The 47,226-nt window shown below is 62.7% G+C and carries 48 protein-coding genes and 2 tRNA genes (1 of these 50 running past the window's edge); 16 read left to right on the plus strand and 34 right to left on the minus strand.

Annotation, left to right across the window (positions count from 1 at the left end; translation table 11 throughout):
• Positions 1 to 1,327 carry the 3' portion of an FMN-binding glutamate synthase family protein gene (locus EPN31_RS14245; protein WP_291774417.1) on the plus strand. Its footprint begins 341 nt before the window's first position, so 1,327 of the gene's 1,668 nt are visible here — the last part of the coding sequence; its start codon lies beyond the left edge, outside the window; the stop codon is at positions 1,325 to 1,327.
• Positions 1,328 to 1,550: 223 nt separating this feature from the next.
• Here the strand turns inward: EPN31_RS14245 and EPN31_RS14250 are convergent, their stop codons facing one another.
• A complete protein-coding gene (locus EPN31_RS14250) occupies positions 1,551 to 3,137 on the minus strand; it encodes a diguanylate cyclase (RefSeq protein WP_291774419.1) in 1,587 nt (528 codons plus the stop codon).
• Between the two features lie 175 nt (positions 3,138 to 3,312).
• Between EPN31_RS14250 and EPN31_RS14255 the strand changes: the two genes are divergently transcribed.
• From EPN31_RS14255 to EPN31_RS14265, 3 genes are all read left to right on the plus strand, one after another.
• Positions 3,313 to 3,389 (plus strand) — tRNA-Met (locus tag EPN31_RS14255).
• 190 nt (positions 3,390 to 3,579) lie between these two features.
• A complete protein-coding gene (locus tag EPN31_RS14260; RefSeq protein ID WP_291774422.1) occupies positions 3,580 to 4,782 on the plus strand; it encodes an MFS transporter in 1,203 nt (400 codons plus the stop codon).
• 181 nt (positions 4,783 to 4,963) lie between these two features.
• Positions 4,964 to 6,064 carry an ADP-ribosylglycohydrolase family protein gene (locus tag EPN31_RS14265; RefSeq protein ID WP_291774425.1) on the plus strand — a complete coding sequence of 367 codons (1,101 nt, stop codon included), beginning with the start codon at positions 4,964 to 4,966 and terminating at the stop codon, positions 6,062 to 6,064.
• A 21-nt stretch (positions 6,065 to 6,085) separates the two neighbouring features.
• On the opposite strand, the gene EPN31_RS14270 is transcribed toward EPN31_RS14265, so the two are convergent.
• The 4 genes from EPN31_RS14270 to EPN31_RS14285 form a co-directional block, all read right to left on the minus strand.
• Positions 6,086 to 7,018 carry a glyoxylate/hydroxypyruvate reductase A gene (locus EPN31_RS14270; RefSeq protein WP_291774430.1) on the minus strand — a complete coding sequence of 311 codons (933 nt, stop codon included), beginning with the start codon at positions 7,016 to 7,018 and terminating at the stop codon, positions 6,086 to 6,088.
• Between the two features lie 74 nt (positions 7,019 to 7,092).
• Entirely contained in the window at positions 7,093 to 7,776 is a 684-nt protein-coding gene (locus EPN31_RS14275; protein WP_291774432.1) for an isoprenylcysteine carboxylmethyltransferase family protein, read from the minus strand.
• Positions 7,777 to 7,846: 70 nt separating this feature from the next.
• Positions 7,847 to 9,016 (minus strand): HAMP domain-containing sensor histidine kinase, encoded by a 1,170-nt coding sequence (locus EPN31_RS14280; RefSeq protein WP_291774435.1) that lies wholly within the window; start codon positions 9,014 to 9,016, stop codon positions 7,847 to 7,849.
• Positions 9,013 to 9,741: a response regulator transcription factor gene (locus tag EPN31_RS14285; RefSeq protein WP_291774438.1), complete on the minus strand. Its 729-nt coding sequence runs from the start codon at positions 9,739 to 9,741 to the stop codon at positions 9,013 to 9,015. The genes EPN31_RS14280 and EPN31_RS14285 overlap by 4 nt, the downstream gene beginning before the upstream one ends.
• 213 nt (positions 9,742 to 9,954) lie before the next feature.
• On the opposite strand from EPN31_RS14285, the gene EPN31_RS14290 reads away from it, so the two are divergent.
• Positions 9,955 to 10,398, plus strand: coding sequence for a hypothetical protein (locus EPN31_RS14290; RefSeq protein ID WP_291774441.1), 444 nt, complete (start codon positions 9,955 to 9,957; stop codon positions 10,396 to 10,398).
• Positions 10,399 to 10,432: 34 nt separating this feature from the next.
• Here the strand turns inward: EPN31_RS14290 and EPN31_RS14295 are convergent, their stop codons facing one another.
• Positions 10,433 to 10,666, minus strand: a complete 234-nt coding sequence (locus tag EPN31_RS14295; RefSeq protein ID WP_291774444.1) for a hypothetical protein — start codon at positions 10,664 to 10,666, stop codon at positions 10,433 to 10,435.
• Positions 10,667 to 10,887: 221 nt separating this feature from the next.
• On the opposite strand from EPN31_RS14295, the gene EPN31_RS14300 reads away from it, so the two are divergent.
• On the plus strand, positions 10,888 to 11,598 hold the full coding sequence (locus EPN31_RS14300) for an FAD-dependent oxidoreductase (protein WP_291774447.1): 711 nt from the start codon (positions 10,888 to 10,890) through the stop codon (positions 11,596 to 11,598).
• A gap of 3 nt (positions 11,599 to 11,601) precedes the next feature.
• On the opposite strand, the gene wrbA is transcribed toward EPN31_RS14300, so the two are convergent.
• From wrbA to purB, 5 genes are all read right to left on the minus strand, one after another.
• Positions 11,602 to 12,225, minus strand: a complete 624-nt coding sequence (gene wrbA / locus EPN31_RS14305) for an NAD(P)H:quinone oxidoreductase (protein ID WP_291774450.1) — start codon at positions 12,223 to 12,225, stop codon at positions 11,602 to 11,604.
• Between the two features lie 87 nt (positions 12,226 to 12,312).
• On the minus strand, positions 12,313 to 12,813 hold the full coding sequence (locus tag EPN31_RS14310; RefSeq protein ID WP_291774453.1) for a DUF4262 domain-containing protein: 501 nt from the start codon (positions 12,811 to 12,813) through the stop codon (positions 12,313 to 12,315).
• Positions 12,810 to 13,025: a glycine zipper 2TM domain-containing protein gene (locus EPN31_RS14315; RefSeq protein ID WP_291774455.1), complete on the minus strand. Its 216-nt coding sequence runs from the start codon at positions 13,023 to 13,025 to the stop codon at positions 12,810 to 12,812. Before EPN31_RS14315 ends, EPN31_RS14310 begins: the two co-directional genes overlap by 4 nt.
• Before the next feature lie 513 nt (positions 13,026 to 13,538).
• Positions 13,539 to 13,614, minus strand: a tRNA-Lys gene (locus EPN31_RS14320).
• 102 nt (positions 13,615 to 13,716) lie between these two features.
• Positions 13,717 to 15,093: an adenylosuccinate lyase gene (purB, locus tag EPN31_RS14325; RefSeq protein ID WP_291774457.1), complete on the minus strand. Its 1,377-nt coding sequence runs from the start codon at positions 15,091 to 15,093 to the stop codon at positions 13,717 to 13,719.
• A gap of 135 nt (positions 15,094 to 15,228) precedes the next feature.
• Between purB and EPN31_RS14330 the strand changes: the two genes are divergently transcribed.
• Positions 15,229 to 15,843, plus strand: a complete 615-nt coding sequence (locus EPN31_RS14330; RefSeq protein WP_291774460.1) for a glutathione S-transferase N-terminal domain-containing protein — start codon at positions 15,229 to 15,231, stop codon at positions 15,841 to 15,843.
• 9 nt (positions 15,844 to 15,852) lie between these two features.
• On the opposite strand, the gene mnmA is transcribed toward EPN31_RS14330, so the two are convergent.
• Genes mnmA through aroG form a run of 5 tightly spaced genes read right to left on the minus strand, consistent with a single transcriptional unit; the run spans position 15,853 to position 21,940 of the window.
• Positions 15,853 to 16,971, minus strand: coding sequence for a tRNA 2-thiouridine(34) synthase MnmA (gene mnmA / locus EPN31_RS14335; RefSeq protein WP_291774463.1), 1,119 nt, complete (start codon positions 16,969 to 16,971; stop codon positions 15,853 to 15,855).
• Positions 16,964 to 18,193, minus strand: a complete 1,230-nt coding sequence (gene glcF / locus EPN31_RS14340) for a glycolate oxidase subunit GlcF (RefSeq protein WP_291774466.1) — start codon at positions 18,191 to 18,193, stop codon at positions 16,964 to 16,966. The genes mnmA and glcF overlap by 8 nt, the downstream gene beginning before the upstream one ends.
• Positions 18,194 to 18,214: 21 nt before the next feature.
• Positions 18,215 to 19,306: a glycolate oxidase subunit GlcE gene (gene glcE, locus EPN31_RS14345; protein ID WP_291774469.1), complete on the minus strand. Its 1,092-nt coding sequence runs from the start codon at positions 19,304 to 19,306 to the stop codon at positions 18,215 to 18,217.
• 9 nt (positions 19,307 to 19,315) lie between these two features.
• Positions 19,316 to 20,794 carry an FAD-linked oxidase C-terminal domain-containing protein gene (locus EPN31_RS14350; protein ID WP_291774546.1) on the minus strand — a complete coding sequence of 493 codons (1,479 nt, stop codon included), beginning with the start codon at positions 20,792 to 20,794 and terminating at the stop codon, positions 19,316 to 19,318.
• Between the two features lie 57 nt (positions 20,795 to 20,851).
• Complete coding sequence (gene aroG, locus EPN31_RS14355) at positions 20,852 to 21,940, minus strand: 3-deoxy-7-phosphoheptulonate synthase AroG (protein ID WP_291774472.1); 1,089 nt, start codon at positions 21,938 to 21,940, stop codon at positions 20,852 to 20,854.
• A gap of 314 nt (positions 21,941 to 22,254) precedes the next feature.
• Between aroG and ehuB the strand changes: the two genes are divergently transcribed.
• The 4 genes from ehuB (at position 22,255) to ehuA (ending at position 25,374) form a co-directional block, all read left to right on the plus strand.
• Positions 22,255 to 23,115 carry an ectoine/hydroxyectoine ABC transporter substrate-binding protein EhuB gene (gene ehuB, locus EPN31_RS14360; RefSeq protein WP_291774476.1) on the plus strand — a complete coding sequence of 287 codons (861 nt, stop codon included), beginning with the start codon at positions 22,255 to 22,257 and terminating at the stop codon, positions 23,113 to 23,115.
• 12 nt (positions 23,116 to 23,127) lie between these two features.
• The gene (gene ehuC / locus EPN31_RS14365) at positions 23,128 to 23,799 is read left to right on the plus strand and encodes an ectoine/hydroxyectoine ABC transporter permease subunit EhuC (RefSeq protein WP_291774479.1); all 672 of its coding nucleotides are present in this window, start codon (positions 23,128 to 23,130) and stop codon (positions 23,797 to 23,799) included.
• Positions 23,800 to 23,801: 2 nt separating this feature from the next.
• Positions 23,802 to 24,494 carry an ectoine/hydroxyectoine ABC transporter permease subunit EhuD gene (gene ehuD / locus EPN31_RS14370; RefSeq protein ID WP_291774482.1) on the plus strand — a complete coding sequence of 231 codons (693 nt, stop codon included), beginning with the start codon at positions 23,802 to 23,804 and terminating at the stop codon, positions 24,492 to 24,494.
• A 118-nt stretch (positions 24,495 to 24,612) separates the two neighbouring features.
• The gene (gene ehuA / locus EPN31_RS14375; RefSeq protein ID WP_291774549.1) at positions 24,613 to 25,374 is read left to right on the plus strand and encodes an ectoine/hydroxyectoine ABC transporter ATP-binding protein EhuA; all 762 of its coding nucleotides are present in this window, start codon (positions 24,613 to 24,615) and stop codon (positions 25,372 to 25,374) included.
• Positions 25,375 to 25,388: 14 nt separating this feature from the next.
• Here ehuA and thpD read toward each other — a convergent pair whose 3' ends face one another.
• The 5 genes from thpD to EPN31_RS14400 are packed head-to-tail and all read right to left on the minus strand — an operon-like array spanning position 25,389 to position 29,069.
• Complete coding sequence (thpD, locus tag EPN31_RS14380; RefSeq protein WP_291774484.1) at positions 25,389 to 26,291, minus strand: ectoine hydroxylase; 903 nt, start codon at positions 26,289 to 26,291, stop codon at positions 25,389 to 25,391.
• Positions 26,292 to 26,302: 11 nt separating this feature from the next.
• Positions 26,303 to 26,698, minus strand: a complete 396-nt coding sequence (locus EPN31_RS14385) for an ectoine synthase (protein WP_291774487.1) — start codon at positions 26,696 to 26,698, stop codon at positions 26,303 to 26,305.
• Positions 26,699 to 26,702: 4 nt separating this feature from the next.
• On the minus strand, positions 26,703 to 28,001 hold the full coding sequence (ectB, locus tag EPN31_RS14390) for a diaminobutyrate--2-oxoglutarate transaminase (protein WP_291774490.1): 1,299 nt from the start codon (positions 27,999 to 28,001) through the stop codon (positions 26,703 to 26,705).
• Positions 27,982 to 28,521, minus strand: coding sequence for a diaminobutyrate acetyltransferase (gene ectA, locus EPN31_RS14395; RefSeq protein WP_291774492.1), 540 nt, complete (start codon positions 28,519 to 28,521; stop codon positions 27,982 to 27,984). Before ectA ends, ectB begins: the two co-directional genes overlap by 20 nt.
• Entirely contained in the window at positions 28,518 to 29,069 is a 552-nt protein-coding gene (locus tag EPN31_RS14400; RefSeq protein ID WP_291774494.1) for a MarR family winged helix-turn-helix transcriptional regulator, read from the minus strand. The genes ectA and EPN31_RS14400 overlap by 4 nt, the downstream gene beginning before the upstream one ends.
• Before the next feature lie 256 nt (positions 29,070 to 29,325).
• Between EPN31_RS14400 and EPN31_RS14405 the strand changes: the two genes are divergently transcribed.
• Together EPN31_RS14405 and EPN31_RS14410 are read left to right on the plus strand one after the other, a co-directional pair.
• Entirely contained in the window at positions 29,326 to 30,906 is a 1,581-nt protein-coding gene (locus EPN31_RS14405) for a GGDEF domain-containing protein (protein WP_291774496.1), read from the plus strand.
• A 247-nt stretch (positions 30,907 to 31,153) separates the two neighbouring features.
• Entirely contained in the window at positions 31,154 to 31,831 is a 678-nt protein-coding gene (locus EPN31_RS14410) for a helix-turn-helix domain-containing protein (protein ID WP_291774552.1), read from the plus strand.
• Between the two features lie 78 nt (positions 31,832 to 31,909).
• On the opposite strand, the gene aceA is transcribed toward EPN31_RS14410, so the two are convergent.
• On the minus strand, positions 31,910 to 33,229 hold the full coding sequence (gene aceA, locus EPN31_RS14415; protein WP_291774498.1) for an isocitrate lyase: 1,320 nt from the start codon (positions 33,227 to 33,229) through the stop codon (positions 31,910 to 31,912).
• A gap of 350 nt (positions 33,230 to 33,579) precedes the next feature.
• Here aceA and queF point away from each other — a divergent pair, with 350 nt between their 5' ends.
• Positions 33,580 to 34,410, plus strand: coding sequence for an NADPH-dependent 7-cyano-7-deazaguanine reductase QueF (queF, locus tag EPN31_RS14420; protein ID WP_291774500.1), 831 nt, complete (start codon positions 33,580 to 33,582; stop codon positions 34,408 to 34,410).
• A 34-nt stretch (positions 34,411 to 34,444) separates the two neighbouring features.
• On the opposite strand, the gene pgsA is transcribed toward queF, so the two are convergent.
• The 5 genes from pgsA to orn all read right to left on the minus strand — a co-directional run bounded on the left by pgsA (position 34,445) and on the right by orn (position 38,982).
• Positions 34,445 to 35,014: a CDP-diacylglycerol--glycerol-3-phosphate 3-phosphatidyltransferase gene (pgsA, locus tag EPN31_RS14425; protein WP_291774502.1), complete on the minus strand. Its 570-nt coding sequence runs from the start codon at positions 35,012 to 35,014 to the stop codon at positions 34,445 to 34,447.
• A 73-nt stretch (positions 35,015 to 35,087) separates the two neighbouring features.
• Complete coding sequence (gene uvrC, locus EPN31_RS14430) at positions 35,088 to 36,911, minus strand: excinuclease ABC subunit UvrC (RefSeq protein WP_291774504.1); 1,824 nt, start codon at positions 36,909 to 36,911, stop codon at positions 35,088 to 35,090.
• Positions 36,874 to 37,920, minus strand: coding sequence for a beta-N-acetylhexosaminidase (gene nagZ / locus EPN31_RS14435; RefSeq protein WP_291774507.1), 1,047 nt, complete (start codon positions 37,918 to 37,920; stop codon positions 36,874 to 36,876). The genes uvrC and nagZ overlap by 38 nt, the downstream gene beginning before the upstream one ends.
• A 15-nt stretch (positions 37,921 to 37,935) precedes the next feature.
• Positions 37,936 to 38,349 carry a holo-ACP synthase gene (acpS, locus tag EPN31_RS14440; RefSeq protein WP_291774510.1) on the minus strand — a complete coding sequence of 138 codons (414 nt, stop codon included), beginning with the start codon at positions 38,347 to 38,349 and terminating at the stop codon, positions 37,936 to 37,938.
• A gap of 87 nt (positions 38,350 to 38,436) precedes the next feature.
• On the minus strand, positions 38,437 to 38,982 hold the full coding sequence (orn, locus tag EPN31_RS14445) for an oligoribonuclease (RefSeq protein WP_291774512.1): 546 nt from the start codon (positions 38,980 to 38,982) through the stop codon (positions 38,437 to 38,439).
• Between the two features lie 48 nt (positions 38,983 to 39,030).
• On the opposite strand from orn, the gene EPN31_RS14450 reads away from it, so the two are divergent.
• Entirely contained in the window at positions 39,031 to 40,281 is a 1,251-nt protein-coding gene (locus EPN31_RS14450; protein ID WP_291774515.1) for a M48 family metallopeptidase, read from the plus strand.
• Complete coding sequence (rsgA, locus tag EPN31_RS14455; RefSeq protein WP_291774517.1) at positions 40,271 to 41,170, plus strand: ribosome small subunit-dependent GTPase A; 900 nt, start codon at positions 40,271 to 40,273, stop codon at positions 41,168 to 41,170. Before EPN31_RS14450 ends, rsgA begins: the two co-directional genes overlap by 11 nt.
• Here the strand turns inward: rsgA and EPN31_RS14460 are convergent.
• From EPN31_RS14460 to EPN31_RS14490, 7 genes are all read right to left on the minus strand, one after another.
• The gene (locus EPN31_RS14460; protein ID WP_291774520.1) at positions 41,128 to 41,835 is read right to left on the minus strand and encodes a CoA pyrophosphatase; all 708 of its coding nucleotides are present in this window, start codon (positions 41,833 to 41,835) and stop codon (positions 41,128 to 41,130) included. The two genes, rsgA and EPN31_RS14460, sit on opposite strands and share 43 nt — an antisense overlap.
• A gap of 86 nt (positions 41,836 to 41,921) precedes the next feature.
• On the minus strand, positions 41,922 to 42,293 hold the full coding sequence (rplS, locus tag EPN31_RS14465) for a 50S ribosomal protein L19 (RefSeq protein WP_291774522.1): 372 nt from the start codon (positions 42,291 to 42,293) through the stop codon (positions 41,922 to 41,924).
• 92 nt (positions 42,294 to 42,385) lie between these two features.
• On the minus strand, positions 42,386 to 42,664 hold the full coding sequence (locus tag EPN31_RS14470; protein ID WP_291774524.1) for a hypothetical protein: 279 nt from the start codon (positions 42,662 to 42,664) through the stop codon (positions 42,386 to 42,388).
• Between the two features lie 168 nt (positions 42,665 to 42,832).
• Entirely contained in the window at positions 42,833 to 43,474 is a 642-nt protein-coding gene (locus tag EPN31_RS14475; RefSeq protein ID WP_291774527.1) for a peroxiredoxin, read from the minus strand.
• Between the two features lie 187 nt (positions 43,475 to 43,661).
• Positions 43,662 to 45,482 (minus strand): acyl-CoA dehydrogenase, encoded by a 1,821-nt coding sequence (locus tag EPN31_RS14480; protein WP_291774528.1) that lies wholly within the window; start codon positions 45,480 to 45,482, stop codon positions 43,662 to 43,664.
• A gap of 73 nt (positions 45,483 to 45,555) precedes the next feature.
• Positions 45,556 to 46,485, minus strand: a complete 930-nt coding sequence (locus tag EPN31_RS14485; protein ID WP_291774533.1) for an FAD-binding protein — start codon at positions 46,483 to 46,485, stop codon at positions 45,556 to 45,558.
• A partial coding sequence (locus EPN31_RS14490) for an electron transfer flavoprotein subunit beta/FixA family protein (RefSeq protein ID WP_291774535.1) occupies positions 46,486 to 47,226 on the minus strand: 741 nt, incomplete at its 5' end.

A 47,226-nucleotide genomic window follows, 5' to 3' on the forward strand; every position in this document is an offset into this window, starting at 1 on the left:
CACCCAGGGTGACGTCTACGGCAACGACTACGAGTGGATCAACCACGCCATGGCACCCGTACACATTCCGGACACGGATTTCCGGATCAAGGTGGGAGGCCCGGACTGTACACGGCCAGTGGATCTGTCCGTATTCAACATTTCTGCCATGAGCTTCGGCGCCCTGTCCGCCAACGCCGTGATGGCCCTGAACAAAGGCGCTGCCCTGGGGCGGTTCGCTCATGATACGGGCGAAGGCGGGGTCAGCGCCTATCACCTGAAGCATGGCGGCGACCTGATCTGGAACATAGGTTCGGGTTACTTCGGCTGCCGCAACGAAGACGGGAGTTTTTCAGAGGCCCGCTTTGCCGACATGGCCAGGCGGGACAGCATCCGCATGATTGAAATCAAGCTGTCCCAGGGCGCCAAACCAGGACACGGCGGCGTTCTCCCCGGCCCCAAGGTCACCGCCGAGATTGCGGCGGCGCGTGGGGTACCGGCCGGCCAGGACTGCATCTCGCCATCCAGCCACAGTGCGTTCCGTACGCCCATTGAACTCATGCACTTCATCGTGCGCCTGCGCGAGCTGTCAGGCGGCAAACCAGTCGGCTTCAAACTGTGCATCGGCCACCCATGGGAATGGTTCGCGATGGCGAAAGCCATGCTGGCCACCGACATCACGCCGGACTTCATCGTGGTCGATGGCGCCGAGGGCGGCACAGGCGCCGCACCCATCGAATTCGTGGATCATGTAGGCACACCGCTGCGTGAAGGCCTGCGCCTGGTTCACAACACGCTGGTGGGAACAGGCCTGCGGGAAAGGATCCGGCTGGGTGCCTCAGGCAAGGTCATCAGCGCATTCGACATGGCGCGCATCATGGCGCTGGGCGCCGACTGGTGCAACAGTGCCCGCGCCTACATGTTCGCCATCGGCTGCATCCAGGCGCAGGTCTGCCATACCGGACGATGCCCCACCGGCGTCACCACCCAGGACCCGAAACGCCAGAAGGCGCTGGTCGTGGCGGACAAATCTGTGCGGGTAGCCAACTACCACGCCAATACGCTGAAGGCGCTGGGCGAGTTGCTGGGTGCGGCCGGTTTGCACCATCCCTGCGAACTGCGACCGCACCACATCGCACGACGCATCCCCAGCGGAGAGGTCCGCGTTCTGTCGGCGCTGTTTCCGGATCTGGAAAGGGGCGAACTGCTCGAGGGCCATTTTCGCAATACCATTTTTCGCACTGCCTGGCCCATGGCGCAGGCCGAGTCTTTCGAGCCGCTGTACAGCCTGAGCGCCGCTCTGTCAGGGCACTCGGACAGGGGCATCCCACAGACGGCGGCGCTCTGAATCCAGCCAGACATCGCGCCGTAGGGGAAATCCATAGTATTGTCAAAGCCACCGTATTTTCCTATACTAAAGTTGCCATCTGACGGTGGCACTTCATCGCCACTAAGGCGATGATTAGACGCTGCGCCCATGCAGCGTTCACTGCCCTAATGGCAGTAGGGCCCCGCCAAAAGGCGGGGCCTTTAAATTTCCGGCTCGGGGGTTACGACAACGCGGGCCGCTGTCACTGCGCCCGTCCTTCGACCTGCGCGCGCCCTGCGACCACCACCCGGTTGCGCCCCTCTTGCTTGGCGCAATACAGCGCTTGATCGGCCGCCTTGAGCACCGCCTCGGCGGTGCCCCCCGTCCGGATGGCCACTCCCACCGACACGGTAACCTGTTGCTGCGGCAAAATGGACGCATCCGCAATGCTCATCCGCAGACGCTCGGCAATGCTGGCCGCGTGCTCCAGTCCAACATCAGGCAGCAACGCCAGAAATTCCTCTCCACCCGTCCGAAACAAGGCGTCGCCCTGACGTGCCTGGGCCTGCATCCATTCGCCAACGCTGCGGATGACCCTGTCCCCCACATCATGACCATAGGTGTCGTTGATACTCTTGAACAGATCGATATCCAGGCTGATCACCGCAAAGCCTCGGTTCAATTCCTGCCAGGACCGAAGAATCGCATCCAGACCGCGCCGATTTCCCAGCCCGGTGAGCGGATCGGTATGGGCATCGGTGCGCAGCTTGCCCATCCGGGCGCTCACGGTCCCCAGGCTTGCAAGCAATGCATACTTGAGTTGCTGCGCTTCGTAGTACCAGCCATGTACCGATTCGAGCTGGCGCACCATGCCGTCTTCATAGCCGCTGCGGACGATGCGGGCCAACTGCTCCAGCGGGCGCGATATCCAGCGCGAAGATGTCCAGAGCAGCACCAGCAGCAGTACGGCCGGCCCAAGTGTGAACCACAGCACGCGTTGCATCAGATCGTCGAGGCGGCGCAAGGCCACTTCCGTGGGCCGCTGCACGATGATGCCCCAATCCGCAGCCGCCACATACGCATAGCCGTCGAGCATGTCGTTCCCTTGCTGGTCCACCACATGCTGCTGGCCGGAGCGACCTTGCAGTACTGCGTCGATCACAGGGTCATCGTTGGCCAGCGTCCCGATCCGGTCCGGCAACGGGTGATACAGGAGCCGCCTGGAAGAATCCACCACATAGACATAAGTGCCATCGTGGAAATACTGCTCACCGATCAGACGATGCAGGCCGCCTTCGGTCTTGAGATACAAGGTCGCCGCCAGATACCCCAAGTACTGGTAGTTCTCGCCAAAGAGTGGTTGCGACAGGACGATCGCCAACCGACCGAGCGCCGTAGTCAACGGTTTGCTGATCAGTGGAATCCGTAGGCGGCGAATCATCAGAGATTCCGCCGAATCGATTCGGCGCCCCAGCAGAGCCAAGTTCTCGGGTGCAACTGCAGTGACCAGGCCATCAACGCCCGCAACTGTCACCGAATTGAATCCCATGCCCTGTTCGCGCAAGCGATCGATCTCGGCACGCACGACGGCGGGATTCATCTTTCCACGCTGCAGGATATCGGCCGAATAAGCCAGGGTCTGCTGCGCCCGCCGGAGCAGGTCTGTGGTCGTCGTCGCCAGCTTGACGGCAAAAGCCTCATTAGACGCCAGGGTGCTGTCCATGAGCTGCTGGCGCTGGACTTGGTAGGCCCCCAGCAAGCCGGCCAGCAGCATGATGATCCCGCTGGTGATCGCCAGCAGCAGCATCAAGTGACGCAGATTGATCCTGGATCGCCGCTCAGTGCGCATCCGCAGAGTTTCCTCTTGTCGTGAATTCGAGCTACAAAATATGGCCCATCCGCAGCCGCCAGCGCCCACACTATATATCTGCAATCAGCAGCAAATCTTTTCAGATTCTTACTACGGCCAGTACCCCTCAGGCAACTTGCACCGGCCAGTGATACTCGCTAAAATGCCACGTTTTGGCGCACTAGCTCAGTCGGTTAGAGCGACGGAATCATAATCCGCAGGTCCCCTGTTCGAATCAGGGGTGCGCCACCAGAATTCCCTGCCAAGCCCCTATCGCCACCCCGCCCGGTGGCGATTCTGCTTTTGGGCATATGCTTCTGGTTTACTTCCGGTTCGGACAGCAGGATCATGGGCGCTCTTCCAAGCCGCCTTTGGTGCATCCTGACCGGCATATCCCGATCGGTGCGCACAAGCGGATCGACGCCAGGGCCTGCCTCTCCGAATGAACGAACCTTCCTTCAGTCTCAGAAAAATCGCTGTTGCCGCCTTCGGACCGTCCTTGCTGTTCAGCATTGGCCAAGGAGCAATTCTGCCGGTCATCGCACTGAGCGCCCGCAACGATGGGGCTTCAGTCGCGCTCGCCGGACTGATCGTGGGACTGGTCGGAATCGGGTCGCTGGTCAGCAACATCCCGGCTGCCCTGCTGATCGCGCGCTATGGGGAAAGGCTGGCTATGGTTTGGGCGGCTGCGCTCAGCGTGCTGGCGCTGACCCTTTGCCTGATTCCCGGGCAGATCGCGCTATTGGCCACTGGCATCTTCCTGGTCGGCATGGCCACCTCGGTGCTGCTGCTCGCGCGCCAGTCCTACCTGATCGAGCTGGTGCCGCTCTACATGCGGGCCCGAGCCATGTCCACGCTCGGCGGCATGCGACGCATCGGCGTGTTTGTGGGCCCTTTTCTCGGCGCAGGCGCGATGCAGATCCTGGGACTGAGCGGCGCCTACTGGATCGCCATCGTCGCCATGTTCGCCGCCGGTGCGCTCGCCTACACCATCCCCGATCTGGAGAGCAGCGGCCACCGCCAGACCAGGCCCGACGGCTCCACCCGGATCCTGCACATCATGCACTCGTACCGGAAAACCTACTGCACGGTTGGATTGGGCATCCTGCTGGTGAGCGCCCTGCGTGCCTCGCGCCAGATCGTGATTCCGCTCTGGGCCGAGCATCTGGGCATCAGCCCAGCGACCACCTCGGTGATCTACGGAATCGTCGCCTCCATCGATATGCTGGCCTTCTATCCTTCCGGCAAGGCAATGGACCAGTATGGACGCCTGTGGGTGGCCGTTCCTTCCGTGCTGATCATGGGCGCATCCATTGTCCTGATCCCATCCACTGCGGGCTTCGTGAGTTTTCTGGTGGTATCCATGGTGATCGGGCTGGGCAACGGCATCGGGTCGGGTTTGGTCATGACGCTGGGAGCCGATGCCGCTCCCCGCGAAGGCCGGACCCAGTTCCTGGGTGTGTGGCGGCTGATTTCCGACATCGGAGCGAGCGGTGCGCCGGCCCTGCTGTCGGCCATCACGGCTGTGGCCACGCTGGCACCCGCCATTGTGGCCACAGGAATGCTGGGGTTCGTCGCAGCCGCAGTGTTCTGGCACTGGCTGCCCCATGCCAACTCAGGACAACCGGACAGCAGCCGCTCGTAGCGGCCACCGACGACCGACGCGCGTACCCGCGAGGGCTAAATTCAGCAGGCCGCGACACCGGCATCGCCTGCCACGCAAGCCGGCTCGGCGTATGCTAAACAGATCAAACATCGGTGCGCGTTCTGTCCGACATCACTTGCCGGCAACACAGCGACGCGCCCGGGAACGAACAGGAGCTTCCATGGAAAGTCGTCACACGACTGCAGATTTCGAGCAGCGCGCCCAAGGTGCGCTGATGGGTGCATTCATTGGCGATGCGCTGGCGCTGGGACCCCACTGGTACTACGACCTCGACGAACTGCACCGGAATTTCGGCACATGGATCACCGACTACGCCGATCCAAAACCGGACCACTACCACGCTGGCCTGCATGCCGGTCAATCTTCACAGGCCGGCATCATCCTGGAAATGCTGGCGCGCTCATTGGCGGACAATGGCAGCTATGTCGAGGCCGATTTCTGCCAGCGGCTCGATGAGGACCTTTTCCCGAAACTGGACGGGACCCCCATGCAAGGTCCTGGCGGCTATACCAGCCAGTCGATCCGCGAAGCCTGGCGCCTGCGGGTCCAGGAGAAGCGCCCCTGGGGTGAGGTCTGCGGCCTGGCCGACACGACCGAGGCCGCCGAGCGTGTCCTGGTCCTGGCCATCCGCGATGCGTTGCGACCCGGCACGCTGGCCCGCAACGCATCGGCCAACACGGCACTGACACAGTCCGACACGACGGTCATGGCCATGACCGTCGCCTATGCCAGCATCCTGGGCAGCCTGGTACGTGGCGAGCCGCTGGACAGCCAAACCTCGGACCGGCTGATGGCGCTGGTCCGTGACGGCACCCTGCCCTTCCACAGCGTGACCTCCACCGGCGAAAGGCTGCCGCCTCCGGGGCCCGAAGCGCCGCGGCATGCTGGCCAGTTCCCGTCACCCGACGCCCTGTTGACGGTCTCGAACATCCAACGCGCCATTGCCGACCCGGATATCCGCATCGAACCCGCCTGGAAGGCCGCCCTGGTCTACGGCATGCCATGCGCCGTGTATCACCAGTTTCCAGCGGCGTACTATCTGGCGGGCCGCTTTCAGAAAGACTTCGAATCGGCTGTGCTGCACGCCGTCAACGGCGGCGGGCAAAACCAGGCTCGCGCCATTCTGACAGGTGCGCTGAGCGGGGCCATCGGAGGTATTCAAGCCATTCCGCAGCGCCTCCTGGACGGGCTGGAACGCAGCGATGAGCGCCAGGCGCTTGCGGCTACGATCGCCCGCCAGGCGGCAGCCGATCACCCCTGAACGGGAGGCGCCGGTACGGCCTCAGTACTGGCGCGTGCGGTCCACTACCCCCGAGATCGCTTCTCTGCGGCCCAGTGCCCGGATCTTGTCCGCAATCTGATGCACCGTCTGTTCCACCAGACTGATCCCGGCGGCATGTGGGGTGAGCTGGATGCGTGGATGCGCCCAGAACGGGTGACTGACGGGTAGCGGCTCGTGCACGAACGCGTCAAGCGCCGCCCCGCGCAGGCGGCCCGATTCCAGCGCGGCCAGCAAATCCGACTCGATCAGGTGTCCGCCCCGCGCCATGTTGATCAGATAAGCATCGGGCCGAAGCTGCTCGAACGTGCGCTGGCACAGGATACCTTGGGTTTCAGGGGTGAGCGGAAGCACATTGATCAGCACCCGGGTCTGCGCGAGAAACGCGCCCAGCGATGGATCCCCACCATACGCCTGGGCGCCAGCCACTGCACGTCCGGTGCGCGACCACACGGCCACCGGGTAATTCAGCCCCACGAACAGGGACGCAACCCGGGCGCCGATATGGCCCGCCCCCATGACGCCCACCGGCCATTGTTCGCGCTGCGTGGCAGCGAGGCGATGCCAGCGGGATTGCTTTTGCTGCTCGGCATAGCGTCCAAACCCACGCGACTCCTTCAGCAGATAATACAGAGCATACTCGGCCATCTGATCGGCCATGCCGCCATCTTCCACACGCACGATGGTGAGGTCTTGCGGCAGGTCGGGCATCTGGAGCAAGGCATCCACGCCTGCTCCGAGATTGAACAGATACTTCAGGTGGGGTTCACGCTGAAACAGCTCCGCTGGGGGCTCCCAGACCACGGCTGCCTGAGCCGTTCCGGTGGCCGACCGGGGGTCCCAAAGGCGGATCGAATCCGACGGTAGGGCTTGCTGAAGTACCCGCACCCACTCCTGCGGCTGGCTCTCATGGCGAGAAGCAAAGATAAGGTCCATTTCCGTCGCCCCATGCACAATCCGGGGGCCACTGTAGCACAGCCGCCGCGTCCGCCAGGATCACCCGGACTCGTCTAAAACAGCCTCACCTGAACATGCACCCAGCCAGCTGCCTGAATGGCCTCGATGGCTTCGAAAAGAGGAACGGCGAGGAAATACGGCAGCGCATCACGCGCAGTCTTCCAGAGCCCCCCGAGATCGACCATCACATGACGCGGCGACCGCCAGACGCTCGGGCGTGGCCAGAAACGCGGCACCCGGACGCAGTAGGCGTCGAAGCGAGCGCCGAATGCGGCCCGCAACATACGTTCTTCCTCGACAACGATCCAATGAAACACGGCAAACGCCGCCAGCGCCAGCACGAAGCCCACGACCAGGCTCCCGGTCTGCAGCCCGATCCCCATGACGGCCAGGATGGAAAACACATACAGAGGATTGCGGCTGACCGAGTAGGGGCCTTCGGCCACCAGGTCGGCGCCCTTGCGGCCACCCAGGTAAAGCATGCAGGAACAACGCCCCAGAATGGCGGTCAGGATCAGGCCCAGCCCCAGCCACTCTATCCCCTGGTGGACCCAACCCGATACCGGCCAGGCCGAACCCACCCAAGGCAGTACCGCCACGGCCAGCACGCCAAGCACCGTCAGCGCCCGCAGCCGCAGGACCTGGGCGTGGGCAAGGCGCGCCCAGACGGCCCCCATACCGGCATCCGAACTGGCCTGGGTCGTTTGCTCGGTATCCGAAGAGGATGATTCAGACATGTCATCTCCATTCAAAAACAGGTGAACATTAGAGCACCTAATCTCGAAATCCCTACGAATCGAGCTGAATCTAACCTGAAAATCCGTCCACGTCGCAGCGCGCCGTCGTCGGCAGCACCAGACGGAATTCCGTCCACCCCGACATCTCGCCTTTCACGGAATTTACTGAGAGACGCCAGCCCTGCAGATCACACACGCGCCGGGCGATCCCCAGCCCTAGGCCGTGTCCGAGCCTGGTCTGCGCCACCCTGCTGGTCTGATCGGACCTGCCGCTGTGCCACTGCTGCAGCTCCCTCAAGCGATCAGGTGCAATGCCGGGGCCATCATCACGGAACACCAGCGTGACGGCACCGTCCAGAGTCACCGCCAACGTAGCTGGCGCCGCGTGCTCAATGGCGTTGCGCAGCAGATTGCGCAGCACGATCAGCAGCGCATGCGGGTCCAGCCAGCACGAGGCACCCGCTGGGATCCGATTCATGAGCATCAGCCCGTGCATTCGGGCCAGGGGCTGGAGCCCAAACCAGGCCTCCTCGAGTGCCGCGCACAGGCGCACCGCCCGCATGCGGGCAGGATCGGCGCTGTTGATGGCCACCGCGCTAGACAGACTGCTGGCGACCGTATCCACCTGATCCAGCATGCGTTGAAGACGATCGCGAAGCGGCGAACCGGGTGTGATCTCCAACAAGGCCATCTCGCCATCCGATCGCAACGCCGCCAGGGGCGTGCGCAGTTCATGGCTGAGATTTGCGGCAAACTGGCGCTCAAAAGCCATGGCTCGATCGATGTGATCCTGCAGCAGACCGAAAGCATCGACCAGCTGTGCAGCCTCGTCGCCCGAAGCGGCGACTGCACGCTCCTCCCCGAGGCTCCAGGTCGAAAGGCGTTCGGACACGAGCCGGATGGGAGCCACCACGCGGCGCGCCAGATGCCGGGACAACCACCAGGCACATAACAGCACAATCAGGGCGCCTCCTCCCAGGATCCAGCCGAACTCACGCATCCACGCCTCAATCAGCGCCCCATCGCCAGCGCGGGTCGGCAGAACGGCTGAGACGTTCTGGCCCGCAGCGAGGTCATTGCGCAAAGCCTGCACCTGGGTCGCCACCACGTCGTCCACCAGATCATCTTCCATCCGCGTGAAGACCTCATAGGCCAGCAAACCGATGACAAGCAGAAAGACCGCCACGGTCCCGGTCAGGGCCCAGGTCACGCGGTCAGCCAAAGAGACGGAGCGCATCATGAGGGATCTGGTGCGGAACGCAACGAGTGCGGGCCGTCTTCCGCCGCACCGGTCAGTTGCCATCCCAGGCCATGCACCGCAACGACATCAGGGCCACCTACCTCGCGCAAACGCCTTCGCAGCAGATGAATCTGGTCATTCAACGCCCGCTCAGAGGGTGGTCCTTCGGGCCAGAGGGTCGCTCGGATCTGAAGCTGGGACACCGGGCGGCCTGTCGCCCGCAGCAGCATCTCCAGCAGCAACACCGACTTGCGCGGCAACGCCAGCGGCTGCCCGCGAAGGGTGACCGCATGGCTGCGTGGATCGTAGCTCAAATCACCAAACAGCATGGCACGGGCGTCGTCGGGCCACCCGCGCCGCAGCAGCACCCGCAAGCGCGCGAAAACCTCGGCCAGAGCAAAAGGCTTCACCAGATAATCTTCGGCGCCCAAGTCGAAGGCGAGCAGCCGATCTTCGATGCGATCACGAGCCGTCAGCACCAGGACCGGGCACCACAGGCTCGTGTCGCGCTGCAAGGCACGCAACACATCCATGCCGCTCAGGCCCGGCAACCCCAGATCCAGCACCATCGCGCCAAACCCACCCGTGCGCAACAAGGTCAGCGCCCCATGACCGTCATAGGCAGCATCCGGCACCAGGCCCTGGCGTTCCAGGTAGCCATACAGATTACCGGCGATCGTGGGCTCGTCCTCCACAATCAGAACTCGCGCGCCGTCCGTGCGCATGGGCCTGCTCCAGCCGTTGGCAATACAGGCATTATCGCCATTTGCCGCATTCGTCACCACGATCAGTATCGGCTGGCACGGCCTCGATCCAGGGGTCATACGCCGGACGTCGCACCGACACACATACAACCAGTCCCGGATCCGGAATACTGAACCAGCCCACCGTCGGACGATCTTCTAAAATCGGGATTACATCATCAAGGACGCTCGCTCATGGAATCCGCATCAGCCCCCTTCAAAGTCCTTGGCACCCTCGCCATCATCGCCGCCGGCCTGATTGCCGCTGCCATCGCCTACCACCCCACAAAACCGATAGTCTGGATGGTGGCCTACCTGGTGCTGGTCGCCGGCGTCGTGCAGTATGTGCTGGGAGCCGCACAGGCAACGCTGGCCACACGCAGGCTGTCCGCAACCACGATCTGGAGCCAGTGGACACTGCTGAACCTTGGCCATGCCGGGGTCATCGCCGGCACGCTGGCAGCCAGCCTGCCCACGCTGGCAGGCGGGACGATACTCTACGACCTGGCCATGCTCTGGATGGGGCTCTCGGTGCGGGATGGCAAACCTGGTCCCGCCCGGATCGGCTACTGGCTGCTGGTGCTGGCCATGCTGGCCAGTTCGTTTACCGGAATCATCCTGACCCTGCGTGGCGACTGACCCCACGAGGCATGACCGGCACCTGCGTTCCCGATCAGCCCCAGGCCCCCGGATTCCACGGTCGGGCCGTCGCCCACAAAGCTGTCAGCTCCGTATCGCTCAGGCCAGCGAACTGCGCCTCGGCCTCCGCCATGGTGTCAGCAGGCATCTCGTACTGGCGAATATCATTGCCGCGCAGCGGACTGAACAGCAGCGTGATGCTGCCATAGGACGCATCCAGGAGCGCCGCCTGCCAGACATTGCCCTGGGGATCACTGAGAGTACGCATAAGGCCGAAAACCCGAAACCAGACTGCCCTACAAGATACACGGTTTCCATCCATGGACTGGAGATGGGTGACGGCGCCCCGTGGTTTTGTGATATACCAATGGCAGATATTTGCAGCGTCGAATCACTGACGCGCTACCGGATCCACGGTTTCGTCACCGGCGCTGGGTTGAGCGTCGTGGCCGGCAAGGCGCGCCGTTCGTTGGAAACGGGAGGTCGTTCATGGCATTTTATGACACCAGGCTCACGGGCAAAAAGGAAGTGGCCGAGGGCACTCTGGAATTCATCCTGGAGAAGCCCAAGGACTTCAAGTTCCGGGCCGGGCAGTTCTTCGACATCATTCTGAAGGCAACGCCAGGTGCCGAAAAGAAAACCTACGTGCATGGCTTCTCTTTCGTGAATGCGCCCTATGAAGACTACATCGCAGCCGCGACCCGCATGCGGGGATCTGAATTCAAGAACGCCATCCGCGACCTGCCGCTGAATTCTCCCATCCGGATCGAGGCCGTCTGGGGTAGTTACACACTACCCAAGGACGAATCCAGGCCGATGGTCTTCCTGATTGGCGGTGTCGGAATCACGCCAGTGCGGAGCATGGTGGCGCAGGCCACACATGACAAGACAGCCCACAAGATCACGCTACTGTATTCGAACGAAACTCCGGCACGTGCGCCCTTCACACAGGACCTGCAGCAGTTCGCCGCGCAGAACCGGAATTTCACCTTCGTTCCCGTCTATACCCAGGGTCATGACGCGAGCGCGGAGCATGGGCGCATCAATGCCGACATGATCCGGCGCCATGTACCCGATCTGGCTGCGGCGACCTACTACCTGTCGGGGCCTCCGGGCATGGTGCGTGCCATGCGCGAACTACTGGTGCAGATGGACATCGACGAAGACAACATCCGCACCGAGGAGTTCGACGGCTATTGATCGTCAGGCCGCTTCGGCTTCCACAACCTCGGTAGCCAGCTGGGCGGCGATGCGAGCCACATGTTCACCCTGCGCGCGGGCCACGGAAAGTTCATTTTCCGTCGGCTGACGCGACCCATCGGGTCCGGCGATCGTGGAGGCGCCGTACGGAGTGCCACCGCTGACTTCCGTCAACATGCGCAGACCCGCGGCTGAGGGCGGCACACCCACCACCACGAATCCCTGGTGCAACAGCGTGGTGTGGAACGACGTGATGGTCGTTTCCTGGCCCCAGTGCTGCTGGCCCGAACTCACGAATACGCTGCCGACTTTACCGATGAAGGCGCCTGCAGCCCACAACCCGCCGGTCTGATCCAGAAAGTTGCGCATTTGCGCCGCCATATTGCCGAAGCGGGTCGGCGTACCGAAGATGATGGCATCGTATTCGGCCAGCTCGGCGACCGTCGCAACGGGGGCTTCCTGGTCGAGCTTGTAGTGTGCAGCCTTGGCGATCCCTTCGGGGACGAGTTCGGGGACACGACGGATGGCGACCTCCGCACCCGCTGCCCGGGCACCCTCGGCCTCCGCGCGAGCGAGCTGCTCGATGTGACCCCAGGTGCTGTAGTAGAGGACCAATACCTTAGCCATTCCGTTCTCCTTAGTGAGTGTTGGCGATTGAATGGCCATACTTTAGTATTGGTTCGGCCGATTAAAAACAGGGATATATCGTTCTGTTTAATCGGATGAATCGATTTGTGACCCCCAAAGCGCCTGCTGTGGGTGCCCGGCGTGGTCATAGCCGGGGTCGGACGGGAAGCAGCCGCCGCCATCGGGCCAGGCTACCTGAAAGATGCGGATGCCAGAGCCAAAACGGCTGGTGGCCTGCGCCACGCGCTTCTCACGCACAAACGGCGTGGACACATCCCGAATCAGCAGCGACACCCGGGCCTCGGACGCTGTCAGCCGCTGCCCATCGACCAGCACGCCGGTGCGGTCCTCGTAGGCCACCACGTCCGAAATCAGATCCATCGCGCGCTGGGGGTCCGCGCACCCCGTCACGATGAGCTCAGGCTTGCCGGCCCGCGCGCGGCCCACCGTATGCACGAACCTTTCCGCCAGCAGAAGTTCTTCATCATCCACCGCGATATGGGTGTAGTCATGCCATCTGAGCTTGTCTTCCAGAAAACCCTGCAGTTTGATCTGGTTGCGCTGCTGTTCGCTGATTGGTGTGCTCATTTTCCGACTTCATGTCCTACAACCCCGCCCACGGCGGCCCCACCAAGGGTCCCCAGCGTGCTCCCGCCCGTGAGCACCGCCCCGCCAACGGCACCTACGCCTGCCCCGACCACCGTGCTTTTCTGCTGATGCGTCATGTCGCTGCAAGCGCTCAGACTCACCAGCGCTACTGCCAGCACCGAACCACCCAGAACTCGAATCATCGTTTTCATTACGATCTCCCTGATCAGATTGCGGCCGGCTTGCGCCGGAAACCTGATTCAAAGGTAACGCCCTAGCGCGCCCGAGTACACCCCCAGTTGTAACAAAAGGGACCCAGAATTGCTCCTGGGTCCCTGAAACGCACACCCTTAATCGTCGTCATCATTGCCGTGCGAGTACCAGCCGTCGCCTCGATGAGGAGGATAGTAGCCAGGGTAGTAAACGGCGCACCCAGCAAGCACGACCAGCATTATGGCGGCTAATAGCATCTTCATTGAAGCGTCACTCCGTTTTTGATGCAGACGATTCTATCTTGGCCGCTCTTTCCCAGGTCTCGAAAACGGTAACCCCGTGTATTTCTTCATACAGGAGCAATCATGGCAAGGCAGCCATGCAATCAAAACTGGCCAAATTTCACCGCGCCCACCGGCGCGACTAAATAACCTCAATTTGGTCTAAATCGAGCGACCAAGAAAAACGCCGCTTGGGAGAGCGGCGTAATGTACTGATCTAAAACAAAAATCTGGTGGGCTGTGACAGGCTCGAACTGTCGACCGACGGATTAAGAGTCCGCTGCTCTACCAACTGAGCTAACAGCCCTTCGCGCTTTTTGCGAAGAACGAAACTATACACGGTTTCCGCCAACCGCGCAAAACGGTAACGAGACCAAAGAGGCGCGCCCCAAGCGGCTGTCGGCCTGGTCTATACGGCCTTTGCGAGGCCGGCAGCAAGCCCCACATAACTGCGCGGCGTCATGGCCAGCAGCCGCGCCTTGGGTTCGTCGGGCAGCGCCAGACCGGCGATGAAAGCCCGCAGAGCGTCCTCGGTGATGCCCTTGCCGCGGGTCAGCGCCTTCAGTTGCTCGTAGGGGTGCGGCAACCCGTAACGACGCATCACCGTCTGCACGGGCTCGGCCAGAATCTCCCAGCAGTGGTCGATGTCAGCATCAATTGCGGCGGCATTCAGTTCGAGCTTGTCCAGACCCCGCAGGCAAGCCTCGTAGGCCACCAGGCAGTAACCCAGCGCCACGCCCAGGTTGCGCAACACAGTGGAATCCGTCAGATCGCGCTGCCAGCGCGAAATGGGAAGCTTCTCGGCCAGATGGCGCAGCAGCGCATTGGCCAGCCCCAGGTTGCCCTCCGAGTTCTCGAAATCGATGGGATTGACCTTGTGCGGCATGGTGGAGGAGCCGACTTCGCCTTCCTTCAGACGCTGCTTGAAGTAACCCAGCGAAACATACCCCCACAAGTCCCGATTCAGATCCAGCAGAATGGTATTGGCACGCGCAATCGCATCGAACAGAGACGCCATCCAGTCATGCGGCTCGATCTGGATGGAATACGGATTTTGGGTCAACCCCAGGCCTTGCAGAACCCTCGCAGAGAACTCCGGCCAGTCGATTTCCGGGTAAGCGGCGAGGTGTGCGTTGTAGTTCCCGGTCGCGCCGTTCATCTTCGCCAGCGGCTGCACCGCACCGATGGCCTGCAGCGCCGGGGCCAAACGTGCCGCCACATTGGCGAATTCCTTGCCCACGGTACTGGGCGTCGCCGGCTGACCGTGCGTGCGCGACAGCATCGGCTGGTCCGCGTAGCGGTGCGCAAGCTCGCGCAACCGGTTGCTGATGGCCTGCAGGCTCGGCAACAAGCATTGGCTGCGAGCCCGCCCCAGCATCAGCGCGTGGGAAGTATTGTTGATGTCTTCCGATGTGCAGGCAAAGTGGATGAACTCGGCCGCGCGGGACAGTTCGGCGTCATCCGCCACCCGCTCCTTGAGCCAGTATTCGACTGCCTTCACGTCGTGATTGGTCGTGCGCTCGATCGTTTTGATGCGGGCCGCGTCCGTTTCCGAGAAATCAGCCACCAGAGCCTGAAGCCGAATGCGGGCGGCTTGGCTGAAGGCCGGAAGCTCGGCCAGCCCCGCCTCGGACAGACCCACCAGCCAGGCGATCTCGACCTCGACCCGATGGGCCATGAAACCGGCCTCCGAAAGATAGGGGCGCAACGTGTCAGCCTTTGTGGCGTAACGCCCGTCCAGAGGCGAGAGCGCGTTCAGGACGCTCAGGGAAGGATCGATCTGCATGATAGGAGTCGGCGGTGGGTGGTGTGAACAGCTCACAACACCACGGGGCGATGAGGGAAGCCAGCAGGGATTCTAGCATCCGCGTCCTTGCCCGGCCTGCTATACTTTTTGGGCCTTCGACTCTCTTGTTGTGCCATGAAACTGATCGGTTCCCTGACTAGCCCCTACGTCCGCAAGGTCCGTATCGTGCTGGCCGAGAAAAAACTCGACTACGAGCTGATTCTCGACAACCCCTGGGGGGATGCGATCCAGGTAAAGGCACACAACCCGCTCGGCAAGGTCCCCTGCCTGATCCTGGACGAAAACGGCGCCATCTTCGACTCACGCGTGATCGTCGAATATCTGGACACGCTCTCGCCCGTGGGGCGCTTGATTCCGCCGCCTGGGCGAGAACGGGTTGAAGTCAAGCGCTGGGAAGCCACTGCGGACGGCATGATGGATGCCTGCGCGGCCGCCTATATCGAAACGCACCGGCGTGCCGAAGCACTACAGGACCCGGCCTGGACAGCCCGCCAGATGGACAAGATCCACGCCACACTGGACTACATGAACAACCTGCTGGGCGAGCAGGCTTACTGCTGCGGTGTAAACCTGTGTCTGGCGGATATCGCCGTGGGCACGGCGTTGGCCTATCTGGATCTGCGCAACCCCGATCTGAACTGGCGCTTGCACCACGCCAATCTGGCCCGCCTGCTGGAGAAGCTCGAGGCGCGTCCGTCCTTCGTCGCGACCAAGCCACCCGCAGCCTGAACCCGCGGATCAGGCAATGATCCCACCACCCAGGCAAACATCCCCGTCATACACGACGGCCGACTGACCGGGTGTGACTGCCCACTGGGGCTCGGCAAACGACAGTTCGAATCCGGCCACTCCCGCCACCAACAACCGGCACGCAGCATCGGCTTGCCGGTACCGGGTCTTGGCACCATAGGTGCCCGGCGCGGGCGGCTCGCCCGCGATCCAGCTGGCATCCTGAGCCCGCAGCGCGGGATTGAGCAACCAGGGGTGGTCGTGCCCCTGGACCACATAGAGCACATTGGCGGCCATATCCTTGCGTGCGACATACCAGGCATCGGCCGTACCGTCGCTACGCTGCGCACCGTGGACACCACCGATACCCAGCCCCCTGCGCTGGCCCAGCGTGTAGAACGCCAGCCCCTGATGCTGCCCCAGATCCAGGCCTTCAGGTGTGCGCATCGGCCCCGGATGCGTCGGCAGATAACGATTCAGGAATTCCCGAAACGGACGCTCGCCAATGAAGCAGATCCCGGTTGAATCCTTCTTGGCCGCATTGGGCAGCCCGATTTCCCGCGCGATGCGGCGCACCTCGGTCTTGCGCACCTCTCCCAGCGGAAACAGCGTCCGGGCAAGCTGCTGCTGATTGAGCCGATGCAGGAAGTAGCTCTGATCTTTAGTCAGGTCCACTGCCTTCAGCAACTGGCTGCGCACTCCCTGGGCCGTCTCGATGCGCCGGACACGCGCATAGTGGCCCGTGGCAATGTAATCGGCACCCAGGCCCATGGCGTGATCCAGAAAGGCCTTGAACTTGATCTCCGCATTGCACAGCACATCGGGGTTGGGAGTGCGGCCCGCCGAATATTCACGCAGGAAATCGGCAAAGACACGGTCCTTGTACTCGGCCGCAAAATTCACGGCCTCGATGTCCACGCCCACCACATCAGCCACGCTGGCCGCATCCAGCCAGTCCTGGCGCGAGGAGCAATATTCGCTATCGTCGTCGTCCTCCCAGTTCTTCATGAACAGGCCGACAACGTCGTATCCCTGCTGTTTGAGCAGCCACGCTGAAACCGACGAATCAACGCCGCCCGACATGCCGATCACCACACGGGCACCCCGCAGCGGGTGTTGCTCAACCATGCATGGCCTCGTCCACCGACTCGATCCAGTGGCAGATCGGTATGTCGGTCCCCCCCTGAAGATGGCAGATGCAACCAATGTTGGCAGAGACGATGGTTTGCGGCATCGTCTCCTCGATGGCCTTGAGCTTGCGATCCCGCAGCGACATCGACAGCTCTGGTTGGGTGATGGAATAGGTGCCCGCCGACCCGCAACACATCTGCGACTCCGCAAAATCCTGCAGATCGAACCCGAGGTCTTGCAACAGACGTTCGGTGGTGACCCGAAGCCCCTGCCAGTGCTGCAGGGTGCAGGGCGCATGGAAGGCGCTGCGCCCGGGTGCAGACCGCATCTTCGCCCGTACGGCCTGCGCCATGGGCGCCAGGAACTCCGCAATATCCTTCACATACGGCATCAGGCGTTGCGCACGCTCCGCATAGGCAGGATCGTGCGCGAGATGTCGTTCATAATCCTTGATCATGCCGCCGCATCCGGACGCATTCACGATGACGGCTTCGACCTCGCCGGACTCCAGCAAGGGCAGCCACGCGTCCACATTGACCCGCATCTGGTCGCGCGCCGCCTCTTGGGCATCCAGGTGAAAATTGATGGCCCCACAGCAACCCGAACCACTGGCGTAGCGGGCGCCCACACCAACGGCATCCAGTACCCGAATGGTCGCTGCATCGATCGACGGCATCATGGCCGGTTGCACGCAATTGGCCAGCATCAGTACCTGGCGCGCATGACGCTCCCGCCCTTGCGGCAACGGCCCGGCATCCCGGGCGACCGTGATCTTGGCGCGCAACGCCGCCGGCATCACCGGACGCAGCCAGCGCCCCACCCTGTACAGGGTCCCGAACAGCGGCGACCCCATGAGACGGCGCAACACGCCGCGCAACAGCCGCTCGCGCCACGGCCGCCGGACGCGCTCGGCAATCACCTGCCGGCCGATATCGACCAGCGCGCCGTACTTCACGCCCGACGGACAGACCGTCTCACAGGCGTGGCAGGTCAGGCAGCGATCCAGATGCTGCTGAGTGACGTAGGTCGGCTCGGCGCCTTCCAGGAGCTGCTTCATCTGGTAGATGCGCCCGCGCGGGCTGTCGAGCTCGTCGCCCAGAATCTGATAGGTCGGACAGGCCGACAGACAAAAACCGCAGTGTGTACAGCGTCGCAGGATCTCCTCGGCCTCACGGCCGAAGTCGGTATCCTGCGCCCAGTCTGCGAGTTGGGTTTGCATGAGAGGTCCTTGAATCGGTCCTTAAAATTCGGGAATCAGGCGGTGCCTATTGAAGACACCAGCGGGATCGAACTCCTGCTTCAGCCGCTGGTGGATCTGCATCACACCGGCCGACAGCGGATGAAAGGCAGGCACGTCGGCCGGCACATCACCACGGCGGTACAGGCACACAGAACCGCCCAGGGCCTGGACGCGGGTGCGCAACGCGGCGGCGTCCTGCGGACCCGCCAGCCAGCGCAGATTTCCGCCCCATTCGTACAGCGTAGCCCCCAAGCCCAGGGTGGGTGTCTTGGGCGGCAGCACGATTCTCCACAACGGGGGCTGCCGGAAGAAATCGTGCGTCTGATCGCGCACACCCAGCCAGAATGAATCCGCCTCGGCGTGCGTCAGGGACTGCCCGCCGATACGCACCAGGCCCTGGCGCACCGCGGACTCGTTGCCCGAGACGCGCACCGACAGATGGCCATGACCCGCGCCATCGCCGACCCATGCAGTGGCCGAGACCGGGATGGGCTGGGACCGCCACTGCAGGCATTGCTCCAGCGCCTGCTCCTCGGTCAGCTCCAGCACAGTGGTCACCTCGCTGTGGGGGCGCGGCACGACCTTGAGGGAAATCTCGACCATGGCGCCCAGCACTCCCAGCGATCCAGCCAGCAGCCGCGAAAGGTCGTACCCGGCAACGTTCTTCATGACCTCGCCACCAAAATGCAGCACCGTACCATCGGCACCCAGCAGACGGGTGCCCAATACGAAGTCGGCCGCCGACCCTGCCGCCATGCGTCGGGGCCCCGACAGCCCGGTGGCCACACAACCGCCCAGTGTCCCTGCAGGGCCAAAGCGCGGCGGCTCGAACGCCAGCATCTGATTCTGCCCGGCCACCAGCGCTTCGATTTCTACCAGCGGCGTACCCGCTCTCGCGGTCAGCACCAATTCGCTCGGCTCGTAGGTCACCACGCCATGATAGGCCGCGAGATCCAGCCAGCCCGCAGAACCATCTTGCGGCCAGGGGTTACCGTAAAAATCCCGGGTTCCGCCCCCGCGGATCCGCAGCGTGCGCTTGGACGCGCGAGCCGTGGCAACCTGCTCGCTCAATTCAGAAAGGACATATTCCATAGGTCTGCCCTAGAAACGGGGAATGTCGGGGAATGCCACCTGCCCGCCATGCACATGCATCTTGCCGTATTCGGCGCACCGAACCAGGGTCGGGATGAGTTTGAGCGGATTGAGCAGGCCATAGGGATCGAACGCCCGCTTGAACGCTGAGAACGCGTCCAGTTCCTCGCGGGAAAATTGCGTGCACATCTGATCGATCTTCTCGATCCCGACCCCATGCTCGCCGGTGATGGTGCCGCCCACCTGAACGCAAAGCTCCAGAATGGCAACGCCAAACGCCTCAGCACGCTCGACTTCGTCGGGCAAATTGGCATCGAACATGATGAGCGGATGCAGATTGCCGTCGCCGGCATGAAAAACGTTGGAGCACCGCAGACCGAATTGCTGCTCCATGCCGGTGATGGCCGCGAGCACGCGCCCCAGATGGCGGCGCGGAATGGTCCCGTCCATGCAGTAATAGTCCGGAGAGATGCGTCCGGCTGCCGGAAAGGCATTCTTGCGGCCGGCCCAGAACTTCAGGCGCTCTTCTTCGCTTGTGGACGTCTGCAAGCGTGTAGCGCCTACCTCGCGCAACAGCGCTTCCACGCGCGTGATCTCTTCGGCCACCTCGTCGGGCGTGCCATCGGATTCGCACAGCAGGATGGCCTCCGCCTCCAGGTCATAACCGGCCTTGACGAAAGGCTCGACCATATTGACGGCCCGCTTGTCCATGAGCTCCAGACCTGCCGGGATGATGCCGTCTGCAATGATGCGCGTCACGCCCTCTCCGGCAAGCTCAACACTGGGAAAACTGGCCATCACGACACGGGCAAGCTCGGGGCGCGGGATGAGTTTGACGGTGACTTCGGTCACCATGCCCAGCATGCCTTCGGAACCGATGAAGGACTGCAGGAGATTCAGGCCTGGGGAATCGGGCGCCTCGCCCCCCAGTTCGACGATGTCGCCCTCGATGGTCACAAAGCGTACGCGCAGCACGTTGTGGGTGGTCAAACCGTATTTCAGGCAATGCACTCCACCGGAGTTCTCGGCCACATTGCCGCCGATCGAGCAGGCAATCTGGCTGGACGGGTCAGGAGCGTAGTACAGGCCAAGCGGCGCGGCGGCTTCTGAAATAGCGAGGTTTCGCACGCCGGGTCCCACCACCGCGACACAGGATTCGGGGTCCATGCGCAGGATGCGGTTGAACTTCGCCATTCCCACCAGCACGCCATTGGGATGTGGCGTGGCACCACCCGACAGCCCGGTACCCGAGCCTCGCGGCACCACCGGAACATTGTGCTCACGGCAAGCCTTGAGCACCACCACGAGCTGGGCTTCGGTCTCGGGCAGCACCACGATGGGTGGGCACTGCCGATACAACAACAAGCCGTCAGCCTCATAGGCCCGCGTCTGATCCGGCCGGGTCAGAATGCAATGCGGCGGCAGGTCCCGGCTGATTCGTGCCAAAAAACCCGCAAAGTCCGGCTCCACAGCCGGCTGGTCCACCATGACGTTCGCCGCAGTATCCATTACGATTTCCAGATTCAATCAGCCCGCAATCGGGGATCAGGCAGCACTGGCGGCCGGCACGGCGTTCGCCAGATGCTCACGGCGGCCACGCACAGCCCGCGCAAGACGATCCAGCAGATTCAGCGACGTATCCCAGTCCACACAGCCATCCGTAATGCTCTGACCATACACCAGAGGCTTGCCCGGGACCAAATCCTGCCGCCCGCCCACCAGGTGGCTCTCGATCATGACGCCGAACAGGTGCGAATCACCCGCCTCGACCTGACCGCAGATGTCCTCGATGACCAGCGGCTGACGGGTATAGTCCTTCTTGCTGTTGGCGTGGCTCGCATCGATCATGACACGTGGCCGCATGTGGACCTTTTCCAGCGCCTGGGCAGCGGCCTGCACATGTTCAGCCTCGTAGTTGGGTGCCTTGCCACCGCGCAGAATGATGTGACAGTCCTCATTGCCTCGCGTGGAGACGATGGCTGAACGCCCGCCCTTCGTGACCGACAGGAAGTAGTGTGAATGAGCGGCGGCTTTCAGGGCGTCGATGGCGATACGGATGTTGCCGTCCGTCCCGTTCTTGAATCCGACCGGGCAGGACAGCCCCGAGGCCAGTTCGCGGTGCACCTGGCTTTCGGTCGTGCGCGCACCAATGGCGCCCCATGACACCAGATCTGCAATGTATTGCGGCGTGATCATGTCGAGAAATTCGCAGCCGGCCGGCAGGCCCAGCGAATTGATGTCCAGCAGCAGCCGGCGCGCAGTGCGCAGGCCCTGATTGATGTCGAAGCTGCCGTCCAGTCCCGGATCGTTGATCAGCCCCTTCCAGCCCACCGTGGTACGCGGCTTCTCGAAGTAGACACGCATGATGATTTCCAGGTCGCCGGCGTAGCGTTCGCGTTGCTCGGCCAGCCGCCTGGCATACTCCATGGCAGCCTGCGGATCGTGGATGGAACACGGCCCAATCACCACCACCAAACGATCCCCATGGCCATGAAGGATGTCATGCACGGCCTGACGCGAGTCGTGCACCGTAGCCGACACGGCCGACGTGCAGGGAAACTCGTGCATCACATGCGCGGGGGGGGCCAGCTCACGGATCTCTCGGATGCGAATGTCGTCGGTGTTGTGTGACACGGTGAAGCTCCTGTTGGGCCGGATGCGCGCGGGCGGAAACAAAAAAGCCGCCTGGCACCGCCGGCGGCTTTTTGGGGAATTTTTGACTAACTAATGGTACAGCGATTCCCTTCCTCCGCCAGCGGCTTTGGAAACGTAAAAAAGTAAAAAAAGTACGAAATCGCGTGCATTCGACGATGCTACCACACGGCCGTCCAAATCTCCAAGCTCGTGGCGTTCTTTACGAAATACCACAATTGATTTCACTAGAATTGATTCCATTACTAATCATTCTATAATTTATAATTCGACATGGAATTAAATGGAGAGCGCACATGAAACCGATCACCAAACCGCTACTGCTTGCCTTGACCACCGCGTGCACCCTGACAATGGCGGGCCAGGCGCTCTCAGCCGACCTGGCTACGATCCGCAAGGCGGGGACGCTGCGCGTGGCCATCGCCAACGAAATTCCCTACGGCTATACGGATCTGAGTGGAAAGGCGAAGGGGGTGGGGCCCGATGTGGCCAAACAGATCGCCAAGGCCCTGGGGATCCGAAACATCCAGTGGACCACCACCAATTTCGGCTCCCTGATCCCGGGCCTGCAGGCCAACCGTTACGACATGGTCGCCGCCGAAATGGCCGTTCTGCCGCAGCGCTGCAACCAGGTACTCTTCTCGGAACCAGACAGCTCCTACGGCGAGGGTCTGCTGGTGCCCAAGGGCAACCCGAAGAAAATCCATGATTACGCCAGCTTCGCCACATCAGGCCACAAGGTCGCCATCCTGGCGGGCGCCGACCAGCTCGAAATGATGCAGGCACTGAAGGTCCCCGCCAACCAGATCGTGACGATCTCCAACAACGCGGACGCCATCTCCACCGTGACCACCGGCCGGGCCGACGCATACGCGGCGACCGGCGTGACGGTGGACCAGCTTGCCGGCAGGAGCAAGGGCAAGGCTCAGCCCGCACCCGGCTTCAAGGATCCCATCATCAACGGTCAGCCCGTGCGGAGCTGGGGCGCTTTCGCCTTTTCGAAGGACTCGGCCAGCCTGCGCGACGCGGTGAACAAAGAACTCGCCCAGTTCAAGAAGACCGACGCATGGTCCAAGATCATGAAGCAATACGGCTTCTCGGCCCAGGACGCCACCCAATCGTTCAAACGGACGACCGCCGAACTGTGCAAAGGCTAGACCGGAGCCGGCATGCAATGGCTCTCGTACCTGCATCCGCTGATGCTGGGGGCACGAGTCACCGTTGAAATGACGGTGTACTCCGGCGTACTCGGTACGCTGTTCTCCTTCCTGTTCGGGATCGGCCGCCTGTCCCCTGCGCGTCCCCTGCGCTGGGGCTCCATCGCCATGATCGAGATCTTCCGTGGCACCTCGCTTCTGGTACAGCTTTTCTGGCTGTTCTTCGCGCTGCCGGTGCTGGGCCATGCAATGGGCATGGACCTGCGCATGCCGCCCGTGGTCGCCGGCACGCTGGCGCTGAGCCTGAACATCGGCGCCTACGGTGCGGAGGTCGTGCGTGGCGCCATCCAGGCCGTTCCGCGCAGCCAGCACGAGGCTGCCAAGGCTCTGGACTTCACCCCGCGCCAGACCCTCTGGCGGATCGCCATCCCGCAAGCCATCCCGGAGATGATGCCGTCGTTCAGCAACCTGGCGGTCCAGAACCTGAAAGACACTGCCCTGGTGTCCCTCATCGGGCTGGCCGATCTGGCCTTTCAGGCCGAACGCATCCGCAATTTCACGCAGGACAGCACTTCGGTCTACACCCTGCTGCTATTGATGTATTTCGGCATGGCACTCGTGCTCTCAGGTCTGATGCGGCTGCTGGAGGCGTACGTCAGCCGCTGGCGTGCGCAGAGGATCTGACCATGTTGTTCGGACTCTCCTGGGACGCCAGCACCAACTGGACGCTGGCCTGGTCCATCCTGCCCATCCTGCTGCGCGGACTGGTGGTCACCCTGCAAGCTGCTTTGCTCGGCTTTGCCGTCGGGGCAGCACTGGGACTGGTCCTCGCGGTCCTCAAGGGTTCACGCCTGCGCATCATTGCGTGGCCGGCCCGGGTCCTCAACGAGTTCCTGCGCGACACCCCGCTGCTGGTGCAGCTCTTCTTCCTGTATTACGTGCTGCCGGAGTACGGCCTGGTGTTGCCCGCCTTCCTCACGGGCGCCCTGGCGTTGGGCGTGCAATACAGCGCCTACATGTCCGAGGTCTACCGGGCCGGACTGGAATCCATCACGCGCGGGCAGACCGAGGCCGCCCGCGCCCTGGACATCTCGCCGCTGCGGACCCTGGGCGTCATCATTTTGCCGCAGGCCATCCCGCGCATCATCCCGGCCCTGGGAAATTACCTGATTTCCATCATGAAGGACGTGCCCGTCCTGTCGGTGGTCTCAATCCTGGAGATGCTCAACGTCGCGCGCATCATCGGCGACCGAACCTTCAACTACATGGTGCCGCTCTCAATGGTCGGCCTGCTGTACCTGATCCTGACCCTGATCGCCTCGGCGGCAGTGCGCTATCTGGACGAGCGGCTGCCCAAGCGCGGCATCCCGCTGCGCTGACGCGCGCCCGCCAGCAAACGTCCACCCGGAGTTCCCGATGCAAGAATCCCCGTCAATCACTGCCCGCCGACAGCCCGTAACGACCAGCCCTGCCGACAACGCAGATGCCATCATCCGGATGGACCATGTGGTCAAGCGGTTCGGCGTCACCACCGTGCTGGATGGCCTGGACTTCCAGGTTGCAAAAGGCGAAAAGGTGACCATCATCGGGCCCTCTGGCTCTGGCAAATCCACCGTTCTGCGGATTTTGATGACGCTGGAAACCATCGATGATGGCTTCATCCATGTAGCCGGCAAGCCTCTATGGCATGAATACCGGAACGGTCAGGCCGTGCCCGCCAGCGAGCCCCACCTTCGCGCGATGCGCAAGGAAATGGGGATGGTGTTCCAGCAGTTCAATCTGTTCCCGCACATGACGGTGCTGCGCAACATCACCGAATCGCCAGTTCACGTGCTGGGCCTGTCGCCTCCGGAAGCGCGGGCGCGCGCCCATGAATACCTGGACTTGGTGGGAATGACCGAGCACGCAGGGAAATTCCCCAGCCAGCTCTCAGGGGGTCAGCAACAGCGTGTGGCGATTGCGCGAGCCCTGGCCATGCGGCCCAATATCATGCTGTTCGATGAACCCACCTCGGCCCTGGACCCCGAATTGGTGGGCGAAGTCCTCACCGTCATCCAGCGGTTGACGGAAGAGCACGATCTCACCATATTGCTGGTCACACATGAAATGGAATTCGCCCGCCAGATTTCGGACCGTGTGTGTTTTTTCGACGGCGGGGTCATTGTGGAAGAAGCACCGCCGGAGGACATTTTTACCGCGCCGCGCGAAGGACGGACACAGGAATTCTTGAAGAGCTTCATCCAGACGCACCAGTCATGATCCTACCGGCAGGATCAAGCCGCCGCCGGCAGCGGCGTCAGCGCTTCGCAACGCTGGCGGGCAGCAACGTGTTCCGGCCTGGGCTGCGTACCCCCAAAGGGCGCCACCAGGCGATTTTCCACGCTGTTGTAGACCACGAAAACATTGCTGCGCGACCAGGGAGACAGATTCCCACCGGATCCGTGCAAGGTATTGCAATCAAAGAACACCACGGAACCGGCCCGCGCCACCACGGACCTCAGACCACCCCGCTCCGCCAGCAGGCGCAGGCTTACGGGATCAGGCACACCGACTTCCTGACGCCGCAAGGATGCATGGTAGTGATCTTCGGGAGTCTCGCCCACACAGGCCACGAACTGCTGATGCGACTCGGGGATCAGCATCAGGGGCCCGTTGAAGGGAGTATTGTCCGTCAGCAGCACCGAGCAGCTGAGCGCCCGCATGGCCGGCATGCCGTCTTCCACATGCCAGGTTTCGAAATCCGAGTGCCAGTAGAACTCCTCACCATCCAGCGCCGGCTTCATGTTCACCCGCGACTGGTGGACATAGACCTCGGACCCCAGAATCTGGCGCGCGGCATTCAGCAGCCTGGGGTCGCGCGCCAGGCCGGCCAGCCGATGTCCCAGCTCGTGAACCCTGAAGATGGAGCGCAGCGCGGCGCTTCCCGGCTCACGGATCACCTCTTCGCCCTCTCGCACGGACGGATCGTGCTCCAAGGCGATGGCCTCGTCGCACAAGGCCTGGACCTCCCGCGAGCTGAACACGCCATTCAGTGTCACAAACCCTTGCCGCGCATAGTTCCGCAGTTGCTCTTCGGTGAGCGCATCCACGTAGCCCCCCTGGTCATAAACCACCGGATCACAGCGCGCGATGAGGGCAGCGTCGCGACCAGCACGCGAGACATAAAAGTCCTTCATGGCAAACTCCTTCAATCAGCCTGGGTCTCCAACGGATACACCCCTGCTGCATCGTGCACCTCACGCCCGGTCAGCGGCGGATTGAACACACAGATGACCCGCAACGGTTCGCGGCCACCACGTAGCCAATGCTCGTCGTGCTCGTTCAGCGCATAAACCACGCCTGGGCCAAGAGCATATTTCCGACCGTCCGCAACCGTTTCGATTTCGCCGTCTCCATCGATGCACCAGACGGCCTCCAGATGATTCTGATAGTGGATATGGGTTTCCGTACCCGGAAAGATCACGGTTTCATGAAACGAAAACCCCATGCCGTCATCGGCCAGCAGCACACGCCGGCTGGTCCAGTTTCCGGTCACGACCTCGTGCTGTGTACCCAGCACATCCCTGACATGACGTACGATCATCCCCTCACCCCGCTGCCTTCAGCATCCGGGGGATGCGCCCCAGGCTTTCCAGGACATCATTGGTGCTGCGTTCCAGGATTTCCAGGCCGCGCCCCAGCAGCTCATGCGGGATGGTCAGCGCCGGCAGCACCTTCAGCACTTCATCGCGCGCACCCGAGGTTTCGATGACCAGCCCCTGTTCGAAGGCCCGGCGGGCAATGCGCTGAGCAAGATCATCGCCCGCCGGTGTCGCCAGTCCCTGGATGAGCCCACGACCGCGCACGCTCAGGCCCGCCCCCCGACAACTGTGCACCAGGTTTTCCAACCAGTCGCGCACGAAACATTCCTTGGCCGCCACGCGCTCGGACAACCCCGTGTCGGTCCAATAGCTTTCCATCGCCTGGGACGCGGTCACGAACGCCAGATTGTTGCCGCGAAACGTGCCGCTGTGTGCCCCGGGCTTCCAGATGTCCAGCTCCGGCCGAATCAGCACCAGCGACATCGGCAGGCCGAAGCCCGACAAGGACTTGGACAGCGTCACGATATCCGGCGAAATCCCCGAAGACTCGAAACTGAAGAAGTGGCCGGTGCGGCCGCACCCCACCTGAATGTCGTCCACGACGAGCAGCATGTCGTGGCTGCGGCACAGGTGCTCCAATTCACGCAGCCAGCCCTGGGACGCCACATTCACCCCGCCCTCGCCCTGAATCGTCTCCACGATGACGGCGGCGGGTCGATCCAGCCCGCTACCTGGGTCGTCCAGCAGCCTCTCCAGATAGGCCATCGTATTGACGTCAGGCCCGAAGTACCCGTCAAACGGCATGAAGCTGGTGTTGCCCAGCGCCACTCCGGCGGCCACCCTGAATTTCTGGTTGGCGGTCGTCGCCAGCGATCCGCCGCTGACACCATGGAAACCATGTGTGAACGCAATCACATTCTGCCGGCCCTTGACCTGGCGCACGAGCTTGAGCGCCGCCTCAACGGCGTTGGTTCCAGTGGGCCCTGTGAACTGCGCCTTGTAGTTCAAGCCGCGAGGCTTGAGAATCAGCCGGTCCAGCGTCTGCAGAAAATACTTCTTGGCGGAAGTGGCCATGTCCAGCCCATGCACCACTCCGTCGGAGGCCAGATAGTCCACCAGCCGGTCACGCAGCAGCGGATTGTTGTGGCCGTAGTTCAGGGTACCCGCACCGCTGAAGAAATCGATATAGCGCCGACCCCTTTCATCGATCAGTTCCGACCCCTGGGCCTTGCTGAAAATCACCGGGAACGACCGGATGTAGCCCCTGACTTCCGACTCCATCCGCTCAAAGATTTTCAAGTCCATGGTGTGTCCTCCTGTTCATGGTTCGTGGCACCTGCGCGGCACGCAGGTCAAGCGGGCCCATGCGCAACAGGGGCTCGGCATCGTGTCCGGCACCGCCAAAGGCGGTCTCGCCGAAAAGGGGTTCCTCGTCCATCAAGGCCCCAAGGTGGGCCGCCAGCTTCGCAAACAGCCGACGCGAGGCCTGGTTTCCCGGCCCGACGGTGGTTTCGATCCAGCGCACGTCCGCCAGATGGGGGCGCGCCATCAGAGCCTGCAGCATTCGCAGGCCAAGCCGGCGGCGGCGCGCCTGTGGGTCGACAGCCACCTGCCAGACGAACAGCGCATCCGCGCGGGCCGGGGGCCGATAGGCCGATACCATGCCCAGTAGCGAACCCTCGTGGTCTGCCACTATGCATGTGCCGGAGAAATGCTCCGCGAGAAGCAGATAAAGATAGACGGAATTCAGATCGAGAGGCTGGCAGCGGGCCACCAGACCCTGCAGTGCGGGGCCATCCGAACGGTTGGGAGCCCGCAGATTCAAACCACCAACCCCGATTCAGGCGCCACACCGCCGTCGACTGGCACATCCAGCATGGGAGACTGGCTGTCGGCGACAGCGGGCAATCCTATGCGCGCCTCCATGAGGTCCACGACACGCTCCAGCGACAGCGTGATGGTCGCCTGCTCCAGCTCCGGCAAGGCCTTCAGCGATTCAGCGAGCTTCTGCTGCAACGGCGAAGGCGTATCGCGTGCGAGCTGGCGCCCCGCTTCCGTGGCGCTGACAAATACGATGCGCCGGTCAGCGCGACCGCGTTCGCGCACAACCAGACCCTTGTCCTCCAGCCGGTCCAGAATGCCCACCACAGTGCTGGCGCTGACATGGACTTCCCGGCTGATGGCCGTCGCCGTGAGCGGGCCGCTGGCGATGACCGTGCGCAGACACACAAGCTGCGGGCCAGTGATATGGCTGCAGGCCGACAGCTGGCGCGAGTGCAGGGCAACCGCGCGCGTGATCCGGCGCAGGGCGCGCAAGATGCGCAAGTCGTAGCTCTGTGAATCCCTCTGTGAATCCACTTCGTCGTGCATCATGATGAACGAGGCTCCTCAAAAAATTGATTTCTGTAGAAATCGTATGCCACAGAATGATTAGGCGTCAAGTGACCAATGGAAAGGCAATATCCACTCGAAGAAACGGTTTCTGACGGTCACCGGTTGCATTCACGCAACATCACGCATTCTTCCCAGCGCAGCCCCCTAGAATCAACCTTGCTTCCCCAAGTAAGACCACCTGTAACACTCAGAACACCCTCACAATAGAGAGAAAGGGCGGAAAAGGAAATAAAACGTGACACACTCCAAGACGTTTGGTCAGGTGCCCGATCTCGCAACAAGACTGAAATATTGCGGACGTCTGCCCACCCTCCCGGTCGTTGCGCTGCGACTGGTCGAGCTGGCCGGTGACGAGACGGCGGCACTGGATCAGTTCGCCGAACAGATCACCTTCGACCCAGCGCTGGCCGGAAAGCTGCTGCGGGTCGCCAATTCTTCGTTCTATGGCCACCGGCGCACCATTTCCAACCTTTCCCAGGCCATGGGCCTGCTGGGACTGAACGCCACCATCGCCCTGTCGCTGAGCTTCTCGCTTCGAGAATGCCTCGTCACCCAGGAACACAGCGCCGGATTCGACACCACGGCTTACTGGCGCCGGGCGTTGCTGACCGCGCTGGCCTGCCGCACCATCGCGGCGGAGCTCGACGAACCACAACCCGAGGACTTTCTGTTCGCTGGTCTGCTGCAAGACATCGGCGTGCTGGCCATGGATGCAATGTTCGGCGAGCCCTACGCAGCCCTGTACCGCAAAAGCCTGAACCACAAAGACCTGCTGGCCCAGGAGGCCGTACGCTTCGGTTTCTCCCACGCGCAGGCAGGCGCCCATCTGCTGAAGATCTGGGGGCTGCCTGACCGGCTCTGCGAGGCCGCGTGGCTCAGCCACGAAACCCTGATGCTGTCACACGAAAACCTGACGCGCGAAGGCGGCCAGCTCCCGCTCTATGTGGCTGCCGCCGAGCAGATCGCGGAAGCCTGGCTCCAGGAACGGTCCACGCCCGATGCGCTGGAAGCAGCACACGAAGGGGTCTACAGACTTCTGGCCATCAGCCTGGAACAACATCGTGACATCATTTCGATCATGGTCCAGAAGATCCCCGAAATGGAGGCGCTATTTGAGACACAACTGGTAGATCCGGAAATGATCCGGGGGGTCGAAGAAAGCGCCAGAGAGCTGCTGGCGGTGCGCAACCTGCAACTCGCGCAGGAATCCGACCCCGCCCTCCAGACCCAGGCACTGGAGGCCCGCATCGCCACGCTGGAGATGCAGTCCCAGCGCGACTCGCTCACCGGTCTATTCAACCGCAGCCATCTGGATGTGACCCTGCGGCAGGAATTCGAACGCGCCACCCGCGAACGCTCGCCGCTGAGCGTCGCCTTCATCGACGTGGACCGCTTCAAGGCCATCAACGACACTTTCGGGCATGCTATCGGGGATCAGGTCCTGGCTTCAGTGGCCCAGCGCCTGCAGAATGAGGCTCGCCAGAAGGATATGGTGGCCCGTTACGGAGGCGAAGAATTCGTGGTGATCCTGACCGAGACCGGGACCGCCAACGCCACCACGGTCGTGCAGCGCATGCTCGCAAGCGTGCGCGACACGCCGTTTCACACCCGCAGCGGCGCCAGCGGCACCGTGACGTTTTCGGCGGGCATCGCGACACACATGGAAGGTACCGCGTACTTCCAGTCCGCGCCAGCCCTGCTGCATGCAGCCGACGACGCACTCTACCGGGCCAAGGACCGGGGTCGGGAATGCATCGTGGTCTACCAGCAGGGAGGAAAGGAGGTCCAATACCCGGTGGAGGGCTCCTCTTCCTGAGGTCCAATACCCGAGTGGGGATCAAGAATGGCCAATACCACGTGCACAAAGTTTGATCTAGATCATAAAATGACGAGTGGGGGAGTCTGTGATCCCCTGCAGCGTGCCCGCGATGTCCGGGGTACTTGTGTCTCCTTCAGGTGGAACCATCACTGTGGAAGTTTCTCCGCCCTTTGCACCCTCCGTACGGCTACGCCTACAGAAGCGCATCACGGTCGCTCCTGATTCCACGCATTGCTCCACCTGCATGCTGAACACCATCTGCCTGCCGCTGGGCATGGCACGTGATGAAATCGTCAAGATGGACGAGCTCATCAAGGAACGCATCCGCGTGTCCAAGGGCAGCACGCTATATCACCAGGGGGATATTTCCGAGGCCGTCTACGGGCTGCGGTCGGGTTCCCTCAAGACCCAGATCCAGGACGCACAAGGACAGACACAGATCACAGGATTCCTGCTGCCAGGCGAAATCCTGGGCCTGGACGGCCTGATGGACAACATCCAGGTCTCGCACGCCATTGCCCTGGAAGACTCTGAAGTCTGCGTCATCCGACTGGATGAAATGGATAGGCTCGCTCCCCGGATCCCCGTTCTCCAGACTCAGTTGCGGCGATTGATGAGCAAGGAAATCAACCGCTCCCACAGCCTGCTGCTGGCGCTGGGCAGCCGGCGCTCCGAACAGCGCGTCGCCGCCTTTCTGCTGAACCTGTCTCAGCGATTCCAGAGTCTCGGGTATTCTCCCACCGCCTTCATTCTGCGCATGAGTCGAGAGGAAATCGGCAATTTCCTCGGGCTCACGCTGGAGACGGTGAGCCGGCTCCTGTCGCGTTTCGCTCACGATGGGATCCTGCAGGTCCGGCATCGCGAGGTCCACATCCTGGATCTGCACGCGCTGCAGGTGCTGGCGGGAACCGACTGCGAATAGGCCGACGGCCCCAGGGTTGCGGCCGATCAACCGCCCCACCAGAGGCTGCCGCGGGTCCCGGCCAGCCGGGACGCCGCATCAGGCCGCCCGCGCCGCCTTTTCCTCCTCGAATTGGGCTTCCTCGGTGGAACCGGCCAGCGCCGTCGTGGATGATCGTCCACCCTCGATGGTTTGGGTCACCGCATCGAAATACCCGACCCCCACCTCACGCTGGTGCTTCACTGCCGTGAATCCTCGGTCGGCGGCCGCAAATTCCTTCTGCTGAAGTTCCACGAAAGCGCTCATGTGCGAACGGGCATAGTGATACGCCAGGTCGAACATGCCGTAGTTCAGCGCATGGAATCCCGCCAACGTGATGAACTGGAACTTGTACCCCATGGCTCCCAGCTCACGCTGGAATTTCGCCACCGTCGCATCGTCCAGATTCTTCTTCCAGTTGAAGGACGGAGAGCAGTTGTAAGCCAGCATCTTCCCCGGGAACTGCCGCTGGATGGCCTCCGCGAACTTGCGGGCGTATTCCATGTTCGGCGTGGACGTCTCGCACCAGATCAGATCCGCGTAGGGTGCATAGGCCAACCCCCGCGAGATCGCCTGCTCCAGTCCGGCGCGAGTGCGATGAAAGCCTTCCGGCGTGCGTTCGCCGGTCACGAACGGCCGGTCGTTCTCGTCGATGTCGCTCGTCAGCAAGCTGGCCGCCTCCGCGTCAGTGCGCGCCACCAGCAGCGTGGGCACATCCAGCACGTCAGCTGCCAGACGAGCAGCAACCAGCTTCGCAACTGCTTCGCGGGTGGGCACCAGCACCTTGCCGCCCATGTGCCCGCATTTCTTGACGGAGGCAAGCTGGTCCTCGAAGTGCACCCCAGCCACCCCGGCTGCGATCATGGACTTCATGAGCTCAAAGGCGTTGAGCACACCGCCGAAACCGGCCTCTGCGTCCGCCACAATGGGCGCGTAATAATCCACATACCCGTCATCCCCGGGGTTGCGGCCTTCCATCCACTGAATCTGGTCGCACCGGGCCAGCGCATTGTTCAGACGTCGAATGACCGAGGGCACCGAGCTGGACGGGTATAGGGACTGATCGGGGTACATCTGTCCGGCATCGTTGGCATCGCCCGCCACCTGCCAACCGGACAGATAGATGGCCTTCAGGCCCGCCTTGACCTGCTGCATGGCCTGGTTGCCCGTCAGCGCGCCCAGCGCGCCCACGAAATCTTCGGCATGCAGAAGATCCCAGAGCTTTTGAGCTCCCCGCCGGGCCAGCGTATGTTGCTCTACGACGGAACCCCGCAGGCGAATCACCTCGTCGGCGCCATAGCCGCGCCTGATGCCCTGCCATCTGGGATCCTCCGCCCATTGACGCTGCAGATTGCGCACTTCATTTTCGCGAGAAGTCATGGTGTTGCTCCTGAGTGGAAAAAAATCGAAATCCGTTGCCACCAGTCTACGAGAATGACGCACTGCACACATGACTTATATCTTATATATGACGATAAATTTAATTGTTATTAATCAATATCATGTAATTGACATTCCATGTTGTGAAATTATTTTTCTAGTAATGGAAATATGGACATGGCGCTGCAACAGCAGGTTTCCACATGACGGACATCAGCTTTCACCATGCAAAATTCAGGCCGTTTTAAAATGAACTATTCCGTCATCTTCAACCTGCCCGCACACACGAATCGGCCAGGCAGAACGCCGGACCCGCTCTCTGATCGCTTTCTCATTCCGACCGTTTATCCATGGACCGATCTTCGCTGGCGGACAGCCCGCTGGGACACAGTACCCACGGCTCCGACCACTACGACCCCACCCTGCTATTCCCCATCGAACGCGCGCTGACGCGCGCATCGCTGGGCCCGCTACAGGCCACGCACGGCGCGGACATCTGGAACGCCTATGAGCTGTCGTGGCTGGACAAGAACGGCAAACCGGTCGTCGCAATGGGGCGATTCACCGTTCCCATGGATACACCTCGGCTGATCGAGTCCAAATCCCTGAAGCTGTATCTGAACAGCTTCAACGAAGAGCGCTTCGAATACGCCGACATCGTGCGCCAACGCCTGTACACAGATCTGTCGCGGGCCTGCGGCAAGCCCGTGCACATCGAGATCCTGTCGGTCCGGCCCGCATTCGAACTGAGCTGTGCACCACTCCAGGGCACATGCATCGACGACCAGGATGTCGCCTGCGAACCCGCAACGGCGCCACACCCCGAATTCCTGAAACAGACGCAGCCAGCTCCCTTCATGCGCGAGACACTGGTGTCAGAATTGCTCAAATCCAATTGCCCCGTCACCGGTCAGCCCGATTGGGCCAGCCTGCAGATCCGCTATGCCGGGCCGCGCATCGACCGCGCCGGCCTGCTGCAATACATCGTGTCACTGCGGCGCCACCAAGAATTTCACGAGCTGTGCGTCGAAAAGATCTACGGCGAGATCCTGCAGCGCTGTGCGCCAGAGCAGTTGATGGTCTACGCACGCTACACCCGCCGCGGCGGCCTGGACATCAATCCATGGCGCGCCAATTTCGATCCCGGGGACGTAGGCCAGACCCGCACGTTGCGGCAGTGAATCGGGAAACCGAAAGACCGTGAATCGTCTGCCGTCAGGCGCGGGCGCGGATTTCGGGCCAGGCCCTCTTCAAGTAGTAGCACATCGACCAGACCGTCAGGATGGCCGCAACCACGATGAGGACCCCGCCAACGAAGCGGGTGGGCATAGCGTACAGGGGCTGCCAGTACAACAGGCAGGGTATCGCGACCATCTGTGCGGCGGTCTTGAATTTGCCCAGCCGGTGCACGGCGACGCTGCTGCTGGCGCCGATCTTTGCCATCCACTCGCGCAGCGCGGAAATCGTGATCTCACGGCCGATGATGACCAGCGCAATCAGCATGTCCACACGGCCCAGGTCCACCAGGATGAGCAGCGCGGCGCTGACCATGAGCTTGTCAGCCACAGGGTCCAGGAAGGCGCCGAACGCGGAGGTCTGGTTCCAGCGCCGCGCAAGCCATCCGTCCAGCCAATCCGTTACTGCCGCCACGACGAAGGCAGCGGCCGCAACCATGTCGCGCGCACCCATCGACAGCCATGTGTCGGGAATGTAGAACAACCCGACGAGCAGCGGAATCATGGCAATGCGCAGCCAGGTCAGAGCGATGGGGAAATTAAACGGCATGATAGGTGCAATACTACCCCAAGGAAGCTCGAAGAGGCGCGGCAAACCTGAGGATTCTTGAAAGAACCGCCGATCAGCGCAAGGCGTGATAGATACGATCGGCCAGCTCTTCCGAGATTCCCTCCACCGTCTGCAGTTCGTCGATGCTGGCATCGACCACGCCCGAGAACCCGCCAAAGCGCGCCAGCAACCGCTGGCGACGCTGCTTGCCGATTCCCTCGATCTCCTCCAGTCGCGAGACGTTGCGCGCCTTGGCACGCTTGGCGCGCATCCCGGTGATGGCGAAGCGGTGTGCCTCGTCGCGGATCTGAGCAACCAGCATGAGCGCCGCCGACTCCACGCCCAGCGCTACGGGGGGCCGGCCGTCGACGAAAACCAGCGTCTCCAGGCCGACCTTGCGGTGGTCGCCCTTCTTTACCCCGACGATGGTGCCGATATCCAGGCCCAGTTCCACAAACACCTGCCGGGCGATCTCGACCTGGCCCTTGCCCCCGTCGATGAGGACGATGGACGGCATGAGCGCCAGATCATCCGCCGCCTTGGCGTAGCGCCGGTTCAGCGCCTGGCGCATCGCCGCGTAGTCATCGCCCGGCGTGATCCCCGCGATGTTGAAGCGTCGGTACAGCGAAGGCTGCATGGCGTGGTGCTCATAGACCACGCACGAGGCCTGCGTCGCCTCGCCGGCCGTATGACTGATGTCGAAGCACTCGATGTGCAGCGCCTCCAGCGAATCGTCATCCGTATCCAGATCCAGTTCTTCGGCCAACGCCAGGGTGCGGGCCTCCCGGGCACTGGTCTGCGTCAGGCGCTGCGTCAGAGCAAGCTGCGCGTTGCGTTCAGCCTGCTCCAGCCAGGTCCGTCGAGTGCCCTGCGGCCGGGTCAGTAGCCGGATGCCGTGCCCCTGTTGCTGCGCCAGCAGCTCGACCAGCTCGGGCTCCGGCAGCGCATGCGAGCAGACCAACACCGGCGGCGCAGGGTTGTCGGCGTAGTGCTGCGCGACGAACGCCGCCAGGACCTCTTCGGCTGATTCATCCTGGGTCTGGGTGGGAAACAGGGGTTTGTCGCCCAGATGCCGGCCGGCACGAACCATCGCCAGGTTCACGCACACACGGCCGCCCGCCGTGGCAACGGCGATGATGTCCACGCTGTCGTCCCCCACCTGCTCCATGGTCTGCTGCTGCAGGACCTTGGCCAGCGCCCGCATCTGATCGCGCAGCGCTGCGGCCTGCTCGAACTCCTCGCGGGCCGCTGCCGCCATCATGCGGGACTCGATATCCTGCATGACCTCAGTCGTACGACCTTCGAGGAAATTGATCGCACGTTCCACGTCCGCCTGGTAGGCTTCCTTGGAGATCAGTCCTACGCAAGGCGCCGAGCAGCGGCCGATCTGATACAGCAGGCAAGGTCTCGTCCGATGGGCGAAGACACTGTCCTCGCAGGTGCGCAGGCGAAAGACTTTTTGCAAGATCTGGATCGTCTCCCGTACAGCCCAGGAATTCGGGTAGGGGCCGAAAAAATGCCCCTTGCCGCGCGTGCTGCCCCTGTAGTACACGATGCGTGGGAACTCGTGATCCGTGATCATCAGATACGGATAAGACTTGTCGTCCCGGAACAGGATGTTGTATTTGGGCTTGAGGCGCTTGATCAGGTTGTTTTCCAGGATCAGCGCCTCGGCCTCGGAGCGGGTGATGGTGATCTCGGTGCGCGCCACCCGCGCCAGCATGTGCTCGATGCGCGGACCATGGCCGGTCTTGCGAAAATACGAACTCACCCGGCGCTTCAGATCGCGCGCCTTGCCCACGTACAGGACCTCGCCATCGGCATCGAGATGCCGATAGACCCCGGGCAGATGCGGCAAATCAGCCAGGAATGTTTTCAGATCGAAAGGTTCGGGCACGGAGATACCGCGTATCAGACAATAAGCCGATCCAGTCGGGCGCCGGACGGACCGGCATCAGGCGCCGGATGCGGCGCACCGACTGGGCATCCAGGGGACGATCAGCGAGGCCGGCCAGCAGTTCGTCGGCCAGGTCCGGACGGTTGCAGACCAGCACCATGTCGCAGCCTGCCTCCAGAGCAGCTTGTGCGCGAGCGTGGATGTCGCCCGCCACGCGCGCGCCCTCCATCGTCAGGTCGTCGGAAAAGACCACCCCTTCGTACTGGAATTGGCCACGCAGGATGTCTGTCACCCAGCGGCGGGAAAACCCGGCCGGTTCCGGGGCGACCTGCGGGTAGATGACGTGCGCGGGCATGACGGCCGGTAGCCCCAGGTCTCCCAGCCATCGGTACGGGGCCGCATCCTCGTCCAGAATCTCGCCCAGGCTACGGTCGTCCACGGGGATGTCCAGGTGGGAGTCAGCCGCCACGGCGCCATGGCCAGGGAAATGCTTGCCGCAAGCCGACATCCCGGCGCGCGCCAGCCCCAGCACCAGGGCACGGGCCAGCAGGGCAACGACGGCCGGATCGCGATGGAAGGCCCGATTGCCGATCACCTGGCTGACCGCATGGTCCAGGTCCAGGACCGGCGTGAAGCTGAAATCCACGCCACAGGCCCGCAACTCGCTGGCCAGCACGAAACCCACATCGGTCGCGGCCGCGAGCGCCTCATGCGGGTCGCGGTCGTACCATCGCCCGAGGGAACGCATCGCCGGGATCGGCGTAAAGCCATCCGTGCGAAAGCGCTGCACCCTCCCGCCTTCGTGATCGACCGCGATGAGCAACGGTTCGTCCCGCGCCGCATGAATCGCTGCGCACAGTTGCGTCAATTGCGCCCGATCCGAGAAATTGCGCGCAAACAGAATCACCCCCCCGACCTGAGGGTGTCTGAGCCGACTGCGCTCGGCGCCATCCAGCTCGAGCCCGGCCACATCCACCATCACCCGGCCAGGCGCCATTCTTGTCGTCATCAGAGTCTCCAGAACTCAAGGCACTGGGCGGGCTTCAACCACCACGAAGGCCGCCACGATGTCGGACTCGTCCGTCACGGAAACGTGGGCTACGCCAAAGCGTGCATCGTACCAATCAGCCAGCGGACCCGCCAGATGGATTTCGGGCGCACCGCCGCGCCGATTCACGATCTGTACGCGCGACCAGGTCATGGGCATGTGAATGCCCAGGCCGACGGCTTTGGAGAAGGCCTCTTTGGCTGCAAAGCGCGTGGCCAAATACAGGATTCCCCGGCGCGGATCCCGCAGGCGCCGGCGCTCGTGGACGAGCTGTTCATCGGGCCCCAACACCCGCCGCACGAACCGCTCGCCGTGCCGGGCGTACGCCCGTTCGATCCGCGTCACCTGCAGCAGATCCGTCCCGATACCGGCAATCGCTGATGAGCTCATGCTCTCTCCTCAGGCCGCGATGCAAACCGGTGGACGCGAACATCGGGTCCACCCGCATCCGCCCCGCGCATCACAACGCCCAGCCCACTACAGCTTGAGAAAGTGCTCGCGATAGTGCTTGAGCTCATCGATGGATTCCTGGATGTCGGCCAGAGCCTCGTGCTTGCTCGCCTTGGTGAAGCTGCGATAGACCTCGGGCTTCCAGCGCAACGATAGCTCCTTCAGTGTGCTGACATCCAGATTCCGGTAATGAAAGTAGGCCTCCAGGCGCGGCATGTACTTGACCATGAAGCGTCGGTCTTGGCCGATGGTATTGCCGCACATGGGTGATTTGCCGGATGGAACCAGGGGCTTGAGGAACTCCAGCAGGATGTCCTCGGCTTGTGGTTCGGTGAGTGTGGAAGCCTTCACCCGACCGATGAGACCGCTCTTGCCGTGAGTGGACTGGTTCCACTTGTCCATGGCGTCCAGCAAAGCATCGCTCTGGTGGATGACCAGAACAGGCGCCTGGGAGACGACCGTCAAATCTGGCTCCGTCACGATGAGGGCAATTTCCAGAATGCGCTCTTTTTCGGGGTCCAGGCCCGTCATTTCCATATCCAGCCAGATCAGGCGCTGATCGTTCGCAGCCATACCCTATAATCCTTGCTTGAAAAGAACTGATTTTCGCACACTGGCTGCATGGACCTGCTGACTATCCTGTTTCTCGTCTGCCTCTTGGCGGACCTGCTGGTACGGTACTGGCTGGCCAGACGTCAGATCCGCCATGTGCTGGCCCACCGCAACGATGTCCCCGCAGCCTTCGGGGGCCGGATCGGCTTGCACAGTCACCAGCGCGCGGCAGACTATACGGTGGCCCGCAGCCAGCTGTCGGTGATCGAGCGCATCGTCGAAGCCGCCGTCCTGCTTGCGCTGACGCTGCTAGGAGGCCTGCAGACCATCGACCTGTGGCTGGGGCGCCAGATCACATCCGAGCTCTGGCGCCAGATGGCGCTGGTGGGCGCGGTGCTGGCGCTGTTGGGCGTGGTCGGCCTGATCTTTGCCGCCTGGAAGACCTTTCACCTGGAGGCGCGCTTCGGCTTCAACCGCATGACGCCGCGGCTGTTCGTAACCGACGCGATAAAGATGCTCGTGGTAACGCTGACCCTCGGCGTCCCGCTGCTGGCAGCGATCCTGTGGGTCATGGGCTCCACGGGCGGGGACTGGGCCTGGTGGGCCTGGGGAGTCTGGGTTGCCTTCAATCTGCTCATCCTGTGGCTCTACCCAAGCTTCATCGCTCCCCTGTTCAACCACTTCGCACCGCTGGACGATCCGGAACTGAGCACCCGCATCCACAACCTCGCACAGCGCTGCCATTTCGGCCTGTCCGGACTGTTCGTCATGGACGGCTCACGCCGATCGGCGCACGGAAACGCTTACTTCACCGGGTTCGGCCGGCATCGCCGAATCGTCTTTTTCGACACACTGCTCTCGCGGCTCAACACCGACGAGGTCGAGGCTGTGCTGGCCCACGAATTGGGCCATTTTGCCCACCATCACATCCTGCGACGCATCGTGCTGAGCTTCCTGACGGCAGGCGTGCTGCTGCAAATCCTGGCCTGGCTCGCCACACAGGTCTGGTTCTACACCGGATTGGGGGTTATCCCACAACTCGGGCGCCCCAACGACGGACTGGCACTGGTGCTATTCATGCTGGCCATGCCGGTATTCACCTTCTGGGTGACCCCTATCGCCAGCCTGCTCTCGCGCCGCGACGAGTTCCAGGCCGACCGCTACGCCGTCGGCCAGTGCGGGGCGGCACCGCTCAGCAGCGCGCTGGTGAAACTCTATGACGACAATGCCGCCACGCTGACGCCGGACCCCATCCACTCGGCCTGGTACGACAGCCACCCATCGGCGGCCGTCCGCATTGCACATCTGCATGACAGCTGAAACGGCCCGGCAGGGTCGCGTGGTTGCCGCCCACGGGCGCCACTACCGCGTACAGCTCGAGTCCGGTGAGTTGCGCCACTGTTATACCCGTGGCAAGAAGGCTGGGCCAGCCGTCGGCGATCAGGTGCGGATCCTGCCCGAAGGCCGTGACGAGGGCGTCATCACCGAAATCCTCCCGCGGCGCAATCTGCTCTACCGGTCCGACGCTTCGAAAAGCAAGCAGTTCGCTGCCAATCTGGACCAGCTCCTGCTGATCGTCGCTGCGGAACCGGAATTTTCAGCAGATCTGATGGGACGAGCGCTGGTGGCCGCTGGCAGTGTGGACATCCCGGTCCGCATTGTCCTGAACAAGACCGATCTGCCTTCGATCGACAGCGCACGGAGCCGTCTGCGGCCCATCGCCGAGCTGGGAATTCCCATCGTGGAGCTGTGCGCCCTGGACGCAGCCCAGACACAGGCACGGCTGGGCGACTGGCTGCAGGGACGCAGCACACTGTTGCTGGGGCAAAGCGGCATGGGCAAATCCACGCTGCTCAACGCCTTGGTGCCGCAAGCCCGGGCGGCCACCCAGGCCCATTCGGAAGCACTGGGAACTGGCCGGCACACCACTACCCAGACCCGCCTGTACGATCTTCCGGGCGGCGGCGATCTGATCGACTCACCCGGCTTCCAGGCCTTTGGGCTGCAGCACCTGACCCAGCACGAGATCGAACAAGGTTTCCCGGAATTCACACCCGCCATCCCGCACTGCCGGTTCTACAACTGCACGCATCTGCACGAACCAGGGTGCGGTGTGCTGGCGGCCATGGCACGCGGCGAAATCACGGCCGAACGCCACGCCCTGTATCAGCGCATATTGGCGGAGAACGATGCCGCCAGGAAGTGGTAGAAGTTGCGCATCAGGATGGCTGTCGCCCCCCAGATGAAATGGGACTCCCAGGGGATGGCGTAGAAATACCGGCCGTGCCCCCACTGGGTTTGAAGGTGGCGCAGTTCGTAGCGCGATGGGTCCATCAGCACGGACAGAGGAACCTCGAAAACCTCGGCCACCTCAGTGTCCTGAGCGCGGACATGAAATCCTGTCTCGAGTTCGGCAACCACCGGGGTCATCAGGAAACCGGTAGTGGTGAGCAGTGTGGGCTGAATCCCAAGAATCCGAACGAAGCGAGCATCCACGCCGATCTCTTCGCCTGTTTCGCGCAACGCCGCTGCCACGGGATCGGCATCTCCGGGTTCTATGCATCCGCCCGGAAAGCTGACCTGGCCGGCGTGATGATGCAGATGCTCGGATCGGCGAGTGAACAGAACCTGCAGGCCGTCCGTCCGCTGAACCAGCGGCATCAGCACCGCCGCACGGCGCGCTCCCGCGTGCGCCGCGCGCCCGGGTGCGAACGCCTGGGCGAACAACGGCTCGACCTCCCAGGGGGCTGGCTGGCTGAAAGCCTGGCGAATGTGGGCCAGTGTCAGAGACGCAGGCGGCAGGCCGGGCAGGAACGCCCCCGGCACTACGGGCTGGGCCTTTGGGTCAAAGGCCGCCGTATGATGAACAGGCAAGGGTTGACTGAGCGGCATGACATCCCACAAACGACGAAGGCACCCGATCGGGTGCCTTTTGTGTGCCATGGGCGATCACAAACGGATCAGACGGCCTTGCGCACCAGCTTTTCCTTGATGCGAGCGGCCTTACCCGTACGGTTGCGCAGATAGTAGAGTTTAGCACGGCGCACATCACCGAGACGCTTGACCTCGATGCTGGCAATTTGCGGGGAATAAAGCTGGAACGTCCGTTCCACGGCTTCGCCGGAAGAGACCTTTCGTACGGTAAACGCGGAATTCAGTCCACGATTGCGGCGGCCGATCACTACGCCCTCGTAGGACTGGGTACGGCTGCGTTCGCCTTCGACGACGTTCACGCTGACGACCACGGTATCGCCGGGGCCAAATTCAGGGATCTGGCGGCCAGCAGACAGGCGCGCGATTTCTTCTTGTTCCAGGGTTTCGATAAGATTCACACTAGGCTCCAGGCATCATATTCGCGGCATTGAGTGAAATTGTGGCCGTGACAGAGGATGCGGTAAACACGCGATTATATGATATTGCGGCGTCAGAAGCCAGCCGCCGCGCCCAGCCACATCAGGCCCGGAACCATGGCTGCCCAGACTGCGACCATCAGGACGTCGCCACCCAGCGCCAGGATGCGCCGCCACGCCACAGGCAGCCGGCGACCGCGCGAGCGGCTGGAAGGCGCGGACGTGCGAAGTGCTGTTGCACGCGCCGGGACGCCAGGCCGGCGAGACCCGGCCCGCGCGACAACCGCCGCACGAGGCCGCCAGCCCAACGAGCATCCCGCCCCCACCGATTCCCAGACCAACGTGTTCGCCATGATGGATCTCCTATGCGTCCGACGGTCGCGCCGGACTGTTGTTGTATACAGTAGTTTTGAATACTGTATAAAAAAACAGCCAATCGCGCAAGCCCCATCTTTCCATCGTCGTAAAAAGCAAAAAGCCCGGGCGGGCCTTGACGGCGCGCCCGGGCTCAAACAGCGGAATTACCGGTTCGGCTGCGGCGTAGTGCGCAGATACGGGCGAATCTCTTTGTAGCCCTTGGGGAACTTTTCCTTCAGGACGGCGGGATCCTTGATCGACGGAGCGATGATCACATCTTCACCCGGCTTCCAGTTGACCGGCGTGGCCACACTGTAGTTGTCCGTGAGCTGGATCGAGTCCAAAGCCCGCAGAATCTCATCGAAATTGCGGCCCGTGCTGGCTGGGTAGGTCAGGATCAGCCGGATCTTCTTGGCCGGGTCGATGACGAAGACTGAACGCACGGTCGCCGTGGTGCTGGCGTTGGGGTGAATCATGTCATACAGCGTGGCGACCTTGCGATCCACATCGGCCAGGATCGGATAGTTGACATGCGTCTTCTGGGTGTCGTCGATGTCCTTGATCCAATCGATGTGCGACTGCCGGCTGTCCACGGACACGGCAATCACCTTGGCATTGCGCTTGGCGAAATCACCGGACACGATTGCGGTGTAGCCAAGTTCGGTAGTGCATACCGGCGTGAAATCGGCCGGGTGCGAGAACAGCACCCCCCAGCCATCACCCAGAAACTCATGAAACTTGATCTTTCCAAGCGAAGAATCCTGCTCGAAATCGGGGGCGACATCGCCCAGACGCAGCGTAGCCATATGAAAACTCCTACCGTAGATGACTCTGAAGTATTTGTTTCCCAAGCCGGAGTGCCTCTGGGCGAGTCAAGCAAAGAACAAACATGGCAACTTGCTCGGAGACCCTCCCGCCGGAAAACATCGGGAATCGACACTTAAGATTCTGTCAGAATATAGACGGTCCATTAAATATAATAAAGATATATATTTATCTGGTATGTGCAGCTTCCAGGCGGGCATAACGATCCGCCAGCACCCCTGCCTCGACTTCAGATGCTAGCGCCTGGGCGCGAGGCAGCACATGCACTGCGTACTGCACCGCTGTCGAGATCTTTGCACGGTAGAACGGATCAGAGGAACCGCCGTCGATCGCCGCCGCCGAGGCCAGCGCAGCCCGCGCGAGCTGCCACCCGGCATGCACCGTCCCCGCCAACATCAGGCAAGGAACGCTGCCCGCAAATACCCCACGCACGTCCGTGCGGGCATGATCCAGAACGAAGGTGACAGCCGAGGCATAAGACTGCGTGCCCGCTTGCAGCCGGTCCGCCAGCAGGCCGAAGGCCTGCGCGTGTTCACCCTGGACGGCCCGCAATGATGCCGTGCAAGCCTGCATTGCGGCGATCTGCGTGCGCGCCACCACGCCGCCGTCGCGCAGGAGCTTGCGGCCCACGAAATCGTTCGCCTGAATGGCGGTGGTCCCCTCGTAGATGGGGAGGATGCGGGCGTCGCGGTAATACTGTGCGGCACCGGTTTCCTCGATGAAGCCCATCCCGCCATGCACCTGAATGCCCAGCGAAGCGACCTCGACCGACGATTCGGTGGAGAAGGCCTTCACGATGGGCACGAAGTACTCGTAGACGGCCTTGTGTCGGGCCTTGTCGGCCTCATCCACAGCATGCGCCGCGTGGTCGCGATGGCCCGCCGCCACATAGGCCACGGCCCGAGCACCCTCTGTGAGCCCTCGCATGACGCCAAGCATCCGGGCCACATCCGGGTGATGGGCGATGGCGACAGGCCCCGACGGATCCCCCGGGACACTACCCTGAACCCGTTCAACGGCATAGGCTTGCGCCTGCTGCAGCGCGCGCTCGCAGATGGCCACGCCCTGCAGGCCCACGGCATAACGTGCCGCATTCATCATGATGAACATGTATTCCAGGCCGCGATTTTCCTCGCCGATCCGGTAACCGACGGCCCCTTCACCCACACCGCCCTTTCCGGCACCATACAGCAGCACGGCCGTCGGACTGCCATGAATCCCGAGCTTGTGCTCCAGCGAAGCGCAGTACACGTCATTGCGCGGCCCCAGGGTACCGTCCTCGTTGACCAGGAATTTCGGCACAATGAACAGGGAGATTCCCTTCACACCCGCCGGCGCGTCCGGCGTGCGTGCCAGAACCAGGTGAACAATGTTTTCAGCCAGATCGTGGTCGCCATAGGTGATGAAGATCTTCTGGCCCTGCAGTCGATAGCTTCCATCGTCCTGGTGCACAGCGCGCGTCTTGACCAGCGCCAGGTCCGACCCCGCCTGTGGCTCTGTCAGGTTCATGGTCCCCGTCCAACGCCCCGCCAACAGCGGCCCGATGAAACGCTGCTGCTGCTCAGCCGTGCCGACCAGAGACAGTGCCTCAATCACGCCATCGGTCAGCAACGGACACAGGGAAAAGGACAGATTGCCAGCATTCAGGCTTTCGGTGACGGGGGCCGCAACCAGCTTGGGCAGGCCTTGCCCGCCCCACTCGGCATCATGCGACAGCCCCTGCCAGCCGCCCTGGACGAACGCCTGAAAGGCCTCACGAAAACCCGGCGACGTGCGGACATGACCGTCCTGCCAGAGCGCCGGCTGGGTATCTCCGACGCGGTTCAGCGGCGCGACCTCGTTCTCCACGAAGCGGGCGTTCTCTTCGAGGACGGCGTCCACCAGATCGGCGCTGATCTCCTCGAACCCTGGCAGCGCCAGCACACCCGTCAAGTCGGCCAGTTCATGCAGCACGAAACGAATATCCTGAAGGGGAACCTGGAATGTCATGACTGCTCCTGCGGATTGAAAAAGGGTCCCGGCATGACGCCAGCGCCCGGCGGGACCCCAGAGAGCCGGACGATCAAAGCGCCTTGGTCAGCTCCGGGACGGCCTCGAACAGGTCGGCCACCAGGCCATAATCGGCCACGCCGAAGATGGGCGCCTCGGCGTCCTTGTTGATGGCCACGATCACCTTGGAATCCTTCATGCCCGCCAGGTGCTGGATGGCCCCCGAGATCCCGATGGCCACATACAGCTGCGGCGCCACGATCTTGCCCGTCTGCCCCACCTGCCAGTCGTTGGGCGCGTACCCGGCATCGACCGCCGCCCGCGAAGCCCCCAGCGCCGCGCCCAGCTTGTCGGCGAGCGGATCGAGGATCTTGAAGTTCTCCGCGCTGCCCAGCCCCCGACCGCCCGAGACCACCACCGTGGCCGCCGTGAGCTCCGGCCGGTCGCTGCGGGCCAGTTCCCGGCCCACGAACGAGGACAGGCCCGAGTCGGCGACCGCGGCCACCGATTCGACCGGTGCGCTGCCGCCCTGGTCGGCCACCGGATCAAACGCAGTCGTGCGCACCGTGAGGACCTTCTTTGCGTCACCGGACTGGACCGTCGCCAGCGCGTTGCCGGCATAGATGGGACGCACGAACGTGTCGGCCGATTCCACCGCCACGACGTCGGAGATCTGCGCCACGTCCAGCTTGGCCGCCACGCGCGGGGCCACGTTCTTGCCCGAGGCCGTGGCCGCGAACAGGATGTGGCTGTAGCCCCCGGCCAGGGCCAGGACCTGGGCCGCGAGGTTTTCCGCCAGACCATCGGCCAGCGCCGGGGCATCGGCCAGCAGCACCTTGGCCACCGAGGCCAGGCGCGAGGCCTGCTCGGCCACCGGCTGTGCGCCGGCACCGGCCACCAGGACGTGAATGTCCCCGCCGATGGCAGCCGCCGCCGCCACCGCATTGCGCGTGGCCGTCCCCAGGTGGGCGTTATCGTGTTCCGCTATGACCAGAATGCTCATTTACACCACCTTCGCTTCGTTCTTCAGTTTGTCCACCAGCGTGGCCACATCGGGCACGATGATCCCCGCCGAGCGGGCCGCCGGCTCGGCCACCTTCAGGGTCTTCAGGCGCGGCGCGGCATCGACCCCCAGGTCGGCGGGCGACACCGTCTCGAGCGGCTTTTTCTTCGCCTTCATGATGTTGGGCAGCGTCACGTAGCGCGGCTCGTTCAGCCGCAGGTCGGTCGTGATGACCGCCGGCAGCGCCAGGCTGATCGTCTCCAGGCCGCCATCGACCTCGCGCGTGACCTGCACCCGCTCGCCCTGGAGGTCGACCTTGCTGGCGTTGGTCGCCTGCGGCCAGTCCAGCAGCGCCGCCAGCATCTGGCCGGTCTGGTTGGCGTCGTCATCGATCGCCTGCTTGCCCAGGATCACGAGCTGGGGAGATTCCCGACGGGCAATCGCCGCGAGCAGCTTGGCCACCGCCAGCGGCTGCAGCTCCACGTCGGTCTGGACCAGAATGCCGCGATCGGCGCCGATGGCCAGGGCCGTGCGCAGGGTTTCCTGGCATTGGGCCACGCCGCAGGAGATCGCCACGACTTCGGTGGCCGTGCCCTTTTCCTTCAGGCGCACCGCTTCTTCGACAGCGATCTCGTCAAACGGATTCATGGACATCTTGACGTTGGCGGTGTCCACACCAGTGTGATCGGACTTGACGCGAACCTTGACGTTGAAGTCAACGACGCGCTTGACCGGTACCAG

It is taken from the genome of Castellaniella sp. (assembly GCF_004321985.1).
Classification (GTDB): Bacteria; Pseudomonadota; Gammaproteobacteria; order Burkholderiales; family Burkholderiaceae_B; genus Castellaniella.

Bases quoted from the DNA above. Each gene is read 5' to 3' on its own strand.
- EPN31_RS14250 (WP_291774419.1), bottom strand. From the start codon at position 3,137: ATGCGCACTGAGCGGCGATCCAGGATCAATCTGCGTCACTTGATGCTG.
- EPN31_RS14260 (WP_291774422.1), top strand. From the start codon at position 3,580: ATGAACGAACCTTCCTTCAGTCTCAGAAAAATCGCTGTTGCCGCCTTC.
- EPN31_RS14265 (WP_291774425.1), top strand. From the start codon at position 4,964: ATGGAAAGTCGTCACACGACTGCAGATTTCGAGCAGCGCGCCCAAGGT.
- EPN31_RS14270 (WP_291774430.1), bottom strand. From the start codon at position 7,018: ATGGACCTTATCTTTGCTTCTCGCCATGAGAGCCAGCCGCAGGAGTGG.
- EPN31_RS14275 (WP_291774432.1), bottom strand. From the start codon at position 7,776: ATGTCTGAATCATCCTCTTCGGATACCGAGCAAACGACCCAGGCCAGT.
- EPN31_RS14280 (WP_291774435.1), bottom strand. From the start codon at position 9,016: ATGATGCGCTCCGTCTCTTTGGCTGACCGCGTGACCTGGGCCCTGACC.
- EPN31_RS14285 (WP_291774438.1), bottom strand. From the start codon at position 9,741: ATGCGCACGGACGGCGCGCGAGTTCTGATTGTGGAGGACGAGCCCACG.
- EPN31_RS14290 (WP_291774441.1), top strand. From the start codon at position 9,955: ATGGAATCCGCATCAGCCCCCTTCAAAGTCCTTGGCACCCTCGCCATC.
- EPN31_RS14295 (WP_291774444.1), bottom strand. From the start codon at position 10,666: ATGCGTACTCTCAGTGATCCCCAGGGCAATGTCTGGCAGGCGGCGCTC.
- EPN31_RS14300 (WP_291774447.1), top strand. From the start codon at position 10,888: ATGGCATTTTATGACACCAGGCTCACGGGCAAAAAGGAAGTGGCCGAG.
- wrbA (WP_291774450.1), bottom strand. From the start codon at position 12,225: ATGGCTAAGGTATTGGTCCTCTACTACAGCACCTGGGGTCACATCGAG.
- EPN31_RS14310 (WP_291774453.1), bottom strand. From the start codon at position 12,813: ATGAGCACACCAATCAGCGAACAGCAGCGCAACCAGATCAAACTGCAG.
- EPN31_RS14315 (WP_291774455.1), bottom strand. From the start codon at position 13,025: ATGAAAACGATGATTCGAGTTCTGGGTGGTTCGGTGCTGGCAGTAGCG.
- purB (WP_291774457.1), bottom strand. From the start codon at position 15,093: ATGCAGATCGATCCTTCCCTGAGCGTCCTGAACGCGCTCTCGCCTCTG.
- EPN31_RS14330 (WP_291774460.1), top strand. From the start codon at position 15,229: ATGAAACTGATCGGTTCCCTGACTAGCCCCTACGTCCGCAAGGTCCGT.
- mnmA (WP_291774463.1), bottom strand. From the start codon at position 16,971: ATGGTTGAGCAACACCCGCTGCGGGGTGCCCGTGTGGTGATCGGCATG.
- glcF (WP_291774466.1), bottom strand. From the start codon at position 18,193: ATGCAAACCCAACTCGCAGACTGGGCGCAGGATACCGACTTCGGCCGT.
- glcE (WP_291774469.1), bottom strand. From the start codon at position 19,306: ATGGAATATGTCCTTTCTGAATTGAGCGAGCAGGTTGCCACGGCTCGC.
- EPN31_RS14350 (WP_291774546.1), bottom strand. From the start codon at position 20,794: ATGGTGGACCAGCCGGCTGTGGAGCCGGACTTTGCGGGTTTTTTGGCA.
- ehuB (WP_291774476.1), top strand. From the start codon at position 22,255: ATGAAACCGATCACCAAACCGCTACTGCTTGCCTTGACCACCGCGTGC.
- ehuC (WP_291774479.1), top strand. From the start codon at position 23,128: ATGCAATGGCTCTCGTACCTGCATCCGCTGATGCTGGGGGCACGAGTC.
- ehuD (WP_291774482.1), top strand. From the start codon at position 23,802: ATGTTGTTCGGACTCTCCTGGGACGCCAGCACCAACTGGACGCTGGCC.
- ehuA (WP_291774549.1), top strand. From the start codon at position 24,613: ATGGACCATGTGGTCAAGCGGTTCGGCGTCACCACCGTGCTGGATGGC.
- thpD (WP_291774484.1), bottom strand. From the start codon at position 26,291: ATGAAGGACTTTTATGTCTCGCGTGCTGGTCGCGACGCTGCCCTCATC.
- EPN31_RS14385 (WP_291774487.1), bottom strand. From the start codon at position 26,698: ATGATCGTACGTCATGTCAGGGATGTGCTGGGTACACAGCACGAGGTC.
- ectB (WP_291774490.1), bottom strand. From the start codon at position 28,001: ATGGACTTGAAAATCTTTGAGCGGATGGAGTCGGAAGTCAGGGGCTAC.
- EPN31_RS14400 (WP_291774494.1), bottom strand. From the start codon at position 29,069: ATGATGCACGACGAAGTGGATTCACAGAGGGATTCACAGAGCTACGAC.
- EPN31_RS14410 (WP_291774552.1), top strand. From the start codon at position 31,154: ATGCTGAACACCATCTGCCTGCCGCTGGGCATGGCACGTGATGAAATC.
- aceA (WP_291774498.1), bottom strand. From the start codon at position 33,229: ATGACTTCTCGCGAAAATGAAGTGCGCAATCTGCAGCGTCAATGGGCG.
- queF (WP_291774500.1), top strand. From the start codon at position 33,580: ATGGACCGATCTTCGCTGGCGGACAGCCCGCTGGGACACAGTACCCAC.
- pgsA (WP_291774502.1), bottom strand. From the start codon at position 35,014: ATGCCGTTTAATTTCCCCATCGCTCTGACCTGGCTGCGCATTGCCATG.
- nagZ (WP_291774507.1), bottom strand. From the start codon at position 37,920: ATGACGACAAGAATGGCGCCTGGCCGGGTGATGGTGGATGTGGCCGGG.
- acpS (WP_291774510.1), bottom strand. From the start codon at position 38,349: ATGAGCTCATCAGCGATTGCCGGTATCGGGACGGATCTGCTGCAGGTG.
- orn (WP_291774512.1), bottom strand. From the start codon at position 38,982: ATGGCTGCGAACGATCAGCGCCTGATCTGGCTGGATATGGAAATGACG.
- EPN31_RS14450 (WP_291774515.1), top strand. From the start codon at position 39,031: ATGGACCTGCTGACTATCCTGTTTCTCGTCTGCCTCTTGGCGGACCTG.
- rsgA (WP_291774517.1), top strand. From the start codon at position 40,271: ATGACAGCTGAAACGGCCCGGCAGGGTCGCGTGGTTGCCGCCCACGGG.
- EPN31_RS14470 (WP_291774524.1), bottom strand. From the start codon at position 42,664: ATGGCGAACACGTTGGTCTGGGAATCGGTGGGGGCGGGATGCTCGTTG.
- EPN31_RS14475 (WP_291774527.1), bottom strand. From the start codon at position 43,474: ATGGCTACGCTGCGTCTGGGCGATGTCGCCCCCGATTTCGAGCAGGAT.
- EPN31_RS14480 (WP_291774528.1), bottom strand. From the start codon at position 45,482: ATGACATTCCAGGTTCCCCTTCAGGATATTCGTTTCGTGCTGCATGAA.
- EPN31_RS14485 (WP_291774533.1), bottom strand. From the start codon at position 46,485: ATGAGCATTCTGGTCATAGCGGAACACGATAACGCCCACCTGGGGACG.